The sequence below is a fragment of the Micromonospora sp. 15K316 genome (assembly GCF_004348525.1).
Lineage (GTDB): Bacteria > Actinomycetota > Actinomycetes > Mycobacteriales > Micromonosporaceae > Micromonospora.
Genome location: NZ_SMKG01000027.1, coordinates 1 through 43195, shown reverse-complemented (window position 1 = coordinate 43195; position 43195 = coordinate 1). Strand labels below are relative to the sequence as shown.

The window sequence follows — 43195 nt, the reverse complement described above, 5'->3', positions numbered from 1 at the left end:
AACGAGCCGGGACCCGGCCGGCCTCGCAAACGGCCCGATGTGCTGATCGCCGACAAGGGCTACGCCCACGACTCGACCCGGCGAGCCCTGCGCTCCCGGGGAATCAAACACGTCATCCCCGAACGCTGTGACCAGGTCGCCCGCCGCGCCGCCAAGGGCAGCACCGGCGGACGACCACCGGCCTTCGACAAGGCGATCTACCGCAAACGCAACGTCGTGGAACGCTGCTTCAACCGGCTCAAACAGTGGCGGGACCTGGCCACCCGCTACGCCAAACGCGCATCCCTCTACCAGGCCAGCCTCGTCCTCATCGCCGCCATCATCTGGCTTCCATGATCGACAGGACACGCCCTAGCCTGAGCAACGCCGCCGCTCCGCCGGACCATGCGGAGCGGCCCGGCCGGGAGTGGCCGCGACGAGGGCGGGAATGGCTGATCGATGACCGGGGCGAGACCGTCGGAGTTGATCCGGGATCCCCGCTCGTCTAATCGGTCGACGCTCCTGGAACTGCTCCTCGACGTGTTCTACATCGCCGCGTTCGCGCAGTTGTCGACGCAGTTGGCCCGTGACCTATCCTGGCGTGGGCTGGCGAATACCGTGATCCTGCTGCTCGCCGCCTGGTGGACGTGGTCGATCATCGCGATTGCGACCGACTTCTTCGATCCCCGCGAACGAGTCATCCAGCGGGTGATCGCCACCGGCATGCTCGGGGTGGGCCTTATGGCGGCCGCCATTCCGAGCGCCTTCGCCGAGCACGGTCTCCTCTTCGCCGGCGCGTACGTCGGCATCCACCTGGCCCGTGGGCTCATCCTGGTGCGGGCGTTGCGCGGGCACTTCGCGCAGCTCCGGGTGAAGCTGTTCCTGTTCTGGTTCGCCTTCTCCGGGCTGCTCTGGCTGGCCGGCGGACTCACGGATCCGGAATTGCGTCGAGCGTTGTGGGCCGCCGCCCTCGTGGTCGAATACGTGGTCGCCGCACTGCGCTTTCCGGCGCCCGGACTGGGCCGGGTACCACTCGAACAGTACGACCGGTTGAGCCCGCATTTCGGCGAGCGTTACCAGCAGATCGCCATTCTGGTGATCGGCGACCTGGTGCTGGCCTCCACGCTGAACCTTAGTATTCTCGGCTTCACCACCGCGCGGGTCGTCATTTTCCTGGCGGCTATCGCCGCAGCGTTTCTGCTGTGGCAGATCTACGTGTTCCGGGCCGAACTCCTCGTCGAGAAATCGGTGCGCCGGCATCCGCGCCGCGCGGTACGCCTCGCGCCGTACGTCTACGTCGTTCTGGTGGCCGGGGTGATCGCGACGACCGCCGGGGTGGACCTCGCGCTCGCCGAGCCGTTCGCCAGCACGCACGGCGGTCTGGTGGCGCTCGTGGTCGGCGGCTCGTTCCTCTTCCTGCTCGGACGGGTGATCTTCGAGTACGAGCTCCTCGGCCGGCTCTCCCGATCGCGGATCGGCTGGCTGGCGCTGATGATCGCGGTGCTGCCGGCGCTGAAGCTGCTCGCCCCGGTCTTCGTCGTGATCATCAACGCCGGCATCCTGTTCGGCGTGACCCGTACGGATGCGTGGCGAGGTCGGCGCAACGCTGCCGCATAGTCCGGAGCCGATCCGCTCTGCACTTTCACTGACTTCATTCTGTCCTGTCCGCATCGAAGGCAGCCGAATCCTTGACTGGACAATCATGGGATGAGGGTTGACATTCGGCCGCCTTCTGCGTTGGATCAAATAAGCCGTTCGAGGAGCTGTAGGAGAGTCCTCCCCTGGCCAAGGGGGCGCCGAAGGAGCAACCTCCCCGGAAACTCACAGGCCCAAGTACTGCAGTTCCGAGGCGCCACTGGAGAGCAGCGGCGTGCGCCGCTCACCGAAGGGGGAAGCCGGCGAAAGCCGGGGACACTCTCAGGTAAACAGACAGTGGGGACGGAGGGCGCCCGCCGCGTCCGAATGGTCAGCCGGCTCATCGTCATGCCTCCGATTCCCCCAGCCCTTCCCGCCGACGCGACTCCGGATCGCTCATCGTTCCCGGGCTTGTCGACGACCCGTCAGCGGTGGCCGGTTGATCAGCTCTCAGTCGAGGAGCGTTGCACCATGTGTGAAACCGATCATCTCGATCCGTCGGGTTACAGCCGTCGGGACCTGCTGGGCCTGCTCGGCATGGCGGGCGCCGGGTTGGCGGTCGCCCCCGTGCTGACGGCGGACCCGGCCCTGGCCGCCGCGTCGGACCTCGCGCTCGACCCGAACACGATGCCGTCCGATCTCGCCAACTACGAAGCGCCGACGAACCTCGCCGTCGACTCGCAGGCCAAGGATGCCGCGATCTCGTGGATCGACCGCCAGTCGGAGCGCATCACCGGTCTGAACGACCGGATCTGGGAGTACGCGGAACCCTCGCTGGCGGAGTGGAACTCGTCCTGGGCCGAGGCGCAGTTCCTGGCCGCCAACGGTTTCACCATCGAGTGGGGCGCGGGCGGCATGCCCACCGCGTTCGTCGCCACGTTCAGCCACGGCACCGGCAAGCCGGTGATCGGCTTCAGCGGCGAGTACGACGCGCTGCCCGGGTTGTCGCAGGAGAAGGGCAACCCGAAGCACAACCCGCTGGTCTACCACCACGACCCGTACGCGCCCACGTACGGCTTCGGCCACGGCTGCGGGCACTGCGCGCTCGGCGCCGCGGCCGCCGGTGCCGCGGCGGCGACGGCGGCGGCCATGAAGGCACGCGACCTCGACGGCACCATCAAGTTCTTCGGCTCCACGGCGGAGGAGCAGCTGGTCGGGAAGTCGGTGGCGGTGAAGGCGGGGGTGTATAGGGGCCTCGACGCCTTCGTCGACTGGCACCCGGCCACCAACAACAGCACCGGCTGGGGGTCGGGGAACGCGATGTACAGCGTCGCGTTCCACTTCCTCGGCACCGACGGTCACGGCGGATCCCCGCTGGAGACCAGGTCCACGCAGGACGCCGTCACGGCGATGGCGATGCTCACCGAGTTCCTCCGCGAGAGCGACATGGCGCACACCGCCCGCATGCACCACGCGATCCGGCAGACGGGTCAGGCGCCGAACGTCTTCCCGACGCTGTCGAGCATCTGGTACTACGCGCGGGAAGGCAGTCCGGCCCGTTCCAAGATCCTGATGGACAAGATCGTCAAGTGCGCGGAGGCCGCCGCCCTGGCCACCGGCACCCGGATGGAGCACCGGATCATGGGCGGCGTCTGGAACAAGCTCGGCAACAAGCGGGGCACCGAGCTGATGTACGCCAACATGACGCAGGTCGGTCCGCCGACGTTCTCCGAGGCGGACCAGCGCTTCGGTAAGGCGCTGCAGAGGTCGAACGGTTCGGGGGAGACCGGCTTCTCCAGCACGATCAGCGAGCTGCGACCTCCGTCGCCGGTCTTCATGGGTGGTGGCTCGACCGACGTCGCCGACATCAGCTGGCAGGTGCCGACCATCTCGATGGGCACCGCGCATCAGCCCGGCGGTACGAAGAACCACTCGTGGCACCACACCGCCACGGCCGCGGCGAACGCGGGACACGTCTCCATGCTGGCCGCCGCCAAGTACCTCGCCGCCACCACCGTCGACCTGCTGACCCAGCCGACGATCCTGGCCGAGATGAAGGAGGAGTTCGACAGGCGCACTTCCAAGATCAAGTGGAAGAGCATGCTGCCGAACGACTATCAGTTGCCGCTCTACGAGCCACCGAAGTGGTTCCTGCAGCGCACCGGGCAGTCCTGGCCCCCGCGCGGGGTCACCTGGCCGCCCCGGCGGGTCGTCTCGACCGAGACCGCTCCGGACCTCGGGCCGGATCTGCCGCCGTCGAACCTGCCCCCGCTCGAGTAGCGCGGCCCCGGGCCCCGGCAGGGCAACCGCGCGCTCGGCCGCGCGGGGTGATGCGGACGGTCCGGTGCGGTGTCGGGACAGGCCCGGACACCGCACCGGACCGGCCCGTTCCCGCACCGACGCCGGAAAGCCGCATTCCGGCTCGCCCGCTCCCGCCCCCGGTTACGCTGACCCTGCCGTGGGCCGATGCCCCGCGGCGCCGGCAAGTCCTCCTCGTCGGGTCGGCGATCGCGCCGCTTCTCAGCGCAGCTCGCTGTCACCACGGATGAACCTCGGGCCCTCCGGCCCGTTCGCCGTCGTGCCCCGCCGACGTCCCGGATCGGGCGTGGTGCCACGTCGGTCGGTCCGGCGGCGCTGAGGGCCGGCCTTCGTCGCGCCCGCGGTGCGAGGCGGAAGGAGACAATCATGAGCTCGTCGTCGGCGCGGTACCCCGTCGCGGAGGGCCCCGGTTCCGTCTCGCACGCCCCGCAGCTCCCGGCCGGTTTCGCCGACACCTTCACCAGCCGGTTCGTGGAGGCCGGTGGGGTACGCCAGCACGCTGTCATCGGCGGCGACGGACCGCCGCTGCTGCTGGTGCACGGCTGGCCGGAGAACTGGTACGCGTGGCGGTTGGTGATGCCGGCGCTCGCCCGGGACTTCGAGGTCGTCGCCGTCGACCAGCGGGGTATCGGCCTCACCGACAAGCCCCGGGACGGGTACGACAGCGCGACCCTCGCCAACGACCTCGTGGCGTTGATGGACGCGCTCGGCCACCAGCGGTTCGCCGTCGTCGGCCACGACACCGGCTACATCATCAGCTACGCGCTGGCCGCGGATCATCCGGACCGGGTCGACCGCCTGGTGGTCGCGGAGATCCCCGGGCCGCCGGAGGTGGCCTCCGGACCGCCGCTCTTCGTCCCCGAGCAGATCAACAACAAGATCTGGCACATACCCTTCAACCGGGTCAACCACGAGCTGACCGAACAGCTGGTCAGCGGACGCGAAGAGATCTTCTACGGCTACGAGTTCGCCGTCCAGGGCGGGGAACCCCTGCCGGAGGAGGTGTTGAGGTACTACTTCGACCTCTACTCCGACCCCGACGTCCGGCGCGGCAGCTTCGGCCTCTACCGCGCCTGGGACGCCACCCTCGCCCAGAACGCGCAACGCAAGACCCGGCCGCTCACCATGCCGGTGCTCGGTATCGGCGGCGAGCAGAGCTGGGGCGAGCGCCCCGGGCAGGCGATGACGCCCCTCGCCGACACCGTGCAGACCGTGGTCGTCCCCGGTGCCGGCCACTGGCTCGCCGAGCAGGCCCCCGAGGAGCTGCTCGCGGCGCTGACCACCTTCCTGGCCCCGTACCGGGGCGGGCAGGCCGGCGGTTGAGGAGATCCCGGTGGCCGCGCGGATCCCCGCTCTCGATGTCCGGCGTTGGGTGAACTCGCCACCGCTGACGTCCGACGCGCTCGCCGACCGGGTGGTCCTGATCGACGTCTGGGAGTACACCTGCGTCAACTGGATCCGCACCGCGCCCTACGTCAAGGCCTGGCACCGCGACTACGCGGACCGGGGCCTCACCGTGATCGGCCTGCACGCGCCGGAGTTCGAGTTCGGCAAGCACGCCGAGAACATCGACCGGGGCATCCGGGAGCACCAGCTCAGCTACCCGATCGCGCTCGACGACGACTTCACGGTCTGGTCGGCCCTCGACAACATCGCGTGGCCGGCGCGGTACCTCTTCGACGCGGACGGCAAGCGCGTCGCCCGGTGGATCGGGGAGGGCGAGTACGACCGGACCGAGGCGGTGATCCGGCAGCTCCTGGTGGACCGGGAACCCGACATCGAGCTGCCTTCGGTCACTCCGGAGGCGGCGACCTTCGCGGCGACCGAGCAGCCCTCGTACGCCGACGTCACCGAGGAGACGTACCTCGGCGTCGACCGGCGACTGCCGGGCGCCTTCGACCTGACCGGTGACTGGCACGCCGGCGGGGACTACGTCGAACTCGCGAGCGGCGTCGGCGAGATCGCGCTGCCGTTCGACGCTGGCGAGGTGAACCTCGTCGTCGAACCCGGCTCGTCCGGCCACGCCACGCTGCGGGTGCTGCTCGACGGGCAGCCGGTCGGTGACCGGGGCGGCGCCGACGTCGACGCGGACGGGGTGGCGCGCGTCGAGCGGCCGAGGATGGTCCGGCTGGTCGCCGGCGCGGCACGCGGCGACCACCTGCTGACCCTCGTCGCCGACCAGCCCGGCTGCCGCGCGTACGCCTTCACCTTCGGCCCCTGACGGAGGACTCCGCGGCCCGGGGCGGTGGCGCGACCGACGCCGACGCGCCTAGCGGACCCGGCCGACGCGGACGCGCCTAGCGGACCCGGCCGACGCGGACGCGCCTAGCGGACCCGGCCGACGGCCGCCAGACCGGCGCTACGTCGGGGGTCGTCGGCGAAGTACTGCGGGTCGTCCGGGGCGGGTCGCCACAGCGGTAGCCATACGACGCCCGGTTCGATGAGGTCGAGCCCGGCGAAGAAACGCTCGAACTGCGACCGGCTGCGCAGACCGAGCGGGGTCGTGGTCCGCCGCCGGTAGACGTCGTGGGCCACGTCGAGCTCCTCCTGGCCGTGCCGCACCTCGTCGGTGGTCGCGTGTGACGCGACGAGGTGACTCCCCGGCGCGAGCGCCGCGCGGAAGCTGTCGACGGCGCCGTACGCGACGTCGTCGTCAGGCACGAAGTGCAGGACGGCGGCGAGCAGCAGGCCGACCGGCTGATCGAAGTCGATCAGGGCGTTGACCTGCGGGTGCGCGAGAATGCCCGCCGGCTCGCGGAGGTCGCCGTGCACGGCGGCGGCCCGCTCGTTGCCCTTGAGGATCTCCCGGCTCTCCGCCACCGCCACCGGGTCGATGTCGACGTAGACGACCCGGGTCTCCGGCGCGACCTGCTGGACGATCTCGTGGACGTTCCCCACGGTGGGGATGCCGGAGCCGACGTCGAGGAACTGCCGTACGCCGGACTCGGCGAGGTGACGCACGGCGCGCCGCAGGAACGCCCGGTTGGTCCGGGCGAGCTGTGGCCCCAGCGGGAGCACCCGCATCATCGCCTCGGCGGCTTCCCGGTCGGCCGGGAAGTTGTGCGTGCCGCCGAGGTAGTAGTCGTAGATCCGGGCCGCGGTGGCCGGTTTCGCCTCGTCGCCGTCGCTCGCACCGACCATGCCGGTCCCCTCCGTCGGTAGTGCCGCGGTTCTCCGGGCCCGCCTGCGCCGCCGCACGTCAGGTCAGGAACTCGCGCGGACGTCCACAAGGGATGAGCCGAAACCCTACCGTCAGGCGTCTCCCGGCGCAGCCCCGTCGCCGCGCCCGCCGGGCCGGGCGGCCCGAGCCCCGGGGATCCGGCGAGTGCGGATCCCCGGCCGGGCCGTCCGGCTCGCGGCGGCGTGGTACCGGCTCAGCCGGCCAGGACACCGCCCTCGACGGTCAGCTCCTGGGCGTTGACGCCGCCGTTGCGCAGGAGGAAGTCGGTCGCGTCGACGATCTCCGCCATCGTCACGAGCCGGCCGATCGGGGTGCGGGCGAGGTGGGGGTGGTTAGGCACGTCGCGCCACTTCGGGCTGTCACCGACGATGCCGGGGTGCAGGGCGTTGACCCGGTGCGGCGCGATCTCGACGGCCAGCGTCTTCACCAGGCCGGTGAGGCCGGCGTTGTGGGTGGTGACCACGGTGGACCCGGGGTACGGGCGGTCCTTGGCCACACCACCGAAGAGCACCACCGAGGCGCCGGGGCGGAAGCGGTCACGCAGGACCCGTACCGTCTCGGCGTAGCCGACCAGCTTGACGGTCAGTGCGCTGACCGCCGCGTCCAGGTCGAACGCGCCCAGGCTGTTCGGCGTCTGGCTGGTGGCGGTGATGACCAGGTTGTCGACCTCGGTGACGTCGCCGAACGCGGCGGCGATGGTCTCCGGCCGGGAGAGGTCGGCGGCGAGCCCTCGGGTCGCGCCGCCGATCTCGGCGGCCACCTCCTCCGCTCGGGCCTTGTCCCGGCTGGTGATGACGACGGTGTCTCCGCGATCCGCGAAGCGCTGCGCGATGACTCGCCCCAGTCCGTTGCTGCCGCCGACGATGATGGACGTGCTCATTGGCCCTTTTCCTTCCACCGGTCATCCCTTGATCGGCAACTACCGACAGTAGCGCGGCGGCGATCCAGGCTCCCCGTGGGCTGCCTGGTGACGGCGTGCTCTCCGAGCGGGAAGTGGCCGGGGTCACACGCGGGGGGCGGGCCGGCCGAGCGGGCCCGCATCGCGTCCGAAGGGCAGGTGAACGTCGGGCGATCGGTGGGTTTCCGGGGCCGGCGGAGTCCGGCGGCCGCACGGCCCCGCACGACCGCCCGAACAGATCTTGGAGGACCACCAGGCAGTGGATAAGTTCGATATCTCTGGACCCCCGGTCACCCACCGGCCGGCCGGGATCCACAAGAGACCAGGAGGACCCATGACCAACGGCCATCCCGCTACGTCCTCGACCGAACCGGCCGGCTCGGCCGTGAACCGGCGCCGGATGCTGACCGTCGCGCTCGGCGGCGCGGCCACGGTGGCGCTCCCCGCGCCGGCGTGGGCGGCCACCGACCAGCGCCCCGGCGCCCACCGTCCGCCGAGGCTCACCCCCGACGACCGCAAGATCATCGCGCAGGTCTCGGCCAAGCGCGCCCTGTCGCACCTGCGCGTCCTCAGCGAGGAGATCGGCCCGCGCATCGGCGGCACGGCCTCCGAACGCCGCGCCGCCGACTACATCGCCAAGCAGCTGGACCACCTGGGGTACGACGTCCGGCTGGAACCGTTCGCCGTGGCGGACAAGTTCCTCGCCCAGCTCAGCTCGCCGGCCCGGCTTCCCCGCGACCTGAACTGGCAGGCCGGCGCCTCCCCGCACGGCGCGCTGGACACCACGGTCCGGGGCGACGTGGTGGATGTGGGCGCGGGGGCGCCGGAGAACTACCCCACGAACGTCAGCGGCCGCATCGTGCTCGTCGACTACGTGGCGGCGCAGCGCGAGCAGCTGGTGGCGACCGCCGTATCACGGGGAGCCGCCGCCGTCGTGTTCCTCGCGGCCGATGGCGTACCGCCCCGGCGGACCTCGGCCTTCTCGCCGACCCTGCCCGGCTCGGCCGGCTCACCGGTGCCGATCCCGGTCGTCGGGGTGGCCCAGGCGCAGAAGGAGCGGCTGCGGGAACTCCTCGCCTGCGGCCGGCTCACGCTCACCATCTCCACCTCCGCCCACCGCGGTCTGACCTCGAACAACGTCATCGCCGAGCGGCGGGGGCGCGCGCGTGCCGGGGGGCCGGTGGTGATGGTCAGCGCCCACTACGACACGGTCATCGGCGCTCCCGGCGCCAACGACGACGGCTCGGGCACGGTGCTCTGCCTCGAACTGGCCCGGGTGCTGCGGGCGATCCCGCTCCAGGCCACCCTCCGGTTCGCCCTGTGGGGCTCGGAGGAGCAGGGGCTGATCGGCTCCCGCTACCACGTGCGGCAGCTGCCCCAGGAGGAGCGGGACCGGTTCCTCGCGGTGTACCAGAACGACATGGTCGCCACCAGCTGGGACCCGGCCACCCGGTACTGGCTGCTCTCCTTCACCGGCCAGGCCAACCGGGCCACGGACGAGGTGGCGGCCGCCGCGGTCCGCCTCGGTTACGACCCGCGGATCTCGGCGGTGACCCAGCGCGGGTCCAGCGACCACCAGTCCTTCCAGGAGGTCGGCATCGCCAGCGCCAACTTCTCCTGGCGGGGCGAGGAGACCCCGGCGCTGCTGGAGCCGCCGTACCACACCCCGGAGGACACCATCGCGAAGAACATCAGCCTCGAGCGACTCCAGGTGTCGCTCGAGCTCATCGGGTGCGCCACGTACGCGACCGCCCGCTGAACCGTTCCGCCCGTGGCACCGGAGCTGGTGCCACGGGCGGGACCCGGGAGCGCGACGTTCAGTCGAGCGTGGACTCGCCGCCGGGGTAGGCGAACGACGAGCGCGGCGAGTAGAAGCCCCAGACGACCTCCAGCGGCTCGGCGGGACGCAGCGCGTACACCGGGTGCTCGGGCTCGAGGAACTCCAGCGACTCCACCTCGAAGGGATCGACCGGCTCCGCCACGAACGGGTAGTTGCCGCTGAGGAACGTGCCGTCCAGCTGGGTGAGGTAGCGCAGCTGTCCCCGGTTCACCGCGTCACCGGTGCGGCCGACGCGGGCCGTCGCCCTGATCACCGGTACGCCGTCCGCCTCGGTGGTGGCGACCAGCCGCTTGCCCCGTACCTCGATGGTGGTGGTCCCCGCCGTCGCGGGCACGCCGCGGGCGGTGGCGTACGCGCGGACGACCGGACTCGAGTTGAAGTAGTGCGTCCACCAGCGACCCGGAGTGACCCCGTCGGGGGCGTCGACCCCGGACAGGTCCGGCCCGATGTACGTCAGCGAGTAGGCGCCGAAGCCGGAGGTCTGGCCCGCGTCGTCGACGACGTACTGGTTCATGAAGACCTGGCGGTTGGGCGCCGGCTTGAGCCCGTCGGGCACGAGCGCGGCCACGGCCTCGGGATCGGCCGGTGTCCAACCGAAGTAGAGCATCCTGCTGTTCACGACGAGTTGCGGAGCGACGAGATCGGTCACGAGGGGCCCCTTCCGCGTGGCATCGAGCTGTAGTCGCGACGCTACGGAGCGGCCCACCCGGCGGACAACGACGGATTGCCGACATGAGGGCTCCGGTGCGACGCCGTCGGGCGGCACCTCCCGGCCGGCGGGCCCCTCGATATCCGTCCAATGTGGGATGATGGGGGCTCATCTGCGCGATCTTCGCGCTGGAGCCTTTGGAGGACTGTGTGCGCAGAACGGCGCGACGCCTGGCCATCTCGATTCTCGCCGCGACCGTGGCGGCGGTGACGCTCGCCTCACCGGCGCAGGCCGCGACGAATCCCTTCACCGCCGCCCAGGCGTGCAACAACGACTTCGGTGGCTCGTGGGCCTACGCCAGTGACGGCCACCGGACGATCACCGCTTCCGACGGCACCAAGGTGGGCGACGCCTACCTGATGTACAACAGCGCCACCGGTTACAACTGCGTCGCCACGCTCAAGTCGGTGGCCCTCGGTTCATTGACCGGGGTCTCCGCCGGGATCCGGGTGGAGGGCGGTTCCTGGGTCTACGACTCCGGGAACTACAAGTACTACGCGGCGATCCAGCGCTCCGCCCGCGACAAGTGCGTCATGTACAGCGGTGAGGTTCTGTACTTCACCAGTTGGCAGGGCGCCGGCCGGTACAGCTGGGGCAACTGCGGCTGAGCGCCCCCCGGCCCGGATCCGTCGATCCGCCGTCACCCGGCGGGAGGCACCTGCTCGGGGGCGCCCCAGGCGTCCGGAACGGGCAGACCCGCCTCCCGCCGGGCCAGGACGGCGGCACCGACCTGTGCGGCCTGGGCGCCGAAGGCGGAGCGCAGCACCGGTGGCGGGGTCCGCCAGGCGAGGGCCGCCCGGAGGGCGTCGCGCACCGGATCGAAGAAGAGCGCGCCCGCGTCCGCCAGCCCACCCCCGAGGACGATGCGGGCCGGGTCGATGGTCAGGGTGAGGGTCGCCAGGGCGGTCCCCAGGGCCCGGGTGGCGTCGTCCCACACGCTACGGGCCAGCGGATCGGTGGCCACCGCGTCGGCGATGGCTCGGCTGTCCGACCCCGGCGTCCCGCCGAGCCGGGCGTAGCGGCGGGCCAGCCCGCCGGCGGAGGCGTACACCTCCAGGCACCCCCGCTGGCCGCACGTGCAGGGCTCCCCGTCCGGGTAGACCGGGATGTGGCCGACCTCGCCGGCCGCGGCGGTCGCGCCGGAGACCGGCACGCCGTGCACCACCACGGCCGCGGCGATGCCGGTGCCCAGCGGCAGTAGCAGGAAGTTGTCGAGTCCGCGGGCCGCCCCGCCCACCGCCTCGGCGACACCGGCGGCGCGGGCGTCGTGCCCGACCGCGACCGGGAGACCGAGGTCGTCCGTGACGAGGGCGCGCAGGGGGACGTCCCGGAACCGCAGGTTGGCGGCGTAGCGCACCACCCCCTCGACCTCGTCGACGAGGCCGGGCGTGACCACTCCGATCGCGGCGGGTGTGACGCCGAGAGCCAGCGCGTCGGCGCGCAGCTGGAGGCAGAGCGCCCGGACCGCCTTGACCGGGTCGTCGTCCGCCTGCGACGGCGCGACGAGCGAGTGCCGGAACCGGCCCTCCTCGTCGATGACGGCTCCCTTGATGGTCGTCCCTCCGACGTCGACGGCGAGGACGCACCGTCCTTCGGGCTGGCTCACGCGATCACCCGGTCACCACGGCGAGGTCCGCGGTGAAGTCGCGGTCCAGGGGGAACATCGGTCGCACCACGTTCTGGTACGGCAGCCGCACGAGGTCCTGGTCGACGCCGCCCGGAGTGAGCGCCAGCAGCCAGTCCCCGGCCGCCTCGAAGAGTTCGGGTTCGAGGTAGCCGATCTTCACCACGACGAGGTCGACCTGGTCGACCGCGACCCCCAGCCGGGTGTAGGAGCTCAGCAGGCGGTACTGCATGCGGCGGGAGGTGACGAAAACGCTGAGGCCGCCGACCCGCACGCTCACGCACCGTCCGCCGTCGGGATCGTCGGCGACCGCCTCCAGGATGCCGTCGAGGGGGAGCGGCCCCGGGTCACGGGAGTCGATCCGCCCACCGACCGTCACCCGGACGGGAGCGCCGAGCGGCTGGTCGGCGATCTGCGCCACCGCCTGCGGGTCGACCAGCGAGGCGAACACGGCGCGGCGCGAGCCGTCGCGGATCTCGGGGCGGGCCAGCATCCGGCCGAGGGCGAAGGTGACGTCGTCGGCCCCGCCGGCCCCGGGGTTGTCACCCGAGTCGCTGATGAAGAACGGCCGCCGGGCCGGGTCGGCGACCGCGGCCAGGGCGGTGTCGAGGCACTCGTCCATCGTGCCGGTGGGCGCGACGAAGGCGAACTCCTCGCGGGCCGACCAGAAGTGGCCGCCGAGCTCACGCGCCGCCTCGGCGGTGGCGGTGGCGTCGGTGCCGGTGACGACGACGGCGCCCTGGCAGCGCGGCTGATCGGCCCAGGCGAACCCGATCCAGATCGCCGCGTCCACGATCCCGTCGCGCGCCTCGACCTCGGGGATCCTCGCGTACAGGCCCCGGGCGGGCTCCTCGCGGGTGCTGGTCATCTCACCCGGCAGCAGGATCGGCACGTGGACCAGCGCCTTGTGCGGGCGCTGCCGCCGACGCAGCGCCTCGACCAGGTTCCGGGCGGCGCGCTCACGGGTCTCCCAGACGTCGACGTGCGGGGCGGTGCGGTAGCAGGTGAGCAGGTCGCAGGCGTCGAAGAGCACCTTCGAGACGTTGCCGTGCAGGTCCATCGCCGCGGAGACGAACGGCTCCGGGCCGATCGTCGTGCGGATCGCCGTGACCAGGTCGCCCTCCGCGTCGTCGAGCCCGACGACGCTCATCGCGCCGTGGAAGTCCAGCAGCATGCCGTCGAGCGGGCCGGCCGCGGCCAGCTTCTCCACCAGCTCCGTGGCCCAGGCCCGGTACGTCGAGGGGTCCACCGCCCCGCCGGGCAGGGCCCGGGCGTGCACGAGCGGGATCCACTCGACGTCGACGGCCCAGGGGCGGGCAGGGGAGAGCCAGTCGTAACGCGCCAGCAGCGTGTCGCCCCGGGTGACCTCGAAGTCGTCGGCGGTGCTCAGGTGGGGCGAGAAGGTGCTGGACTCGATGTGGATGCCGCCGATGGCGATGCGGAGGGGACGTGACACGGGTGGTGGCTCCTCAGGAGAGTCGTACGTCGGCGGTCGTGCGCAGCAGGTGCCCGAGGCCGACCAGGGCCGCATCGGGGCCCGCCACGCTGGCTTCGATGGTGAGGGACTGGGTCATCGACGGCAGGCAGCGCTCGTAGAGCATTCCGCGGGTCGCGGCCACGTAGACGTCGAGGCTGGAGAGGGCGCCGCCGATGACGACGCTGTCGGGGTTGAGGAAGTTGACCAGCCCGGAGAGGGCCACCCCGAGCAGCCCGCCGGCGTGGCGCACCATGGTCACCACGGTCGGGTCGGCGTCGCCGACGGCCGTCACGATCTCACGGACCGTGGTCGCCGAGGAGCCCTGTTCGGCCAGCTGGCGGGCCAGCGCGGCACCGCTGGCGACGGTCTCCAGGCAGCCCCGGCTGCCGCAGGAGCAGTGCCGCTCGCCGCTGTCCGCCACCCGTACGTGGGTGACGTCGCCGCTGAGGCCACGACCGCCCCGGTAGATCTGCCCGCCGCTGACCAGGCAGGCGCCGATGCCGGTGCCCGCCTTGACGTAGACCATGTCGCCGGACTCCCGGCCCCGGGTGACGTACTCGCCGATGGCCGCCGCCTTGGCGTCGTTGTCGACCACGACCGGCACCTGGAAGCGGGCGGTGAGGTCGGACCTGGCGTCGAGGCCGCTCCAGCCGGGCATCCGGGCCGGACCGACCAGGCGCCCGTGGGGGAACTCGACCGGGCCGGGCAGGGCTACGCCGAGCCCGAGCAGCGGCTGGCCGGGCGCGGTCGCCGTCTGCAGCCGCGCGACCGTCGCCGCGACGACGTCGAAGACCTCGCCGGGCCCGGCGGCGATGTCGATCGCCACCTCCTCGGTCGCGCGGAGCCCGCCGCCGGGTGCGCACAATCCCACCCGGGCGTGCCGGCCGCCCAGCTCCGCGACGGCGAGGAACCCGTCGGTGTCCCGCAGGCGCAGGATGCGGGGGCGGCGTCCGCCGGTGGACCGACCGACGCCCTCCTCCAGGATCACGCCCTCCTCCAGCAGCCGACGCACCACGGTGGTGACGGTCGAGGGGGCGACCTGGAGCGCCTCGACGAGGTCCGCGCGGGAGCTGGCCGCGCCGCTGGCCAGGAGATCGAGGGTCTGATCGCGCAGAGTGGCGGAGATCGGTGGTTCCAAGATGTCTCTCCTCGTTCGGGCGGTCCTCCGGCGCCGCAGCCTCAGTGTGTCGCAGGGCCAAAGCAAGGTGGCGCTCCGGGAGTCCGCGCGGAAGAGCATCTTTCGATGCATCGCCGACTTCGATCATAGCCCGGCCAAAGTCTGCGAATAAAGAGGGAACTTTTCGTTGACTCGGAACTTCGGCGTGGATAGATTCTCCGCGTTGATCGTCGAGGAGCGGCACCAGGCGGCGGGACCTGTGGCAACGCCGCCAGCGCCCGGAGACGCGGGGCACGTGCACATCAATCGAGGAGACTCATGAGGAGCAGATTTCCCGGGCGCGCCCTCCGTGGCGCGGTGGCGCTAGCGGGCGCGCTCGCCCTCGGGGCGAGCCTGGTCGCCTGCGGCGGCGGTTCGTCGAAGGACGGCGGCAGCCAGGGCAAGGACACCGTGACCGTCGCCCTGCGCACGCCCAACTGGATCCTGCCGATCTCGGCCCCCGGCTTCACGCAGGGCGAGAACGCCATCTTCGGCCAGGCGCTGTACCGGTCGCTGTACCAGTACAAGCTGGACGGCACGGCGCACTACAACATCGACCCGAAGCGCTCGATGGCCGAGCCGCCCGCGGTCAGCGACGGCGGCAAGACGCTGACCATCACGCTCAAGGACAACACCTGGTCCGACGGCAAGCCCGTCACCACCAAGGACATCCAGTTCTGGTACGACCTGGTCAGCGCGAACAAGGACAAGTGGGCGTCCTACCGGGCCGGCGGCTTCCCCGACAACATCGCGCAGTGGTCGATCAAGGACGACAAGACCTTCTCGATCACCACGAAGCAGGCCTACAACACGGCGTGGTTCGTCGACAACCAGCTCAACCGCATCACGCCCCTGCCGCAGCACGCCTGGGACAAGGACTCCGCCACCGGCACGGTGAGCAACCTGGCCAGCACCCCGCAGGGCGCCAAGAAGGTCTTCGACTTCCTCACCGCGGCCTCCAAGGACCTCAAGACGTACGACTCCAACGAGCTGTGGAAGGTCAACAGCGGCCCGTGGCAGCTGGCGAAGTACGTGCCGAACGGTGAGGTGACCCTCGCCGCCCAGCCGAAGTACTCGGGCGAGGACAAGCCGAAGCTGGCCAAGGTCGTGCTCCGGCCGTTCACCAGCGATGACGCCCAGTTCAACGTGCTGCGCGCCGGTGACGTCGACTACGGGTACGTGCCCGCGGCCAACGTCTCCCAGGAGGGCTACCTCAAGTCCAAGGGCTACACGATCTCGCCCTGGTACGGCTGGTCCATCACCTACCTGCAGCTGAACTTCAACAACCCGAAGACCGGGCCGCTCTTCAAGCAGCCGTACCTGCGGCAGGCGATGCAGATGCTCATCGACCAGCCGACCATCAGCAAGGTCGTCTGGTCCGGCACGGCGGCCCCGACCTGTGGCCCGGTGCCGGCGAAGCCGGGCACCAACGGCACCGACGGCGCGGGTTGCGTCTACTCGTTCGACCCGGCCAAGGCCAAGCAGCTGCTGGAGAGCCACGGCTGGAAGGTGACCCCGGACGGGCAGACCACCTGCCAGACGCCGGGCACCGGGGCCGACCAGTGCGGCGAGGGCATCGCCGCCGGCACCCCGCTGAACCTCACCGTCACCAGCCAGACCGGCTTCGCCGCCACCACCAAGATGTTCGCCGAGATCAAGTCGCAGATGTCCAAGCTCGGCATCCAGCTGACCATCAAGGAGGTACCCGACTCGGTCGCCGTCACCCCGGCCTGCAAGCCGACCGAGGCGACCTGCTCGTGGGACATGTCCTTCTTCGGCTCGCAGGGCAGCTGGTACTACCCGGCCTTCGCCAGCGGTGAGCGGCTCTTCGCCACCGACGCCCCGGTGAACCTGGGCAGCTACAGCAACGCCGAGGCCGACCGGCTCATCGAGGCCACCCAGTTCTCCGGCGACGAGAGCACGCTCAAGGCGTACAACGACTTCCTCGCCAAGGACCTGCCGGTGCTCTGGATGCCGAACCCGGTCTACCAGAACTCGGCGTACCGCTCCGGCCTGCAGGGCGTCGAGCCGCAGGACCCGATGAACCTCATGTACTTCCAGGACTGGTCCTGGAAGTGACCGATCACTGATCGTCCCGGTCCCGGCGGCGCGCACCGCGCCGCCGGGACCCCGACCGGGGAGGAGGAACCGACCACGTGGTCCGGTACCTCATCACGCGCCTGGGCCAGGCCCTCGTCGTCGTCGTGCTCGTCACGGTGATCGCGTTCCTCATCCTGCACCTGCTGCCCGGCGGCGCGGCGCGCGCCACGCTGGGCAAGGAGGCGACGCTGGAGCAGCTGGCGGCGTTCAACCACGAGATGGGCTACGACCGGCCCTGGTTCCAGCAGTACCTCATGTACGTGCAGCGCCTGCTGCACGGCGACCTCGGCTACTCGTACCAGCTCAACCAGTCGGTCGTCGAGGCGATCACCCAGCGGCTGCCGAAGACCATGGTGCTGTCGCTGCTGTCGACCCTGCTCGCCATCGTGCTGGCGATCCCGCTCGGGGTGATCCAGGCCGTCCGCCGCAACCGCTGGCCCGACTACGCCATCACCTCGCTGTCGCTGCTGGCGTACGCCACGCCCATCTTCTTCATGGGCCTCATGATGATCATCCTCTTCTCGCAGGTGTGGCCGCTCCTGCCGCCCGAGGCCCCGCAGGGCTTCACGGTGGGGGAGGTGCTCGCCGACCCGGCCGGGCTGGTGCTGCCCACGGTCACGCTCGCCATCGTCACCATCGCGGTCTACTCGCGCTACGTCCGCTCCACGATGGTCGACAACCTCAACGAGAACTACGTCCGCACCGCCCGCAGCAAGGGCCTCTCCGAGCGGCGGGTCGTGCTGCGGCACACCCTGCGCAACGGGCTCTTCCCGGTCATCACGCTGCTCGGCATGTACCTGCCCGCGCTCTTCAGCGGGGCGCTGGTCGTCGAGTCGCTGTTCAACTTCCCCGGCATGGGGCAGCTGTTCTGGCAGGCGGCGCTGAAGCGTGACTTCCCGATCCTGCTCGGGGTCACCGTCATCATCTCGATCGCGACGGTCGTCGGCGCCCTCGTGGCCGACCTGCTCTACGCCGCCGTCGATCCCCGGGTCCGACTCCGCGGGAGCGCGTCATGACCACACTCTCCGAGGCGGCCCGCCCCGGCGCCGCCCCCGAACCGGCCGACGCCACCGAGGCGCCGGTACGCGGCCTCTGGCGGCAGGGGCTGGTCGTCTTCTGCGAGAACCGGCTCGCCCTGGTGGGCCTGGGCCTGTTCATCCTGCTGGCCGGGCTCTGTTTCCTCGGCCCGGTCTTCTACCACACCGACCAGGTGCACACGGACCTCACCGCCGTGCACCTGGCCCCCGGCGAGCAGGGGCACCCGCTCGGCACCGACGGGGTCGGCTACGACCAGCTGGGCCGGCTCATGCTCGGCGGTCAGACCTCGATCATCGTCGGGCTCGCGGCGGGGATCCTCGCCACCGCGGTCGGCACGATCTGGGGCGCCGTCGCCGGGTTCGTCGGCGGCTGGGCCGACGCGGCCATGATGCGGGTGGTCGACGCGATGATGTCCATCCCGTCGCTGTTCCTGTTCATGCTGCTCGCCGCCATCGTCACCCCCAGCGTGCCGATGCTCATCGTCATCATCGGCGCCTTCGCCTGGCTGGGGCCGGCCCGGCTGGTCCGCGGTGAGGCGCTGACCCTGCGCTCGCGCGAGTACGTCCAGGCGATGCGGGGGATGGGCGGCACGGGCGGCCGGGCGGTGCGCCGGCACATCGTGCCGAACGCCATCGGAACGGTGATCGTGAACGCGACCTTCCAGGTCGCCGACGCGATCCTCTACGTCGCGTACCTGTCCTTCCTCGGCCTCGGCGTCCCCCCGCCCGCGGCGAACTGGGGCGGGATGCTCTCCGACGGGCTCGCGGACACCTACAGCGGCCACTGGTGGCTGCTGTACCCGCCCGGCATCGCCATCATCCTCATCGTCCTCGCCTTCAACTTCATCGGCGACGGGCTGAGGGACGCCTTCGAGGTCCGCCTCCGTCGCCGCTAGCAGGAGCACGAAATGAGCGAATCGACCGAACCGAGGGTCCGACAGCACCCGACGGGCGGGGAGCGGGCCGCGGTCCAGCCCCTGCTGGAACTGCGTGATCTCGACACGGACATCGCGCTGCGCCGCGGCACGGTGCACGCCCTCGACGGAGTGAGCCTCCAGGTCATGCCGGGGGAGACCCTCGGCGTCGTGGGCGAGTCGGGCAGCGGCAAGACGATGACCGCCCTGTCGATCATGGGTCTGCTGCCACAGGGCGGCCGGGTGACCGGGGGACAGATCCTCTTCGAGGGTCGGGACCTGCGGTCGCTGGCGCCCGACGAGGTACGCCGGATCCGTGGGGTCCGGATGGGCATGGTCTTCCAGGACCCGCTCACCTCGCTCAACCCGACCATGCGGATCGGGTACCAGGTCGCCGAACCGCTCCGGGTGCACGAGGGAGCAGGCAAGGCGGAGGCGCGGGAGCGGGCCATCGAGATCCTGCGCCGGGTGGGGATGCCCCGCCCCGACCGGATCGTGGACAACTACCCGCACGAGCTCTCCGGCGGGATGCGGCAGCGGGTGGCCATCGCGATGGCCCTGGTCTGCTCCCCGCGACTGCTCATCGCCGACGAGCCGACCACCGCGCTCGACGTCACCACCCAGCGGCAGATCCTCGAACTCATCGACGACCTGCGCGAGGAGTTCGGGATGGCGGTCATCCTGGTCACCCACGACCTGGGCGTGATCGCGGGCCGCGCCGACCGGGTCGCCGTCATGTACGCCGGGCGGGTGGTCGAGACCGCCGCGACCGGGGAGCTGTTCCGTTCGCCCCGGCACCGCTACACCGAGGCGCTGATGGAGGCGCTGCCCGAGTCGGCGGTCCGGGAGGCCGGGGAACACGCTCGGCTCTACAGCATCCCCGGGCTGCCGCCGGACCTGTCCCGACCGCTGACCGGCTGCCGGTTCGCGCCGCGCTGCCGGCACGTCACCGACGAGTGCCGGAGCACGGACGTCGGCCTCTCGGGTGGTGAACACCAGTTCGCCTGCCTGCACCCGGTCTCCGGGACGCCCGCCGGGCCGGTCACGGTGCCCACCCCGGTGCTGGTCGAGCCGGTGCCCGCGGAGCCGGCTCCGGTTCGCGTCGATCCGGCGGCGGCGCCCGTCCTGTCGGTGCGCAACCTGGTCAAGAACTACGCCGCCCACGGCCGCGGGCTGCTACGCCGGACCGCGGGGCAGGTCAGCGCCGTGGCGGACGTCTCCTTCGAGGTCGCCCCGGGGGAGACCTTCGGGCTGGTCGGCGAGTCCGGCTGCGGGAAGTCCACAGTGGGCCGGCTGGCCGTGGGGCTGGAGCGGCCGAGCGCCGGCCAGATCCTGCTGGACGGCACCGACCTCGCCGGCCTGGCCGGGCGGGAGCGCCGCCGGATGCACCGCCAGGTCCAGCTGATGTTCCAGGACAGCTACGCCGCGATGAACCCGCGGATGCGCGTCGACGCCATCCTCGCCGAGCCGCTCGAGATCCAGAAGGTGGGCGACGGGGCGGCGCGGCGGGCACGGATCGCCGACCTGCTCGACCAGGTCGGGCTCTCCCGGCGCGTCCTGGAGCGCTACCCGCACGAGTTCTCCGGCGGTCAGCTGCAGCGCATCGGGCTCGCCCGGTCGCTGGCCCTGCAACCCCGGCTGATCGTCGGCGACGAGCCGGTGAGCGCGCTCGACGTGTCGATCCAGGCGCAGGTGCTCAACCTCATGCGGGACCTGCAGCGCGAGCTGGGCCTGGCGTACGTCTTCATCAGCCACGACCTGTCGGTCGTCGACTACATGGCGGACCGCATCGGCGTGATGTACCTCGGCAAACTCGTCGAGGTCGGACCCGCCCGGGAGGTGGTCCGGGCGGCCCGGCACCCGTACACGCAGGCGCTCATCGACGCCGTCCCGTCCGTCACCCCGAACGCCACGGCGGCCCGCGACGGCGTCACCATCCGGGGCGAGCTGCCCAGCGCCCTGAACCCGCCCACCGGGTGCCGGTTCCGGACCCGCTGCCCGCTGGCCCAGGAGATCTGCGAGACGGAGCCGCCGCTGGCCGGCGACCGGCACCAGGTGGCCTGCCACTTCCCGCTGCGCCCCGAGTCGGTTCCGGCGCCCGCAGGGACCGGGGCGGCCGCATGACCACTGTGGAGATCTGCGTCAGCGACGTACCGACCGCCCTGGTGGCCGAGGCGGCCGGCGCCGACCGGTTGGAGCTCTGCGCCGACCTCGGCCAGGGTGGCACCACGCCCAGCCTCGGGACTGTCGAGGTCGCCCTGCGGACGTTGCGCCGGGCGGGGCTGCGGGTCATGGTCCGTCCCCGTGGTGGCGACTTCCGGGTGACCGAGGTCGAGGAGGAGGTCATGCTCGCCGACATCGAGGCGATCCGGCGGCTGCCCAATCCGTACGGCCTCGCGGTCGGGGTGGTGGTCGGCGCCATCACCGCCGACGGCGGCCTCGACCTGCCCGTGCTGGGTCGGCTGATCGCGGCCGCCGGGCCGCTCCCGGTGACCGTGCACAAGGCCTTCGACGAGGTCGACGACCAGTTGCGGGCGATCGAGGAGATCATCGACCTCGGGGCGGACGCCGTGCTCACCTCGGGCGCGGCGACCACCGCCCTGGCCGGCGCCGCACGGATCGCCGAGCTGCGGCAGCGCGCGGGCGACCGGCTGCGGGTGATCGCCGGGGGCGGGATCCGGTCGCACAACGTCCGGCAGGTGCTCGCGGAGACCGGGGCGCGCGAGGTGCACCTGCGGGCGCCGGTGTCCCGCGACGGGCGCGAGGCCACCGACGGCGACGAGGTCCGCCGGGTCGTCGCCGCCGTGCGTACGGGCTGACCGGCGGCGCTCAGCGTACGTCGATCGTGTACTCCGCCGTGTGCACCGCACCGCCGCTGCGGAAGTCGAAGAACGCCCGGTAGCGGCCCGGGCTCGGCGGGGTCAGCCAGAACTTGACAGCCCCGTCGACCAGCTCCGGCTCGGGGTGGACGTGCACGTAGCCGAGGTCGCCCTCGCGGACGACGACCAGGTGCCCGTACGCCCCCAGGTAGCGCTCTACCGGGGCGGGGGTGCCGGCGCGGCTGATCCGGAAGGACGTCGGGGACATCATCCCCACCGTGGGCGTTCCCTCCATCGACACCGTGAACGGCCCGGCGCTCGCCCCCGGTTGCGCCGCGGGCAGCGCGGTCGGGGTGTGCGCGCCCGGCACCTCGTGGTCGACGCCGAGCACGAGGGGCAGCGGGGTGCCGGCGGCGGTGGTGACCGAGAAGTCGGCGTAGACGCGGTAGCCGCCGGCCTTGGACAAGCGCAGCGGGACGCTCCAGGTGCCGTCGGCCGCCATCGTGGGGTGGAGGTGCTGGTACCCGGTCAGGTCCCGACCAACCACGATCAGGTGCAGCGTCTTCTCGTGCACGACCGCGAAGCGGGTGGCCGCCCGCCGGTCGGTGCCGGTGATCCGGAAGCGGTACTCCGCGGTGACGCCGGCCGGCTGGGACCGCTGCTCCGGCTGAAGGGTGTACCCACCGGCGCTGACCGTCGTACCGGCCGCCTGCGTCTGTCCGGTGCCGCCGTCACCGGGGTGCGTGTGCGGCCCCGCGCCCGGGGCGTGTTGGTGCCCGTCCGTCGCCGACTCCGCCTGCCCCGCGGCGACGGGATCGGCGCCCGGTGCGGCGATCCCCTGCGCGCCGGCGCCGGTCCGTGCGTCGCCCGCGCCGACGCGCCCCAGCGCGAACCCGGCCACGAGGGCCACCAGCAGGCCACCGACGAGCAGCGCGAGGCGTGGGTTGCTCAGCCGGGGCCGGAGGGTCGCGGCGCCCTCCGCACCGCCGCGCAGGTCGGCGTGGCCGGCGCCGGTCCGCGGATCACCGCCGGTCGCGGCGCGCGCGTGCGGACGCTGTTTCGGCGGCGGTGACCCGGTGGCGGCGGTGACGGCCGTGCCGACCTTCGGTGCCGCCGGGACGGCGCCGGGCCGCCCACGGCTGCCGGCGGCCGAGCCGGCCCGGTTGCCGGCGCCCGTGCGACGTCCCGCGCCGCTGCCCGCTCGGGCCCGCGCGCCGCTGCCCCGGCGGCCGGCGGTCGCGGCCGGGGCGCGGGCCCGGCCGGAGGCGCTGCCCGGGGTGCGGCGGCTCCGGACGGCCAGGCCGATCAGCGCCACCGCCACCGCCGCCACCGCCCCGCCGGTCCACGCCGCCCACCCGAGGCCGCCCTCGTCGGCGGCGCCGGTCGCCGGTGCCGCCGCCGCGGGCGGGGACGACGCGACGGCCGGCGCGGGCGCCGGGCTCGTCGACGTCGCCGCGCCGGCTCCCGGGTTGCCGTGCTGTTCGGTGGCCGCGATCAGCGCCGGGTCGGGTTGGTCGGTGGGCGGCTGCCAGCCCTGCGGGGCGGCCGTCGCCGCTCCGGTGTAGCGGAAGGTGGTCGCGCCCCGGACCGTGTCGCCGTCCGAGGCCACCGTCAGGTAGCTGACCGAGTACTGCCCGGGCCGTGGCAGGTGGGCGATCCGGATCACCGCCGGGAACCCCGTCGAGTACTCGCGCGGTTCGAACTTCCCGTCGACGAGGAAGTACTCCCGTACCGGCTTCTCCAGTGGCTTGGGTTCGCCCTGCGTCCAGCCGCTGTCGACCCGACCACCGCCCGGCGCGGTGATGGTGAAGTAGGCGTTGGCGGCGGCCCTCTCGGTGAAGTAGAGCCACACCTCCGTCACCGGCCGGCCGACCGCCGAGCCGTCCGCCGGGGTGGCGGCCGCCAGGGTGCCGTGAGCGGCGGCGGGCGGGGCGGACGCGACGACCGCGACCGCGGAGCTGAGCAGGAGCGCGAGCAGGCCCGAGGCGATGCGCCGGAGAGCCGGGGGGAGAGGCATCATCGCATTCTCACGACAGCCGAGCTTCAATCAAGACTTCGATAACCTTTTATACGGATGGCCAAAAGTTCCCCCTCGATCAACTCATCATGTCGGTGCGCGGTACGAAACTTTCTCCTTCGCCGTTCAGGCGGATGGGGTACGCTGCCGCCGTGTTACTACAGGTCGTCGTAACCGCTTCCGCGGACCCGGCGGCGTGACCGGAGGTGGAGATGGCGGACGACGAGGCGGAGATCACGGCGTGGGCGCTCGCCGCCGCCAAGGGTGACCAGGCCGCCGCCGCGCGGTTCGTCCAGGCGACCCAGCCGCAGGTCCGGCGCTTCCTCGCCGCCCTGACCGCCCCCGCCGAGGCGGACGACCTGGCGCAGGAGACGTTCCTGCGGGCGGTGCGCTCCCTCCCGTCGTTCGCCGGGCGCTCCTCCGCGCGGACCTGGCTCTTCACGATCGCCCGCCGGGTGGCCGTCGACCACGTCCGCGCGGCCGTCGCCCGTCCCCGGACCGTGCCGGTGCCGGACGGGTACGACACCGCGGACACCCTCCGCAGCGGGTTCGAGCGGCAGGTGGTCCTGGAGCGGCTGATCGCGGAGTTGCCCGCCGACCGGCGCGAGGCGTTCGTCGCCACCCAGGTGCTGGGCCTCTCCTACGCCGAGGCCGCCGAGGTGTGCGACTGCCCGGTCGGCACCATCCGCTCCCGGGTGGCCCGCGCTCGGGAAGATCTTCTCGTCGCCATGGACGTCCGGCCGGGATCGGGGGCGCGTCGTGGCGACCACGAGGCCGGCTGACTCGCCGGTCCCCGCTGTGACCTGCGTCGGAGCGAAACTCCCGGGAACCAACGTCGCCGCTGCCACGACTACCGGTACATGAGGTGTCAGCAGTGGCGTGAGGTCCTGTCGGCGCAGCTCGACGGCGAGGAGACCCCCGCCGAACGGACGGCCGCCGACGCTCACCTGGCCGGGTGCGACGACTGCCGGGCGTGGTTCGACCGGGCCGCCGCCGTGACCCGCCGGGCACGCCTCTCCGTCCCGACGCCCGGACGCGATCTCACCGACGTGGTCCTGGCGGCGCTGCCCGCGCCCGAGAAGCGCCGCCGGCCGAACCGGTTGCTGCTCACGCTCCGCAGCGCGTTGGGCCTGGTCGGCGCCATGCAACTCGTCCTGGGGCTGGTGCAGATCGGTCGCGGAGCCGCCGGCGAGCACATCCATCCCGCCGGCGCGCTGGCGTCGGGCCACCTCTGGCACGAGTCGGCCGCGTGGAATGTCGCCGTGGGCGCCGGCTTCCTCTTCGTGGCGGCCCGGCGTACCCCGCCGACCGGTCTGGTGCCGATGCTGAGCGCGTTCGTCGGCACCCTGGTGCTGCTCTCGGCGAACGACATGGTGACCGGTCGGGTGGAGGTCGCCCGGTTGGTCAGCCACGGATTCCTGCTCGCCGGGTACGCGATAGTCATCGCGCTGTCCCGGCCCCGACTGCGCCCGGACGGCCCGGCCACCCGAGGTCGCGGCGACGAGACCCAGTGGCGACTCCCGGCGGAGGACGAGGCGCCCCCGCCGACCCTGCGGCTCCTGCCGCCCCACCCCGGCTCGGCGCACCATCGGGATCGCACCGCGGCCTGATCGACGTGGCCGCGGGGGATCGCCGTCCGGGCCGCGGGTCGCGCCACTGTCCGGCGGCCGAGCGGCCGGGACTCTCGGGCGGGCCGGCGGGGACCGGTCACCGCCGGTCGAGCTCCGACTCCAGCCGCCGGACGAGCGTCTTGCGGCCCTTGCCGTCGCGCTCACGCCGCAGCGCCGTCCTGAGCTGGCCCGTGTCGAGGTGGGGGACACGCTTGACCGCCTCGGCCACGCGCAGGTCCAGGAGCCGGTCGATGGAGGTGGCGGCGCTGCGCGCCCGTTTCGCCGGTCCGGTGTTCGACACGAACTGCCTGCCGGACCGCGACGCCCTCCTCTTCTTGGCGTCGGTCGCGCGGCGTTCCTCGTCAGAGAGCTTCTCCCAGGCCCGTTTGGGCAGGTAACGGCTCGTCTCGCCGTCCTTGCGCGCCCGCGTCCCGCCCTCCCGGGTCTGCCACTGCTCGTTGCCCCAGCGCCGCAGGTTCTGTTGCCGCTCGTCCCGCGGACCCTGGTAGCCCCCGCCGCGCTTCTGGTACTCCTTCGTGAGCAGCTGCGACTTACGCGCCGACCACTGTCCCGGGCGCCCGCCCTTGTCGGAGGCCTGGATCTCGTCCTTGAGCCGCTGTCGAAGCTCCGGATCCGTGTACCGCATGGCGGGGCCTACCCGGGGCCGGGCGGCCTATGCCTGGGCCGGAACCGTCGGTGGCCGGCTCCGCGGCCCCGGCGCGGGGAGTCCGGTGCGCGGCGCGCTGTCGACCTTCCCGGCCGGCCGGGTGGCGTCCTGCGGGTCGCGGTGCCGGGCGTGCGGGTTCGTGGACCGTCGGGGACAGGTGCGGTGGAGCCCCGCGGCCGGCGCCGGCCGCGGGGCTCCACAATGCGGGGACCTAGCGCAGGGCGAGGGTCCGGGCGTCGGCGGCGATGACGCCGGCGACCTCGGCCGGCACGGTCTTGCCGGCCTGCCGGTCGACCCAGGCGGCCAGCTGGGCGTACTGGCGGTGGGCCAGCTTGACGGTCATCGTGTCGACGGCGGACTCGTCTGCCCCCGAGGTGAGGATCAGGTAGCCGAGCCCGGCCTGGCTGACCGCGACGGTGAAGGTGCTGGTCGCGGTCGCGGTGCCCTCGGGGCCGGTCACCTCGGCGGTGACGGTGTGCCGGCCCGCGGTCAGCTTGGCCAGGTCGAGCTTGCGCCCGGCGGCCGACTTCCTGCCGTCGAGGGTGACCGTGACGGTCTCCGCGTTGGTCGCGGCGACCGCGATCACCGGGGACTGGGCACGGTCGAGCCGTGCCCCGTCGACCGGCGAGGCGATCTCCACGGTCGGCTCGGCCGAGCCCCGCTGCGTGAAGGCCGAGTTCCATCCGACCAGCTCGGCCGCGCGGTTGGTGATGATCGCGTCGGTGCCGATCCGCTCCAGCCGCTGCCACAGGCTGGCGGAGTCCATCGTCCAGGCCATCACCGCGACCCCGGCGTCGTGCAGCGGGGCCACCACCTCCGGCTTTGCCAGCAGCGCGTTGCCGTCCGGGTTGTACGCGGTCAGGTGCAGCTCCTCGGAGATCGCCAACGGGTCGGCGTCGAGGCTGCTGCGGAGCAGGCCGAGCGGCAGCTCGGGGGCGAGTTCGTAGGTGTACCGGAGCGCGTCGACCTCGAAGCTCTGAACGAAGACCCGGCCCATCATCTGCTCGTCGCGGATCACCTGGATGATCGTGGCGACCTCGTCCTTCGTGTGCTTGCCCTTGATCTCCAGCAGCAGGTTGCCGCCGCGGGTACGCAGGTCGGCGAGCTGCTCGGCGAGGGTCGGTACCCGCTCGCCGACGTACTGCGGGCCGAACCAGGAGCCGGCGTCCAGCGCCTTGATCTGCTCGGCGGTGAGGCTGCGGATGTTCCCGGTTCCGTCGGTGGTCCGGTCGACGGTGGCGTCGTGCAGGACGAACGGGATCCCGTCCTTGCTCGGCTGGACGTCGTTCTCGATCCAGTCGGCGCCGCCCTTGCGGGCGATCTCCTGCGCGACCAGGGTGTTCTCCGGCGCGGCGGCGGAGGCGCCGCGGTGCGCGATCACCGTGAACGGGCTGCCCTCCGGGCGGATGTAGCCGTTCGGCGGCAGCTCGGTGACGACCACGTCGTCGTAGGAGACGGTGCCGCCGTTGACGAAGAGCGCCTGGACGCCGCCGCTGGAGCGCTGAAGGCTGCTGGTGCGCATCATTTCCCGCCCGTCGAAGATCCAGCGGGCCTGGTTGCCGTGCACCTCGACCGCGACCCGCACGTCCCGGCCGATGCCGGCGGCGTACGGGGCGGAGGCGGTGTTCGTCACGACCCAGGCGTTGGCCGTGGTCCGCTGGGCGAACTCGAGGCCGTTGGAGGCCGTGGTGCCGCTGCGCATGGTGGCGATCCACCATGGGGTGGCGCCGTCGGCGGGGACGTCGAGGCCGAGCGAGGCCCAGCGGGTGGCGGCGGAGACCGACTCGAACCGCATGGTCGCCTCGAACCGGAAGTCGTTCAGGTGCCGGCCGAAGGTGATCTTGTTGTTCGCGCTGGCGCTGGCGGAGGTCCCGTAGAGCCGGCCGTTCTCGACCTTCCAGGCTCCGTCGACCGCGTTCCATCCGGCGGGCAGCGACCCGGAGGAGAAGTTCTCCGACACGACGACGTCGCCCGGCTCGGCGGCGGCGGGGCTCGAGGTCGTGACGGCCAGCGCGGCGGCGCCGCCGGCGACGGCGAGCGTCGCGGCGGCGGCGACGGCGCGGGTGCGCGTCGACCAGGGTCCCGGGGCGGCGCGGCCGGACGGCGGTGATGCGGAAGGGACAGTCATGGCCGGGACGCTACGAAGCGCTCTCGAATGGGCTCTCAATCGGGCGTGGCCGTCGCCGGAACGCCAGATGTACGCGCCCGACCGGATTCGGGTCGGAGGGCTGGACCGGGTTCCGGGATCGGCCGTTCCGGACGGTCGGCCGCCGAGTTCTTCGCCGGTCCCGTTCACCACCTGACTTCTGCTGTACTTGTTCTATTAGTATGCGAACATGTTGTTCAGTGTGGTGCCGGAGAGCGGGATGCCGCTGGCCGAGCAGATAGCGGCGAGCGTGCGCCGGGCGTTGGCCGACGGCGCGGTGCGACGCGGTGACCGCCTGCCGGCTGCCCGGGAGCTCGCCGACACGTTGAGCGTGAACATGCACACGGTGCTGCGGGCGTACGCGGCGCTGCGCGACGACGGGCTGATCGAGCTGCGGCGCGGCCGTGGTGCCGTGGTGACCGGCGCGGTGCCCCAGGAGCAGGCGCAGGTGATCGAGGGGGTGCGGCGTCTGGTGGCCGACGCGCGGCGCGCCGGCGTCGGCCCGGACGAACTCGTCGGGATGGTACGCAAGCACTACGCGAAGGAGATGGGCGGATGAGGAGAGCACGGTGGATCGCCGGGATCGGGCTCCTGCCGGGCGTACTGCTCGGCGGCGCCACGGCCACGACGCTCGCCTGGCGGGAACGCCTGCCGGATCGCCTGCCCAACCAGGGCGGCGTCGGCGACCGGCCGGTGCTGACGACGATCCCGGTCGACACCCTGGCCGCGATCCTGATCGGAGTGGCGGTCGTCGCGTGGGTCGCCGGGCTGGTCGCGTTCGTCGCGGCCGGTTGGCTGCCCCGGACACCGCGGCACTGGCTGCGCGCCGGCATCCAGGTCGCGGTCGCCGCCGTCACCGGCGCGGTGCTGACGATCCTGCTGATGGTGCTGAACGCGGCGCTCGACGCGGCCACCGCCGCCGACGTGCACATCTCCTGGGCCTACTTCGCCGCGACCATGGCCGTGCCGGCCGCCGTCGCCGTCGTGTCGGGTCTCGTGGCGCTGCTGCTGGCCGGCCGGGCCCCGACGCGGAACCCTGACGCCGAAGCGCCGACCGGCGTCGTCGCGGCGGCGGAGACCGCTGCGCCCGGCCTTGCGGGCGACGGCGAGCGGCTGCTCTGGTGGGAGTCGCGGTCCCTGCGTCCGGTGGTGTGGGCGGCGGCGTCGCTCGCGATCACCGGGCCGCTGCTCGCCGCCCTGCTGGTGCCCCTCGCGGGCATGCCGGGCTGGGCGGGACTGGCGCCGACCGTGACCGCGCCCATCCTGCTCCCGTTCACCCGTTACCGGCTCGCCATCGACGCGCGCGAGGTCCGCCTCTCCTTCGGCCTGTATCGATGGCGTCTGCCGCTCACCGCCATCGCCTCGGCGGAGGAAGCCCGGTTGGACGCGACGACCTGGATCGCCCGCGGCATGTTGCGCGGCGCGACCGACCCCACGTTGCCGCTGCTCCCCGGCCGGGTGCTGGCCCTGCGGCTGACCGATGGCACCCGACGACTCGTCACCTGCCGGGACGTCCCGACGGCGGTCGAGGCCGTGAACACCCTGCGCGCCCGGGCCGCGTCCGGTTGAGCCACCCGCGGTCGGGACCCCGGTGCCCGCACCGGGGTCCCGACGACCGCCGCGGTCGCCGGCCGTCAGCCGGGCGGTCGACCGCGGCGGTCGGCCTCAGGTGCCGTTGCCGGTCGGCGGGGACGTCGCGGTGACGAGCAGCTCCACCCGCCGGTTCTGCGCCCGGCCGCCCGCGGTGGTGTCGGCGACCTGGGGACGGGTCTCGCCGTACCCCTCGGCGCTGAGCCGGTCGCCGGCGACGCCGTGCCCGATCAGGAATTCGTGCACGGTCCGCGCGCGGGCACGGCTGAGGACGAGGTTGGACTCGGCGGAGCCGGTGGAGTCGGTGTGGCCCTCGATGCGGATCCGGGTGCTCGGGTTGGCCTTGAGGATCCTGGCCACCGTGACGAGGCTGGTGCGGGAGGCGGAGGTGAGTGAGTCGCCGCCGCTGTCGAACGTGAGCCGAGGCAGCTCGCCCAGCCGCCGCCGTACGTCCGGGACCTCGATCCGGTCGTCCACCGCGGCCCCGGTTCGCCGGGCGGCCGTGCGCACCGCGTCCCTGCGCAGCTCGGAGGGGACGGTCCCGGTCAGCGAGAGCGTCCCGCCGCGCAGCTCGATCCGCGCGCCGTCGGCGTCGCGGCCGAACGCGCGGAGCACGTCCGGCAGGCCGGCGAGCGCCGCGTCGCCCACGCTCGGGTCGACCGTCAGGTCGTCGCCGACGGCCTCGGCGCCGCAGACGTCCGCCGCGGCGTCGAGCAGCGCGGTCCGGGAGGACCCGGTGGGCACGGTGCCCCGCAGGGACGCGCTGTCCCGGCCCAGGGCCACCACCACGGCGGGTGGTACGGGGACGGGCGGCGTCTCGGACTCGACGGTCCGAACGCCCTCCAATGCCTGGACGACGTCCCGTGCCCGGTCGGCCTCGACGGCCGACCCCGCCGTCAGTCTCCCGTCGCGCCCGGTGAAGGTGACCCGCACGTCGGAGAGACCCGCCTCGCGCAGCGCCACCGTGGAACGCTCGGTCAGGTCCGCCTCCATCCGGTGCCGGTTCGGTAGTTGCTGGGCCGTGACGAGGACGGCCAGGCCGAGCATCGCCACGATCAGCGCGATGATCGGGCTGGTCCGGCGCTCTCGGCTCGGGAGAGGAGTCTTCGTCATCGGGCCTGCCCCGCCATCCGCGCCTGTGCCGTCGTCTGGGCCTGTGCCGTCGTCTGGGCCTGTGCCGCCGTTTGGGCCTGCGCCGTCGTTTGGACCTGCGCCGCCGTTTGGGCCTGCGCCGCCGGCTCGACGTCCCGGCCCGCCACCAGCCGCTCGGTGAGTTCGAGGAAACCGGCTTCGTCGCCGTCGGCGAGGAGTCGGGCCTGGCGTCCCCACGTGACGAGACTGGGCGCGAAGGTGAGCCCGGCCGCCTCGATGGCCGCCCGCCGGCTGTCGTCGTCGGCGTCGGCGAGCTGGTCGAAGGTGTGGATGCCGGCGGCGCGCAGGGCGGCCGCCATCTTCGGTCCGATGCCCTCGATGCGCTCCAGGTCGTCCTGACCCGTGCGGGCGGGCGCCGCGGGCAGGGGCGCGGGGGCGGCGGTGTCGGTCGAGGGCGGTGCTGATCTCCGGTTGCCCCAGACGAGCCGACCGACGAGCAGCCCCAGCAGGAACGCTGCCAGGATGATGAAGAGCGACTGGTTGATGAACCAGGCCACGCGAGGCCTCCAAGAAGAAACGTACGGGGATGCGATGCCGCAGCTCGGGCGGGGAGGAGACGCCGCCTTCGCGTCGCGAGCCGGCGACCGGCACGGACGTGGCTGCCGGGACCGTTCCGAGCGCGGACCGCGCGACATCCTATGTGGACGGCCGTGGTCGTCCGGAGGTGGTGAAGGGCGGCCGTGGTGACAAGGGCGCCCGCGCCCGGCGATCCCGGCCGCGACAGCCGTAGGAGTGATGTGCGTGAATGTTTCGCCACTCGTCGGATGAACGCCGAGTAGCGGCACCGTAGCGTCGATGCGTTTCGTGCCGGCGTGATCGCCGCACGTGACCGCCGGTCGGCGCCGCGGGAGCTGGGCGGCGGAGGGCTGCGGCGGTCCTGCGACGGCCACCCGGCCCCAACTCCCGAAGGGAGCATCGGTGCCCCGACAACTCTCCCGTGGACGACGCCACGCGGCGTTGCTGCTGTCCACGGCCCTCGTCGCGTCCTTGACCCCGCTGGTCGCCCAACCCGCCTGGGCCGAGCCGGAGGCGGCCGGCCCGGCCGCGCCGGCCTTCCTCACCGGCCCGAACGAGGGCACGCCGATCGAGATCGCGCTGCGGTACCTGCGCGCGCATCCAGCCGAGCACGGCGTACTCGCCGCCGACCTCACCGACCTCGCGGTCGCGTCCAGCTACACCAGCCGGCACAACGGCGTGACCCACGTCAACCTGAGCCAGCGCCACCAGGACCGGGAGATCTTCGGCGCCACCGCGACCGTCAACGTCGCCCGCGACGGCAGCGTCGTCTTCGTCGGCGACACGCTGGTCACCGGGCTCACCGACACCACCGGCGCGGCCGCCCCCCTCGACGCCGTCGAGGCGGTGCGGGCCGCCGCGGACGCCCTCGACCTGGCCGAACCCGCCACCCCGCGGGTGACGAGCCGCAGCTCCGGCCCGGCGCAGCGCACCGTCGTCTCCGGCAGCGGCATCTCCGACCAGCCCATCCCGGCGCGGCTCGGCTGGCAGCCCACCGACAAGGGGCTACGGCTCGCCTGGCAGTTGGTGATCGACGACTCCACCGACGTGCACCTGTGGAACGCCACCGTCGACGCCGCGACCGGCGAGCTGCTCGGCGTCGACGACTGGACGCACCAGGACGCCCCGGCCGACCTCGCCGCCACCCTGGGCCGCCGGGCGGCGCCGCCCCCGGCGATCGCCACCCCGAACGTCCCCACCCGGCGGATCACCCCACCGAACCCGGTCCGCGACGGCTCCAGCTACCGCGTCTTCGAGTTCCCGAAGGGTGACCCGAACGACGGCCCGCAGAGCCTCGTCAGGAACCCGGCCGACGGCGACGCCTCGCCGTACGGGTGGCACGACACCGACGGCGCGCCGGGCGCCGAGCACACCACCACCCGGGGCAACAACGCACACGCCTACACCGATCAGGACGCCAACAACCAGATCGACCCGGGCAGCCCGGCCGACGGTGGCGCCGGCCTCAGCTTCAACTTCCCCGCCGACCTGAACGAGCACCCGCAGACGTACAACGACGCCGCCGTGGTGAACCAGTTCTACTGGTGCAACGTGGTGCACGACCTGACCTACCGGTACGGCTTCGACGAGGCGTCCGGCAACTTCCAGGTCAACAACTACGGGCGGGGCGGCAACGGCGGCGACGACGTGCAGTGCGAGGCGCACGACGGCTCCGGCCAGAACAACGCCAACTTCTCCACCCCGGCCATGGACGGTGGCCGCCCCCGGATGCAGATGTTCCTCTGGCCGGGCAACCAGTTCGGCCTGCCGAACGCCATGACGATCGACGCCGGCCCCGCCGCCGGTACCTACCAGGCGGAGTACGCCCGGTTCACCCCCGCGCCCACCAGCGCCGGGTTCGCCGGCCAGGTGGTGGCGGTGGACGACGGTGTCGACGCGGTCGGGGACGGCTGCACCCCGTACACCCTGCCCGCCGGCGCGATCGCCGTGCTCGACCGGGGCAGCGCCTGCAACTACCACACGCAGGTCGTCAACGCCGAGGCGGCGGGCGCGGTCGCGGTGGTGGTCGTCAACAACGTCGCCGGCGCCCCGGCCGTGATGAACGGCTCCATGGACCCGGCGGTCGGCATCCCCGCCGTCATGGTGAGCCAGGCCGACGGGGTCGCCATCAAGGCCGGTGTGCCGGCCACCGGCCGGGTGCACCGCAACCTGGACCGCCCCGCCATGCGGGACGCCTCGTTCCGCTCGGAGACGATCTTCCACGAGTACGGCCACGGCGTCTCCAACCGGCTGACCGGCGGCCCGACGATCAACTGCCTGACCGGTGAGGAGCAGATGGGCGAGGGCTGGAGCGACTTCCTCGCGATCGCCTCGCTGCTCAACCCCGCCATCGACGACCCGGAGAACGCCCGCGGCTACGGCCAGTACGCCCTGTTCCAGGAGAGCCGGGTGGGCCCGGGGATCCGGCCGCGGCCGTACTCGCGGAACATGGAGATCCAGCCGTTCACCTACGACAGCATCAAGACCGGCGGCTGGCTGGACGGCACCTCGCTGGCCGCGCCGCACGGCATCGGACACGGCTGGGCGGCCGTGCTGTACGACATGACCTGGGACCTCGTCGACCGGCACGGTTTCAACCCGAACGTCTACGAGTCGTGGCGCACCGGCGGCAACAACCTCGCCCTCCAGTTGGTCATCGACGGCCTGAAGCTGCAGGGCTGCGGGCCCGGCTTCGTGACCGGCCGCAACGCCATCATCGCCGCCGACGCCGTGCTCACCGGCGGGGAGAACGCCTGCACCCTCTGGGCGTCCTTCGCCCGGCGTGGCCTCGGCTACAGCGCCGTGCAGGGCACCACCGGACGCAACGACAACAGCGAGGCGTTCGACACCCACCCGTCCTGCCGGGCCGACTTCATCGGCCGGGCCGCGCAGCCGACCCTGAACACCGTCACCGCCGGCAGTGCCGTACCGATGAAGTTCCAGCTGGAGAGGAGGCGCGGCCTGGACATCCTCGCGAGCGGTTCGCCCTACTCGCGGCAGGTCGACTGCGACACCCTGCAGACCGTCGGGCCCGACGGCGCCGTCACCCCGCGACCCCTTCCGGTCGCCGCCCGCAACCCCGGCGGGTCGCGGATGTCGGTGGACGGCAAGGGCCGGTACAACTACCCGTGGAAGACCGACGAGGCGTGGGCGGGCACCTGCCGTGAGTTCGTGCTGACCCTCGACAACGGCTTCCAGCACCGGGCGTACTTCACGTTCCGGGACTGACCGGCACGTTCGAGGTCGGAGGGGGCGTCCCCGGTGGGGGCGCTCCCTCCGCGCGTGACGGCGCCGACACCACCGGCGGTCAGGCCGGCTCCGGCTCGTCGGCCCGTACCACGTGCCCGGTGGGATCGATGCGGAGACGGACCCGGCTGCCGTCGGTGAGGGTCACCGTCAGGTGCACGTACCGACGCAGGTTGTGCGCGACGAGCCGGGCGGTGAGCACCGGGTCGTACGTCTCGGCGGCGAACCCGTCGGGCGGGGTGAGCCCGGCGTCGTGCTCGCGCACCAGGTCGATCAGGGCGGCGGTGCGGTCGCGTACCGCGGCGATCTGCGACGGCGGCGGCGACGCGATGCCGGCCATCTGCCACATGAGCTGGTAGCGAGCCTCGCCGCGCTGCCGCCGCAGCCGCTCGGCCGCCGCGGGATCGCGCGACTCGAGCTGGTCGATCGCCCACTCCTCGACGACCAGGTACCGCTCGTAGACCTGCCGGGAGACGGAGGAGGAGAGGACGACCTGGTCGGTGCGGGCGTGGCCGCGGATGTAGCGGGAGATCTCCTCGGCGACGGTGAGGTGGTCCCCGCCGAGCCGTAGCGCCCCGCTGAACAGTTGGTCGAGGTTGTGGCGCGGGGTGTGCGCGTCGGGCCGGGGCCACTCGCTCGGGTCGCTCGCCGGGCCCGGATCGGCCGAGCCCTCCAACTGCTCCAGCAGGTCCACCACCTCGTACCCGAAGAGCTGGGCGTAGACCGGACCGACGATCGGGTCGCTGACGAACCTGCCGTTGGGAATGGACCCGATGCCCTCCTCGGTGCGCTCCGCCTCGAGATGTCCCTTGAACCGCATCTCGACCGCGTAGAGCCGCCCCTGCTGCTTGAGGTGCTGCTCGTAGCGGTAGTTCACGGTCTGCCCGATGCCGTCCCCGCGCGGCGCGACGCGGGACTGCTCGGTGTTCATCGAACTGCTGTGCGTGTGCGCCGGAGCGGTCGGTGGCGCCGCGTCGTTCACCCCGAGCGGCTGGCCCTGGTTGACCCCGCCCACCAGGGCGCCGCGCAGGTGGCTCCGGTTCGCGCTGACGCTCGTACCGGCCTGGTCCTTGGCGTACCGGCCGGTGCCGCTGCCCTCGATGGGGTAGAGCACCTTGAGGTGGTAGAGGTCGCCCACCAGGTACAGGCTCGCCCGGGTACGGGAGTGGCCGGGCAGGAAGATGTCGTCGGCGAGCTTGTGGCGTCGACCCGCGACCGCCTTGTGCAGGAAGTTGCTGAGGTGGCTCGGCGAGAGCAGCGGTTGCAGGGTGACCGCCGAGCGGAACGTGGCGTCGTTGGCCTCGGTGCCGAACATCCGGCCCAGCAGGTCCCACCCGACGGTGAGCGCGTCGTCGAGGCGGGCGCTGACGATGTACTTGTCGCCCGGCAGCCGGGTGAGCGGCTTCAGGTCGCCCTCGTCGAGGGAGCGCGGCAGGCGACGGGCCTCGGCGATGCTGTGCGGCAGCTTCAGCACCAGCTCGCCGTCGAAGGTACGCCGCACCGGCTCGTTGCGCCCCGTCATGTGCCGGTAGACGTCGGTGAGCAGGTTGTTCACCGGCCGGTTGGGCATGTTGAGGCGGGTGACCTCGACGTCGAACGAGACCCCCGAGCGGGCGAGGTAGTGGGCTACCCAGTCGTACACGGTCTGTTCCTCGGTGCTCTGGTGCGACTGGGTCACGCCGGAGCTGGTGCCGCCGGAGAAGTTGGCGTCGAGGGCGCCGCTGGTGTTCGAGGTGTTCCCCGCGCCGCCGAGCTCGGTCTTGGCCGGCGAGAAGCCGTAGGAGACGCCCTTCGACCGGCCCTCGCTCTGCCCGCTGTGCGCGTGGCTGTAGTTCTCGATGCCGGACCTGTCGACGAAGTCGAAGATCTCCGGGCGGGAGGTCAGCGTCAGATTCAGTTTGATCTCCACCACGTCGGCGAGGAGCGGGCCGACCCGGTTGGCCAGGAGCAGCGTGACGCCGTGCAGCTGCAGGAGGTCCTCGCTCATCGGTTGCAGCCGGGTTCCCGAGAAGAGGCCGTCGATCACGTCGAGGCCACCGACGAGCTGCCCCATCACCACCTTCTCGCCGACGACGCGGCGGTACCACAGCTCCAGACCGCCGCGGTCCGCCTTGTTCGGCGTCCACTGCGTACGGTGGGCACCGAGCAGGCCGGGCGCCGCCTTCTCGATCGCCTCCCGCAGGATCTCGATCGGGCGGATCGTCCGCCGGGCCGGAGCCGGAACGACCGCCGGGGCGCGCGTGTCCGGAGTGGTCCCGGGGGCGGCCGATCCGCCCGCCCCGGCCGGGGCGGGCGGATCGGCCGGGGCGGGCCGGTGGAACGTCAACGAGTCGATGCCGCTGTGCCCCAGGTTGACCGGACCGCCCGGCTCCAGGTAGTCGGGGATGTTCAGCTCGTCGGCGCTGTTCAGCCCGAGCTCCAGCAGACGGTTGCTGAGGGCGTCGTGGCGGGGATCGGTCAGCAGGAGCCGCAACGCCGCCCGCTCCTCCCGGTACGGGTCCGCCGGCAGCCCCTCCGCCTCCCGGTCCATCCGGTCCAGGACGGCGCCCACCACCCGCGCGCTCAGTTGGAGCCGCTCCTCGGGATCCCCGTTTCCGTCCCTCCACCGCCGCAGCGCGTCCATCAGCTGGTCGTGGTCGACGGGCACGCGCCCCTCGCCGTACCGGGCGAGCGCCACCGGCTCCGGCAGCAGGTAGACCATCGGACGCGGGCCCACGTGCTCCGGGTCGGGCCGGTCCACCCCCGTGGGCCGGAACTTCCCGTGCGCCTCGCGGACCCCGCTCACCGTCAGGTCGACGGTGCTCGTGAAGGCGTACGCCCGGTGGAAGCTCAGCTCCAGGATCTCCTTGCCGCCGGTGCGCGACATCGACGTCGACTTGTTCCAGCCGAACCTGAACCAGGCGGAGCTCTGGCCCGCGATCGAGGCGAGGTTGTCGACGTCGGAGAGCGGGACCTTGAGCTTGTCGTCGCCCGAGAACTTGATCCCGTGGCCGCTGCTGCGCGAGTGGGAGGTCTGGTTGAGGAAGAGCTTGATCAGACCGGCGACGAACTTGTCGGGCGTGGCGCCGACGAAGGCGCTGGCGCCGAGCTCGCCGTGCACCCCGAGCGCACCCTGCTTGTGGCCGAGGAACCCGGACTTGAAGAAGTTCTCGGAGCCGTACTCGTCGGCCAGGATCTCCTTCAGGTACGACCGCACGGACACCGTGCTGACGAAGTTCGCCACGTCCTCGTCACCCGGCCGGCCCGGACCGGTCAGCGTGGGCTGGAGGTTCCGGGCCGCCGGGAGCAGACCTGTCGCGTCCAGGTAGTAGACGACCGCGTGCTCCATCACGCTCGGGTCGGTGGGCTCGCCCGTCGGCGCCGTGTCCAGGCGCTGCGTGTTGATCGTGGGAATCAGATGCACCGTGGAGGTGCCCGCGACCTCACCGCTGTTCCAGGTGCGCCCACCACCGCGGAACCGGCGCGCCGCGCCGTCCGGCCGGCGCCGGCGGGTCCAGTGGCCGTACTCGACGCGGGCCCGGAACCGGCTCGGCAGCCGGAACTCGTTCGAGGCGCCCGGATACTCCAGCAACTGGGGCTCGTTGAGCACCCGACCGGCGGTCTGCGACGCGCCCTTCGTGTAGGCGTACTCCAGCCCGATGCCCCAGGTCTGCATCAGCCGCACGCCTGCCGAGAAGCGGGGGCCGACGGAGAGCGTCCGCGACCCGCTCGCGGAGTACGAGCCGGCGCTGCCGCCGATCGACAGGTTCACGAGGTGGTACTCACTGGTCTGACGCTGAAGGTGGGCGGAGTTGTTGTTCTCGCCGCGCCGGCCCAGCTCGGCGGGGTCCTGGATCGCCTCCACCGTCACTCGGGCCTGCCGCAGCCGCCCCTCCTTCGGGTCGCCGCGCAGCGTGAAGGAGAACCCGTCCTGGTGGAGCTGGTCGTAGTAGGCGGAGAAGGCGTTGCTGGAGACGAACTTGTTGACGTCGGAGAGGTTCGCGAACCGGCTGTTGTGGCCGATGTGCACATCCGTGCCGAGCTTCGTCCGCGCGGCGAACGGGTGCCGCGCGCGGTGCGGGACGTACCCGGTGCGGCGCAGTTCGGCCAGGATCTGCTGCCGCAGCCGCATGGCCACGTGGTCGTCGACCTTGGCCAGCCCCATGCCGATGCCGCGGCCCCGCGCCACGTGGTGCGGCAGGATCGCGTCGTGCAGCTCCCTCGCCGGCGTGCTGCCGTCGTCGATCAGCCCCGGGGCGTAGGGGACGGTCGACGTCCCGGCCGGCAGCGGCTGACGGAAGGACGTGACGTCGACCGGGAACCCGTGCGCGAACGCGTCCGGCTCCGGAAGGCGCAGCAGTGCCGTCCCGGTGACACCGGCGATAGGCCGCGGCTCCGCGTCGGGACGGCTCGTCGTGGACAGGGTGGCCGAGTGCCGCAGCGAGGCCCGGTAACCGGCGGTCCGGCCGGTGTACCGCGAGACGTGCACCCAGATGCCGGTACGTCCGGCGTTGATCGCGTCCTGGTTGGTCCAGCTCCAGCCGAAGCCGACGTTCGGCCCCAGCACCAGTCCCGGCGCGGGTACGAAGTTGAGCTCGCCGTTGACCCGCAGCTCGCTCTGGTTCGCCAGCGCCGAACTCCCGCTGTGCGCGATGATCGCGGTGCTGACCCGCTCGATGTGCGACTTGGCGCTGGTGGCGCCCTGGCGCTCCACCGCGCCCGGGATCCGGCTGGTGTGCACGTTCACCTGGGCGACCACGTCGCCGTGCTTGTCGTGCAGCGTGATCGGGTAGCCCTCTTCCCGGTCGTTGACCGCCGCGTCGAGGTTGATGCCCAGCTTCCAGAGGGTCTGCCGCAGCTCGCGGCGCTCCGGGCCGTCCGCGGCGAGCTCCAGGCCCATGTCCCGCAACCCGTCCACGATCTGGTGGTAGAGCTCGGGCAGGCCGGTGAGCCCGGTGGCGTGGTAGGTGTCCGGGAGCCGCCGCTGCCGAGCCTCGAACTCCGCCCGCAGCCGCGGGTCGGCGGGTGGCGCCGCCGTCACCTGCGGCTTGCCGTCCTCCAGGTAGTGGTCGGGGATCCACACCTCCAGGGACTCCTGGCCGGTCGGATGCTCGTCCGCGCTGGACCACTCCAGCGGGGTCTCCGCCCAGGTCGGCGAGGTGTGTTCGCGCCCCCGCAGCGTCCACTCCGAGGTGTCGGTGCGGACCCGCAGCGTCCAGTTCGGGGTGTAGGAGACCAGCGTCGAGTCGATCCGGTTGTCCTCCACCCGGCCCGACTCGGCGTCCTTGACGTTGGTCGTGCTGCGGTCGACCTTGTTCGCCGTGCCGGCGACGTTCACCCCGAACCGGACCACCTGGAGCAGCCCCGGCGCGATGCCGACGCCCATCCCGAACCCGAAGCCGGCGCGCAGCGCGCCCGCCTGCCCCGTGTTGGTGTGCGAGGTCCCGCCCGTGTTGAAGCCACCGGTGGTCGCCTGGTTCGCGTGGTAGATCTTGTTCCGGTCGAACGGAACGCTGCGCCCCTTGCCCTTCTCGTCCGCGCCGGTCGAGCCGTCGTCCGCCGCGTCCCAGTCGTCGATCGGGGGCCGCCCCGGATGCGCGTACGCGGGATCGGGCGCGAGCGCGGGGTCGGTCGGGTCGAGCCGGACCAGCACCTCGACCGGGCCGATCTGCACGAGGTGGCCGCCGCCGACGAGTTCCCGGTAGTTGCTGAGCAGGCGGGGCCCGAGCACCGTGCGCTCGTTCTCCGGCACCTGCACGCCGCGGGCCCGTACGGCCGCCACGATCCGGTCGACCACCTCGTCGAGGTGGGGCAGGGTCCGGTGCGGGATGCCGATGGTGTGCACGATCGAGTCCGGCGTCGGCGGGCGTACCGTCGCCGCCGCCGGCTCGCTGCCGGAGGCCTCCGGCGAGCCCGCCTCCCGCTTCGGCGCCGCGTCCACGGGATCGCCCTCGACGCCGGCGGGCCGGCGGATCGCGTCGTGTCGATCGGGCACCGGCACGGTGGGCATCACGTGGCCGTCGGCCGTCACCACCAGACGTAGCACCGGCGCGTCGGTCAGATCGAGGGCGGCGGTGCGGTTGCGCGGCACGACCTGGACCCCGTCGGGGTGGACTAGCTCCACCCGCACCCCGAGAAGCTGGGCGAGGACCCGCGCGATCCGCCCGGGCGTCTGTGCGGGCAGCGGCGCGCCCGGCGTGGTGAGGCTCGTGATCCACTGGAGGACGTTGTCGCGTCGTGCCCCGAGGACCTGCGGCGAGAGGCCCAGCAGGGGAGCGGCGGCGCCGCCGGTGGCCGCCAGGTCGGCCTGCAGCAGCGTGGCGAAGGCGTGGCGCAGCGCGGGCGCGGTCCACCCGGCGAGCCCGGCGAGCCCCGGCTGGCCGTGCGCCGCGGCCTGCAGCAGCGCCTCGAACAGCGCGTCGGAGCCGGGAGCGGTCCACACCGCGCCGACGCCGGCCTCGGTCAGCCGGGCGGCCTGGAACCCGGTCAGCCGGTTCACCGTCGTCGAATCCGGTGGCAACACGTTCCAGCTCGCCGGGTCCGGCGCGGGGGGCGTCGGGGCGGCCGCCGCGGCGGCCCGGGTCCGGCGTAGCAGGTCGGCGAGGTTGTCGCCGGTCGCCGTGGCGGTTCCGGCGAGCGCGTCCGGCAGGGATTCGGCGGCCGTGTCGGGTGCCGGGAGCGGCACCTCGGCACCGTCGCCGAGCACGCTCTGCAGGAACAGGTGCAGGACGCTGAAGGATGCGACGTCGCTGGGCAGATGCCCGGCCGCGCCGGCGTCCTGGGTGACCAGGACCTGGTCGGCGTCGGCCCGCAGCAGTGCCGGCGCGGCGGTGCGGGGGGTGGTGGCGAGCAGCTCGCCGTCGTCGGTGGCGACCAGGAGGACGGCCCCCCGCCCCTGGTCGGTGGGGCCGGTGAGGATCGTCTCCCCGTTGGGGAAGACCATCGCGATCGGGCGCTCGATCAGGTTGGCGGTGAGGGTGAGCATCGCCTGGAGGTTGCCGTCCGCCCCCTCGTCGAGGTTCAGCGCGGCGAGGATCGCCGCCGGCACCCGATCCTGCGGCATGCCGTCGGCGATCCAGGTGGTCACCTCGCGGACGGTCGCCTCGTCGGTGTGGTCGAGGCCGATGCGCGGGCCCGGGGTGTCGTCGCCCCGCAGCTCCGCCAGGATCATTCCCGCGATGGTGGCCGGCCACGCGTCGGGCGGTTGGCGGGTGAGCAGGTCGCCGCCGGGCAGTTGGTAGTGGGTGAGCGTGGCGGCGATCGCGGCGTAGAGGCTGCTCTCCTGGGCCACCACCGCGCGCAGCCCGAAGCGGTCGAGAACGTCCGCGGTGGGCCGCGCGAGGGCCCCGGGCCGGGTGGCCCAGGAGAGATCGTCGGTCACCGGAGGCGCGGCTTCGCCGGTCAGGGCGGGCAGCGCGTTCGCCCGGAACGCCAGGTAGGCGTGGAGCGCGCCGTCGGCGTCGGCGGAGGTGAGCGCGCTGCCGGGCGGCGACGTCGACGTCCCGGAACCTGTGGCGTCCGCCGGACGCTGCGCGGAGCCGCCCGGGCGCGAGGAGCCGGGCCGGGTCGGACGCGCCGTCGCCCGGGGGGTGCGCGGCGCCCCGGCGCGCGAGCCGGTGGTGCCGCGCGCGGTGACCTGCCGCGCCCGGCGGCCCCGACGGCGTCCGCCCGCCGGCGAGTCCGAGCGGGCCCGGGACGGCTCCGGCGAGACTCCCTCCTCCGGGGTCCAGGGGTCCCAACGCTGGTCGCCCCGCCCGTCCCGGGCGGTCGTGCCGGCGCCGCCGCCGCGGCCGTTCTCGCCCGCCGGCACGCCGACCCAGATCCGTGCCCAGTCCCGAGCCGGACCGCGGCCGAGCGGCCCGGCGCCCGGCAGCGGCGCGGTCGTGACGCGACTGGTGAACTCGACGGCGTCGTCCGCACCGCCGTGCCTCGCCAGCAGCTCCCGGAGGGTCGCGGTGAGCCGGGCCGCCCGGGAGTCGGCGATCCGCCGACCGGGCCCCCGGCGGGTGCCGTCCGCGCCGGGCCGCGCGGGCAGCAGCTGTTCGACGAGCCGGTCGACGAGCCGGGTGCTCTGGCCCGGGCCGACCTCCACGTGCAGGCGCAGCGGCGGCAGTCCCCCGGCGGTTCGCCTCGCCGACTCGGCCGCGATCGAGCGGACGTAGGCGTCCAGCTGGGCCCGGTTCGCCCAGGGGACCTCGATCGCTCCCGGGTCGAAGACGAAGGTGCTGTCGAGATCACGCCGGAAAGGCGGCGCGGGCAGCGGCGCGGGCCCCTCCCGCAGGAACCGGCCGATCAGGTCGCCCGCCAGCCGCTCGGTCTCGTGCCGCTCCAAGTGGTCGTTCGTCCGGAGCAGGTCCACCACGCGGTCGACGAGCTCGGCGCGGTGCACGGGCGCGAGCGTGTCGACGGTGGCGCGGACGCCCGGTTGCCGCTGCCGTTCCGCGATCACCTCGTCCGCCCACCGCCGGTACGTGCGCAGGTCCGCCGCGGACATGCTCGCCAGCCGCTGCCGCACCTGCCACGGCTGGCTCGTCGTCGCGTTCAGCGGCGTCACCGGTCCGGGGTCGGTCCGGGTACGCCGCGTGGGCTCCAGGGTGGTGAGCGCGGGGGTGTGGGCGCGCCGGTCCGGCACGTGCCGGGGGCC

29 protein-coding genes and 1 riboswitch are annotated in these 43195 nt (G+C 72.8%); of the genes, 17 read left to right on the top strand and 12 right to left on the bottom strand.

Annotation, left to right across the window (positions count from 1 at the left end):
• The 5 genes from E1211_RS09195 to E1211_RS09175 form a co-directional block, all read left to right on the top strand.
• Positions 1 to 336 (top strand): transposase (locus E1211_RS09195; protein ID WP_165947213.1); only part of this gene is annotated, 336 nt, incomplete at its 5' end.
• A 102-nt stretch (positions 337 to 438) separates the two neighbouring features.
• Positions 439 to 1596 carry a low temperature requirement protein A gene (locus E1211_RS09190; protein ID WP_132347420.1) on the top strand — a complete coding sequence of 386 codons (1158 nt, stop codon included), beginning with the start codon at positions 439 to 441 and terminating at the stop codon, positions 1594 to 1596.
• Between the two features lie 228 nt (positions 1597 to 1824).
• A riboswitch (glycine riboswitch) is annotated at positions 1825 to 1922 on the top strand.
• A 163-nt stretch (positions 1923 to 2085) separates the two neighbouring features.
• On the top strand, positions 2086 to 3834 hold the full coding sequence (locus E1211_RS09185) for an amidohydrolase (RefSeq protein ID WP_132347418.1): 1749 nt from the start codon (positions 2086 to 2088) through the stop codon (positions 3832 to 3834).
• 405 nt (positions 3835 to 4239) lie between these two features.
• A complete protein-coding gene (locus E1211_RS09180) occupies positions 4240 to 5196 on the top strand; it encodes an alpha/beta fold hydrolase (protein ID WP_132347416.1) in 957 nt (318 codons plus the stop codon).
• 10 nt (positions 5197 to 5206) lie between these two features.
• Positions 5207 to 6094 carry a redoxin gene (locus E1211_RS09175; protein WP_243709453.1) on the top strand — a complete coding sequence of 296 codons (888 nt, stop codon included), beginning with the start codon at positions 5207 to 5209 and terminating at the stop codon, positions 6092 to 6094.
• Between the two features lie 104 nt (positions 6095 to 6198).
• On the opposite strand, the gene E1211_RS09170 is transcribed toward E1211_RS09175, so the two are convergent.
• Positions 6199 to 7014, bottom strand: a complete 816-nt coding sequence (locus E1211_RS09170) for an SAM-dependent methyltransferase (RefSeq protein WP_132347412.1) — start codon at positions 7012 to 7014, stop codon at positions 6199 to 6201.
• Between the two features lie 233 nt (positions 7015 to 7247).
• Positions 7248 to 7934, bottom strand: coding sequence for an SDR family NAD(P)-dependent oxidoreductase (locus E1211_RS09165; RefSeq protein ID WP_132347410.1), 687 nt, complete (start codon positions 7932 to 7934; stop codon positions 7248 to 7250).
• A gap of 352 nt (positions 7935 to 8286) precedes the next feature.
• On the opposite strand from E1211_RS09165, the gene E1211_RS09160 reads away from it, so the two are divergent.
• The gene (locus E1211_RS09160) at positions 8287 to 9711 is read left to right on the top strand and encodes a M28 family metallopeptidase (protein WP_132347408.1); all 1425 of its coding nucleotides are present in this window, start codon (positions 8287 to 8289) and stop codon (positions 9709 to 9711) included.
• A 58-nt stretch (positions 9712 to 9769) separates the two neighbouring features.
• On the opposite strand, the gene E1211_RS09155 is transcribed toward E1211_RS09160, so the two are convergent.
• Positions 9770 to 10441, bottom strand: coding sequence for an acetoacetate decarboxylase family protein (locus E1211_RS09155; RefSeq protein ID WP_243709452.1), 672 nt, complete (start codon positions 10439 to 10441; stop codon positions 9770 to 9772).
• Between the two features lie 209 nt (positions 10442 to 10650).
• On the opposite strand from E1211_RS09155, the gene E1211_RS09150 reads away from it, so the two are divergent.
• Positions 10651 to 11109 carry a hypothetical protein gene (locus tag E1211_RS09150; RefSeq protein WP_132347406.1) on the top strand — a complete coding sequence of 153 codons (459 nt, stop codon included), beginning with the start codon at positions 10651 to 10653 and terminating at the stop codon, positions 11107 to 11109.
• A gap of 32 nt (positions 11110 to 11141) precedes the next feature.
• On the opposite strand, the gene E1211_RS09145 is transcribed toward E1211_RS09150, so the two are convergent.
• The 3 genes from E1211_RS09145 to E1211_RS09135 are packed head-to-tail and all read right to left on the bottom strand — an operon-like array spanning position 11142 to position 14740.
• A complete protein-coding gene (locus tag E1211_RS09145) occupies positions 11142 to 12107 on the bottom strand; it encodes an ROK family protein (protein WP_132347404.1) in 966 nt (321 codons plus the stop codon).
• A 4-nt stretch (positions 12108 to 12111) separates the two neighbouring features.
• Positions 12112 to 13581 carry a M81 family metallopeptidase gene (locus tag E1211_RS09140; RefSeq protein ID WP_132347402.1) on the bottom strand — a complete coding sequence of 490 codons (1470 nt, stop codon included), beginning with the start codon at positions 13579 to 13581 and terminating at the stop codon, positions 12112 to 12114.
• Between the two features lie 13 nt (positions 13582 to 13594).
• Positions 13595 to 14740, bottom strand: a complete 1146-nt coding sequence (locus E1211_RS09135) for an ROK family transcriptional regulator (protein ID WP_132347400.1) — start codon at positions 14738 to 14740, stop codon at positions 13595 to 13597.
• A gap of 297 nt (positions 14741 to 15037) precedes the next feature.
• Between E1211_RS09135 and E1211_RS09130 the strand changes: the two genes are divergently transcribed.
• From E1211_RS09130 to E1211_RS09110, 5 genes are all read left to right on the top strand, one after another.
• Positions 15038 to 16837 (top strand): peptide ABC transporter substrate-binding protein, encoded by a 1800-nt coding sequence (locus E1211_RS09130; protein ID WP_132347398.1) that lies wholly within the window; start codon positions 15038 to 15040, stop codon positions 16835 to 16837.
• A gap of 77 nt (positions 16838 to 16914) precedes the next feature.
• A complete protein-coding gene (locus tag E1211_RS09125) occupies positions 16915 to 17874 on the top strand; it encodes an ABC transporter permease (protein ID WP_132347396.1) in 960 nt (319 codons plus the stop codon).
• Positions 17871 to 18791 (top strand): ABC transporter permease, encoded by a 921-nt coding sequence (locus E1211_RS09120; RefSeq protein ID WP_132347394.1) that lies wholly within the window; start codon positions 17871 to 17873, stop codon positions 18789 to 18791. Before E1211_RS09125 ends, E1211_RS09120 begins: the two co-directional genes overlap by 4 nt.
• Before the next feature lie 12 nt (positions 18792 to 18803).
• The gene (locus tag E1211_RS09115; protein WP_132347392.1) at positions 18804 to 20933 is read left to right on the top strand and encodes an ABC transporter ATP-binding protein; all 2130 of its coding nucleotides are present in this window, start codon (positions 18804 to 18806) and stop codon (positions 20931 to 20933) included.
• Positions 20930 to 21628 (top strand): copper homeostasis protein CutC, encoded by a 699-nt coding sequence (locus tag E1211_RS09110; protein ID WP_132347390.1) that lies wholly within the window; start codon positions 20930 to 20932, stop codon positions 21626 to 21628. Before E1211_RS09115 ends, E1211_RS09110 begins: the two co-directional genes overlap by 4 nt.
• A 10-nt stretch (positions 21629 to 21638) precedes the next feature.
• On the opposite strand, the gene E1211_RS09105 is transcribed toward E1211_RS09110, so the two are convergent.
• Positions 21639 to 23645: a copper resistance protein CopC gene (locus E1211_RS09105; RefSeq protein WP_243709451.1), complete on the bottom strand. Its 2007-nt coding sequence runs from the start codon at positions 23643 to 23645 to the stop codon at positions 21639 to 21641.
• A 212-nt stretch (positions 23646 to 23857) separates the two neighbouring features.
• On the opposite strand from E1211_RS09105, the gene E1211_RS09100 reads away from it, so the two are divergent.
• Together E1211_RS09100 and E1211_RS09095 are read left to right on the top strand one after the other, a co-directional pair.
• Positions 23858 to 24427 (top strand): sigma-70 family RNA polymerase sigma factor, encoded by a 570-nt coding sequence (locus tag E1211_RS09100; RefSeq protein ID WP_132347386.1) that lies wholly within the window; start codon positions 23858 to 23860, stop codon positions 24425 to 24427.
• Between the two features lie 78 nt (positions 24428 to 24505).
• A complete protein-coding gene (locus E1211_RS09095; protein WP_132347384.1) occupies positions 24506 to 25255 on the top strand; it encodes a zf-HC2 domain-containing protein in 750 nt (249 codons plus the stop codon).
• A gap of 97 nt (positions 25256 to 25352) precedes the next feature.
• On the opposite strand, the gene E1211_RS09090 is transcribed toward E1211_RS09095, so the two are convergent.
• Both E1211_RS09090 and E1211_RS09085 read right to left on the bottom strand, forming a co-directional pair.
• Positions 25353 to 25901, bottom strand: a complete 549-nt coding sequence (locus E1211_RS09090) for a DUF5872 domain-containing protein (RefSeq protein ID WP_132347382.1) — start codon at positions 25899 to 25901, stop codon at positions 25353 to 25355.
• Positions 25902 to 26133: 232 nt separating this feature from the next.
• Positions 26134 to 28050 (bottom strand): glycerophosphodiester phosphodiesterase family protein, encoded by a 1917-nt coding sequence (locus E1211_RS09085; protein WP_132347380.1) that lies wholly within the window; start codon positions 28048 to 28050, stop codon positions 26134 to 26136.
• Between the two features lie 208 nt (positions 28051 to 28258).
• On the opposite strand from E1211_RS09085, the gene E1211_RS09080 reads away from it, so the two are divergent.
• Together E1211_RS09080 and E1211_RS09075 are read left to right on the top strand one after the other, a co-directional pair.
• Positions 28259 to 28627 carry a GntR family transcriptional regulator gene (locus tag E1211_RS09080; protein ID WP_132347378.1) on the top strand — a complete coding sequence of 123 codons (369 nt, stop codon included), beginning with the start codon at positions 28259 to 28261 and terminating at the stop codon, positions 28625 to 28627.
• Entirely contained in the window at positions 28624 to 29637 is a 1014-nt protein-coding gene (locus E1211_RS09075; protein WP_132347376.1) for a hypothetical protein, read from the top strand. Before E1211_RS09080 ends, E1211_RS09075 begins: the two co-directional genes overlap by 4 nt.
• A 96-nt stretch (positions 29638 to 29733) precedes the next feature.
• On the opposite strand, the gene E1211_RS09070 is transcribed toward E1211_RS09075, so the two are convergent.
• Positions 29734 to 30771 carry an OmpA family protein gene (locus E1211_RS09070; RefSeq protein WP_132347374.1) on the bottom strand — a complete coding sequence of 346 codons (1038 nt, stop codon included), beginning with the start codon at positions 30769 to 30771 and terminating at the stop codon, positions 29734 to 29736.
• Entirely contained in the window at positions 30768 to 31307 is a 540-nt protein-coding gene (locus E1211_RS09065) for a helix-hairpin-helix domain-containing protein (RefSeq protein ID WP_243709450.1), read from the bottom strand. The genes E1211_RS09070 and E1211_RS09065 overlap by 4 nt, the downstream gene beginning before the upstream one ends.
• Positions 31308 to 31728: 421 nt before the next feature.
• Between E1211_RS09065 and E1211_RS09060 the strand changes: the two genes are divergently transcribed.
• A complete protein-coding gene (locus tag E1211_RS09060) occupies positions 31729 to 34554 on the top strand; it encodes a M36 family metallopeptidase (protein ID WP_243709449.1) in 2826 nt (941 codons plus the stop codon).
• A 79-nt stretch (positions 34555 to 34633) separates the two neighbouring features.
• Here E1211_RS09060 and E1211_RS32415 read toward each other — a convergent pair whose 3' ends face one another.
• The gene (locus tag E1211_RS32415; RefSeq protein WP_207915312.1) at positions 34634 to 43183 is read right to left on the bottom strand and encodes a hypothetical protein; all 8550 of its coding nucleotides are present in this window, start codon (positions 43181 to 43183) and stop codon (positions 34634 to 34636) included.
• Positions 43184 to 43195 lie beyond the last annotated feature (12 nt).

What these genes read in the sequence shown, in the direction of transcription:
- E1211_RS09190 (WP_132347420.1), top strand. Translation starts at nt 439, where the DNA reads ATGACCGGGGCGAGACCGTCGGAGTTGATCCGGGATCCCCGCTCGTCT.
- E1211_RS09185 (WP_132347418.1), top strand. Translation starts at nt 2,086, where the DNA reads ATGTGTGAAACCGATCATCTCGATCCGTCGGGTTACAGCCGTCGGGAC.
- E1211_RS09180 (WP_132347416.1), top strand. Translation starts at nt 4,240, where the DNA reads ATGAGCTCGTCGTCGGCGCGGTACCCCGTCGCGGAGGGCCCCGGTTCC.
- E1211_RS09170 (WP_132347412.1), bottom strand. Translation starts at nt 7,014, where the DNA reads ATGGTCGGTGCGAGCGACGGCGACGAGGCGAAACCGGCCACCGCGGCC.
- E1211_RS09165 (WP_132347410.1), bottom strand. Translation starts at nt 7,934, where the DNA reads ATGAGCACGTCCATCATCGTCGGCGGCAGCAACGGACTGGGGCGAGTC.
- E1211_RS09160 (WP_132347408.1), top strand. Translation starts at nt 8,287, where the DNA reads ATGACCAACGGCCATCCCGCTACGTCCTCGACCGAACCGGCCGGCTCG.
- E1211_RS09130 (WP_132347398.1), top strand. Translation starts at nt 15,038, where the DNA reads ATGAGGAGCAGATTTCCCGGGCGCGCCCTCCGTGGCGCGGTGGCGCTA.
- E1211_RS09120 (WP_132347394.1), top strand. Translation starts at nt 17,871, where the DNA reads ATGACCACACTCTCCGAGGCGGCCCGCCCCGGCGCCGCCCCCGAACCG.
- E1211_RS09115 (WP_132347392.1), top strand. Translation starts at nt 18,804, where the DNA reads ATGAGCGAATCGACCGAACCGAGGGTCCGACAGCACCCGACGGGCGGG.
- E1211_RS09110 (WP_132347390.1), top strand. Translation starts at nt 20,930, where the DNA reads ATGACCACTGTGGAGATCTGCGTCAGCGACGTACCGACCGCCCTGGTG.
- E1211_RS09105 (WP_243709451.1), bottom strand. Translation starts at nt 23,645, where the DNA reads ATGCCTCTCCCCCCGGCTCTCCGGCGCATCGCCTCGGGCCTGCTCGCG.
- E1211_RS09100 (WP_132347386.1), top strand. Translation starts at nt 23,858, where the DNA reads ATGGCGGACGACGAGGCGGAGATCACGGCGTGGGCGCTCGCCGCCGCC.
- E1211_RS09095 (WP_132347384.1), top strand. Translation starts at nt 24,506, where the DNA reads ATGAGGTGTCAGCAGTGGCGTGAGGTCCTGTCGGCGCAGCTCGACGGC.
- E1211_RS09090 (WP_132347382.1), bottom strand. Translation starts at nt 25,901, where the DNA reads ATGCGGTACACGGATCCGGAGCTTCGACAGCGGCTCAAGGACGAGATC.
- E1211_RS09085 (WP_132347380.1), bottom strand. Translation starts at nt 28,050, where the DNA reads ATGACTGTCCCTTCCGCATCACCGCCGTCCGGCCGCGCCGCCCCGGGA.
- E1211_RS09080 (WP_132347378.1), top strand. Translation starts at nt 28,259, where the DNA reads ATGTTGTTCAGTGTGGTGCCGGAGAGCGGGATGCCGCTGGCCGAGCAG.
- E1211_RS09075 (WP_132347376.1), top strand. Translation starts at nt 28,624, where the DNA reads ATGAGGAGAGCACGGTGGATCGCCGGGATCGGGCTCCTGCCGGGCGTA.
- E1211_RS09070 (WP_132347374.1), bottom strand. Translation starts at nt 30,771, where the DNA reads ATGACGAAGACTCCTCTCCCGAGCCGAGAGCGCCGGACCAGCCCGATC.